General features: G+C 71.1%; 53 protein-coding genes and 2 pseudogenes (1 of these 55 running past the window's edge). 30 read left to right on the forward strand and 25 right to left on the reverse strand.

Features of this window, described 5'->3' with window-relative positions; translation table 11 throughout:
* Positions 1 to 34 precede the first annotated feature (34 nt).
* The 11 genes and pseudogenes from IW245_RS31985 (at position 35) to IW245_RS32035 (ending at position 9893) form a co-directional block, all read left to right on the forward strand.
* A complete protein-coding gene (locus IW245_RS31985; RefSeq protein WP_197006844.1) occupies positions 35 to 274 on the forward strand; it encodes an SCO4848 family membrane protein in 240 nt (79 codons plus the stop codon).
* Positions 275 to 278: 4 nt separating this feature from the next.
* A complete protein-coding gene (locus tag IW245_RS31990) occupies positions 279 to 620 on the forward strand; it encodes a hypothetical protein (RefSeq protein ID WP_197006845.1) in 342 nt (113 codons plus the stop codon).
* Between the two features lie 236 nt (positions 621 to 856).
* The gene (locus tag IW245_RS31995) at positions 857 to 1915 is read left to right on the forward strand and encodes a BMP family lipoprotein (protein WP_197006846.1); all 1059 of its coding nucleotides are present in this window, start codon (positions 857 to 859) and stop codon (positions 1913 to 1915) included.
* A 65-nt stretch (positions 1916 to 1980) separates the two neighbouring features.
* Complete coding sequence (locus IW245_RS32000) at positions 1981 to 3483, forward strand: ABC transporter ATP-binding protein (RefSeq protein ID WP_197006847.1); 1503 nt, start codon at positions 1981 to 1983, stop codon at positions 3481 to 3483.
* Complete coding sequence (locus IW245_RS32005) at positions 3476 to 4798, forward strand: ABC transporter permease (protein ID WP_372445276.1); 1323 nt, start codon at positions 3476 to 3478, stop codon at positions 4796 to 4798. Before IW245_RS32000 ends, IW245_RS32005 begins: the two co-directional genes overlap by 8 nt.
* Before the next feature lie 2 nt (positions 4799 to 4800).
* The gene (locus IW245_RS32010; RefSeq protein WP_197006848.1) at positions 4801 to 6024 is read left to right on the forward strand and encodes an ABC transporter permease; all 1224 of its coding nucleotides are present in this window, start codon (positions 4801 to 4803) and stop codon (positions 6022 to 6024) included.
* A pseudogene (locus IW245_RS32015) lies at positions 6011 to 6391 on the forward strand (cytidine deaminase); the annotation flags it as partial. The gene IW245_RS32010 and the pseudogene IW245_RS32015, both read left to right, overlap by 14 nt.
* Positions 6392 to 6515: 124 nt before the next feature.
* The gene (locus tag IW245_RS32020) at positions 6516 to 7784 is read left to right on the forward strand and encodes a thymidine phosphorylase (protein ID WP_197008783.1); all 1269 of its coding nucleotides are present in this window, start codon (positions 6516 to 6518) and stop codon (positions 7782 to 7784) included.
* On the forward strand, positions 7777 to 8127 hold the full coding sequence (locus IW245_RS32025) for a cupin domain-containing protein (RefSeq protein WP_197006850.1): 351 nt from the start codon (positions 7777 to 7779) through the stop codon (positions 8125 to 8127). Before IW245_RS32020 ends, IW245_RS32025 begins: the two co-directional genes overlap by 8 nt.
* Positions 8128 to 8132: 5 nt before the next feature.
* A complete protein-coding gene (locus IW245_RS32030) occupies positions 8133 to 8720 on the forward strand; it encodes a DUF4272 domain-containing protein (protein WP_197006851.1) in 588 nt (195 codons plus the stop codon).
* A 39-nt stretch (positions 8721 to 8759) separates the two neighbouring features.
* Entirely contained in the window at positions 8760 to 9893 is a 1134-nt protein-coding gene (locus tag IW245_RS32035) for a low temperature requirement protein A (RefSeq protein WP_233472753.1), read from the forward strand.
* Here the strand turns inward: IW245_RS32035 and IW245_RS32040 are convergent.
* Entirely contained in the window at positions 9841 to 10659 is an 819-nt protein-coding gene (locus IW245_RS32040) for a putative RNA methyltransferase (RefSeq protein WP_197006852.1), read from the reverse strand. The genes IW245_RS32035 and IW245_RS32040 overlap by 53 nt on opposite strands.
* A gap of 232 nt (positions 10660 to 10891) precedes the next feature.
* Between IW245_RS32040 and glnII the strand changes: the two genes are divergently transcribed.
* The 8 genes and pseudogenes from glnII (at position 10892) to IW245_RS32075 (ending at position 15334) form a co-directional block, all read left to right on the forward strand.
* Positions 10892 to 11905: a glutamine synthetase gene (gene glnII / locus IW245_RS32045; RefSeq protein ID WP_197006853.1), complete on the forward strand. Its 1014-nt coding sequence runs from the start codon at positions 10892 to 10894 to the stop codon at positions 11903 to 11905.
* Between the two features lie 102 nt (positions 11906 to 12007).
* On the forward strand, positions 12008 to 12223 hold the full coding sequence (locus tag IW245_RS32050; protein ID WP_197006854.1) for a hypothetical protein: 216 nt from the start codon (positions 12008 to 12010) through the stop codon (positions 12221 to 12223).
* Entirely contained in the window at positions 12213 to 12725 is a 513-nt protein-coding gene (locus IW245_RS32055; RefSeq protein WP_233472751.1) for a DUF6879 family protein, read from the forward strand. Before IW245_RS32050 ends, IW245_RS32055 begins: the two co-directional genes overlap by 11 nt.
* Positions 12726 to 12738: 13 nt before the next feature.
* Positions 12739 to 12873: pseudogene (locus IW245_RS41135) on the forward strand (helix-turn-helix domain-containing protein); the annotation flags it as partial.
* A 244-nt stretch (positions 12874 to 13117) separates the two neighbouring features.
* A complete protein-coding gene (locus IW245_RS41140; RefSeq protein WP_231400519.1) occupies positions 13118 to 13594 on the forward strand; it encodes a DUF5753 domain-containing protein in 477 nt (158 codons plus the stop codon).
* Between the two features lie 191 nt (positions 13595 to 13785).
* Positions 13786 to 13968, forward strand: coding sequence for a hypothetical protein (locus tag IW245_RS32065; protein WP_197006855.1), 183 nt, complete (start codon positions 13786 to 13788; stop codon positions 13966 to 13968).
* Positions 13962 to 14162 carry a hypothetical protein gene (locus tag IW245_RS32070; RefSeq protein ID WP_197006856.1) on the forward strand — a complete coding sequence of 67 codons (201 nt, stop codon included), beginning with the start codon at positions 13962 to 13964 and terminating at the stop codon, positions 14160 to 14162. The genes IW245_RS32065 and IW245_RS32070 overlap by 7 nt, the downstream gene beginning before the upstream one ends.
* Before the next feature lie 104 nt (positions 14163 to 14266).
* On the forward strand, positions 14267 to 15334 hold the full coding sequence (locus IW245_RS32075) for an adenosine deaminase (RefSeq protein ID WP_197006857.1): 1068 nt from the start codon (positions 14267 to 14269) through the stop codon (positions 15332 to 15334).
* Positions 15335 to 15461: 127 nt separating this feature from the next.
* On the opposite strand, the gene pepN is transcribed toward IW245_RS32075, so the two are convergent.
* The gene (pepN, locus tag IW245_RS32080; protein WP_197006858.1) at positions 15462 to 18005 is read right to left on the reverse strand and encodes an aminopeptidase N; all 2544 of its coding nucleotides are present in this window, start codon (positions 18003 to 18005) and stop codon (positions 15462 to 15464) included.
* Positions 18006 to 18094: 89 nt separating this feature from the next.
* Here pepN and IW245_RS32085 point away from each other — a divergent pair, with 89 nt between their 5' ends.
* Both IW245_RS32085 and IW245_RS32090 read left to right on the forward strand, forming a co-directional pair.
* On the forward strand, positions 18095 to 19489 hold the full coding sequence (locus IW245_RS32085) for an aldehyde dehydrogenase (NADP(+)) (RefSeq protein WP_197006859.1): 1395 nt from the start codon (positions 18095 to 18097) through the stop codon (positions 19487 to 19489).
* Positions 19490 to 19560: 71 nt separating this feature from the next.
* Positions 19561 to 20064, forward strand: coding sequence for a flavoprotein (locus tag IW245_RS32090; RefSeq protein WP_197006860.1), 504 nt, complete (start codon positions 19561 to 19563; stop codon positions 20062 to 20064).
* 49 nt (positions 20065 to 20113) lie between these two features.
* Here IW245_RS32090 and IW245_RS32095 read toward each other — a convergent pair whose 3' ends face one another.
* From IW245_RS32095 to IW245_RS32120, 6 genes are all read right to left on the reverse strand, one after another.
* Positions 20114 to 21328, reverse strand: a complete 1215-nt coding sequence (locus tag IW245_RS32095) for a ricin-type beta-trefoil lectin domain protein (protein WP_197006861.1) — start codon at positions 21326 to 21328, stop codon at positions 20114 to 20116.
* Positions 21329 to 21482: 154 nt separating this feature from the next.
* Positions 21483 to 22646 (reverse strand): ABC transporter substrate-binding protein, encoded by a 1164-nt coding sequence (locus IW245_RS32100; RefSeq protein ID WP_233472748.1) that lies wholly within the window; start codon positions 22644 to 22646, stop codon positions 21483 to 21485.
* 91 nt (positions 22647 to 22737) lie between these two features.
* Positions 22738 to 23451 (reverse strand): ABC transporter ATP-binding protein, encoded by a 714-nt coding sequence (locus IW245_RS32105; protein ID WP_197006862.1) that lies wholly within the window; start codon positions 23449 to 23451, stop codon positions 22738 to 22740.
* The gene (locus IW245_RS32110) at positions 23448 to 24215 is read right to left on the reverse strand and encodes an ABC transporter ATP-binding protein (RefSeq protein ID WP_197006863.1); all 768 of its coding nucleotides are present in this window, start codon (positions 24213 to 24215) and stop codon (positions 23448 to 23450) included. Before IW245_RS32110 ends, IW245_RS32105 begins: the two co-directional genes overlap by 4 nt.
* Positions 24212 to 25186 (reverse strand): branched-chain amino acid ABC transporter permease, encoded by a 975-nt coding sequence (locus IW245_RS32115; protein WP_197006864.1) that lies wholly within the window; start codon positions 25184 to 25186, stop codon positions 24212 to 24214. Before IW245_RS32115 ends, IW245_RS32110 begins: the two co-directional genes overlap by 4 nt.
* Positions 25183 to 26052 carry a branched-chain amino acid ABC transporter permease gene (locus tag IW245_RS32120; protein ID WP_197006865.1) on the reverse strand — a complete coding sequence of 290 codons (870 nt, stop codon included), beginning with the start codon at positions 26050 to 26052 and terminating at the stop codon, positions 25183 to 25185. The genes IW245_RS32115 and IW245_RS32120 overlap by 4 nt, the downstream gene beginning before the upstream one ends.
* 305 nt (positions 26053 to 26357) lie before the next feature.
* On the opposite strand from IW245_RS32120, the gene IW245_RS32125 reads away from it, so the two are divergent.
* Genes IW245_RS32125 through IW245_RS32140 form a run of 4 tightly spaced genes read left to right on the forward strand, consistent with a single transcriptional unit; the run spans position 26358 to position 32039 of the window.
* Entirely contained in the window at positions 26358 to 30626 is a 4269-nt protein-coding gene (locus tag IW245_RS32125; protein ID WP_197006866.1) for a sensor histidine kinase, read from the forward strand.
* On the forward strand, positions 30623 to 31036 hold the full coding sequence (locus IW245_RS32130) for a roadblock/LC7 domain-containing protein (protein ID WP_197006867.1): 414 nt from the start codon (positions 30623 to 30625) through the stop codon (positions 31034 to 31036). The genes IW245_RS32125 and IW245_RS32130 overlap by 4 nt, the downstream gene beginning before the upstream one ends.
* Before the next feature lie 30 nt (positions 31037 to 31066).
* Entirely contained in the window at positions 31067 to 31432 is a 366-nt protein-coding gene (locus IW245_RS32135; protein WP_197006868.1) for a DUF742 domain-containing protein, read from the forward strand.
* Position 31433: 1 nt separating this feature from the next.
* Entirely contained in the window at positions 31434 to 32039 is a 606-nt protein-coding gene (locus IW245_RS32140) for a GTP-binding protein (protein ID WP_372445278.1), read from the forward strand.
* Between the two features lie 273 nt (positions 32040 to 32312).
* Here the strand turns inward: IW245_RS32140 and IW245_RS32145 are convergent, their stop codons facing one another.
* The 8 genes from IW245_RS32145 to IW245_RS32180 form a co-directional block, all read right to left on the reverse strand.
* Positions 32313 to 32696: a roadblock/LC7 domain-containing protein gene (locus IW245_RS32145; RefSeq protein WP_197006869.1), complete on the reverse strand. Its 384-nt coding sequence runs from the start codon at positions 32694 to 32696 to the stop codon at positions 32313 to 32315.
* Between the two features lie 6 nt (positions 32697 to 32702).
* Entirely contained in the window at positions 32703 to 34820 is a 2118-nt protein-coding gene (locus tag IW245_RS32150; RefSeq protein ID WP_197006870.1) for a transposase, read from the reverse strand.
* 34 nt (positions 34821 to 34854) lie between these two features.
* Entirely contained in the window at positions 34855 to 35772 is a 918-nt protein-coding gene (locus IW245_RS32155) for a SatS C-terminal domain-containing protein (RefSeq protein WP_372445279.1), read from the reverse strand.
* Positions 35773 to 35908: 136 nt separating this feature from the next.
* Positions 35909 to 37543, reverse strand: coding sequence for an enoyl-CoA hydratase-related protein (locus tag IW245_RS32160; protein ID WP_233472744.1), 1635 nt, complete (start codon positions 37541 to 37543; stop codon positions 35909 to 35911).
* 159 nt (positions 37544 to 37702) lie between these two features.
* Positions 37703 to 38518, reverse strand: coding sequence for an aldehyde dehydrogenase family protein (locus IW245_RS32165; protein ID WP_197006872.1), 816 nt, complete (start codon positions 38516 to 38518; stop codon positions 37703 to 37705).
* On the reverse strand, positions 38511 to 39929 hold the full coding sequence (locus IW245_RS32170) for an aldehyde dehydrogenase family protein (protein ID WP_197006873.1): 1419 nt from the start codon (positions 39927 to 39929) through the stop codon (positions 38511 to 38513). The genes IW245_RS32165 and IW245_RS32170 overlap by 8 nt, the downstream gene beginning before the upstream one ends.
* Entirely contained in the window at positions 39929 to 40861 is a 933-nt protein-coding gene (gene deoC, locus IW245_RS32175; protein WP_197006874.1) for a deoxyribose-phosphate aldolase, read from the reverse strand. Before deoC ends, IW245_RS32170 begins: the two co-directional genes overlap by 1 nt.
* A gap of 41 nt (positions 40862 to 40902) precedes the next feature.
* Positions 40903 to 41247, reverse strand: a complete 345-nt coding sequence (locus IW245_RS32180) for an MmpS family transport accessory protein (RefSeq protein ID WP_197006875.1) — start codon at positions 41245 to 41247, stop codon at positions 40903 to 40905.
* Positions 41248 to 41292: 45 nt separating this feature from the next.
* On the opposite strand from IW245_RS32180, the gene upp reads away from it, so the two are divergent.
* Positions 41293 to 41925 carry a uracil phosphoribosyltransferase gene (upp, locus tag IW245_RS32185; protein ID WP_197006876.1) on the forward strand — a complete coding sequence of 211 codons (633 nt, stop codon included), beginning with the start codon at positions 41293 to 41295 and terminating at the stop codon, positions 41923 to 41925.
* A gap of 61 nt (positions 41926 to 41986) precedes the next feature.
* Here upp and IW245_RS32190 read toward each other — a convergent pair whose 3' ends face one another.
* Positions 41987 to 43633, reverse strand: coding sequence for a phospho-sugar mutase (locus IW245_RS32190; RefSeq protein WP_197006877.1), 1647 nt, complete (start codon positions 43631 to 43633; stop codon positions 41987 to 41989).
* Between the two features lie 32 nt (positions 43634 to 43665).
* Positions 43666 to 45474, reverse strand: coding sequence for a serine/threonine-protein kinase (locus IW245_RS32195; RefSeq protein ID WP_197008789.1), 1809 nt, complete (start codon positions 45472 to 45474; stop codon positions 43666 to 43668).
* Positions 45475 to 45958: 484 nt separating this feature from the next.
* Between IW245_RS32195 and IW245_RS32200 the strand changes: the two genes are divergently transcribed.
* Positions 45959 to 47212: an amidohydrolase gene (locus IW245_RS32200; protein WP_197006878.1), complete on the forward strand. Its 1254-nt coding sequence runs from the start codon at positions 45959 to 45961 to the stop codon at positions 47210 to 47212.
* 7 nt (positions 47213 to 47219) lie between these two features.
* On the opposite strand, the gene IW245_RS32205 is transcribed toward IW245_RS32200, so the two are convergent.
* The 3 genes from IW245_RS32205 to IW245_RS32215 are packed head-to-tail and all read right to left on the reverse strand — an operon-like array spanning position 47220 to position 49738.
* Positions 47220 to 48014 (reverse strand): class I SAM-dependent methyltransferase, encoded by a 795-nt coding sequence (locus tag IW245_RS32205; protein WP_197006879.1) that lies wholly within the window; start codon positions 48012 to 48014, stop codon positions 47220 to 47222.
* Positions 47998 to 49125, reverse strand: a complete 1128-nt coding sequence (gene solA, locus IW245_RS32210) for an N-methyl-L-tryptophan oxidase (protein ID WP_197006880.1) — start codon at positions 49123 to 49125, stop codon at positions 47998 to 48000. The genes IW245_RS32205 and solA overlap by 17 nt, the downstream gene beginning before the upstream one ends.
* Positions 49112 to 49738 (reverse strand): hypothetical protein, encoded by a 627-nt coding sequence (locus tag IW245_RS32215; protein ID WP_197006881.1) that lies wholly within the window; start codon positions 49736 to 49738, stop codon positions 49112 to 49114. The genes solA and IW245_RS32215 overlap by 14 nt, the downstream gene beginning before the upstream one ends.
* Positions 49739 to 49821: 83 nt before the next feature.
* Here IW245_RS32215 and IW245_RS32220 point away from each other — a divergent pair, with 83 nt between their 5' ends.
* Positions 49822 to 51687, forward strand: coding sequence for a hypothetical protein (locus IW245_RS32220; protein ID WP_197006882.1), 1866 nt, complete (start codon positions 49822 to 49824; stop codon positions 51685 to 51687).
* 119 nt (positions 51688 to 51806) lie between these two features.
* On the opposite strand, the gene IW245_RS32225 is transcribed toward IW245_RS32220, so the two are convergent.
* Positions 51807 to 53195 (reverse strand): NAD(P)H-quinone dehydrogenase, encoded by a 1389-nt coding sequence (locus IW245_RS32225; protein ID WP_197006883.1) that lies wholly within the window; start codon positions 53193 to 53195, stop codon positions 51807 to 51809.
* Between the two features lie 75 nt (positions 53196 to 53270).
* Between IW245_RS32225 and IW245_RS32230 the strand changes: the two genes are divergently transcribed.
* Positions 53271 to 53714 (forward strand): gamma-glutamylcyclotransferase, encoded by a 444-nt coding sequence (locus tag IW245_RS32230; protein WP_197006884.1) that lies wholly within the window; start codon positions 53271 to 53273, stop codon positions 53712 to 53714.
* A 110-nt stretch (positions 53715 to 53824) separates the two neighbouring features.
* Here IW245_RS32230 and IW245_RS32235 read toward each other — a convergent pair whose 3' ends face one another.
* Genes IW245_RS32235 through IW245_RS32245 form a run of 3 tightly spaced genes read right to left on the reverse strand, consistent with a single transcriptional unit; the run spans position 53825 to position 56154 of the window.
* Entirely contained in the window at positions 53825 to 54763 is a 939-nt protein-coding gene (locus IW245_RS32235; protein WP_197006885.1) for a GNAT family N-acetyltransferase, read from the reverse strand.
* A gap of 49 nt (positions 54764 to 54812) precedes the next feature.
* The gene (locus IW245_RS32240) at positions 54813 to 55556 is read right to left on the reverse strand and encodes an SCO6745 family protein (RefSeq protein WP_197006886.1); all 744 of its coding nucleotides are present in this window, start codon (positions 55554 to 55556) and stop codon (positions 54813 to 54815) included.
* 1 nt (position 55557) lies between these two features.
* On the reverse strand, positions 55558 to 56154 hold the full coding sequence (locus IW245_RS32245; protein ID WP_197006887.1) for an MBL fold metallo-hydrolase: 597 nt from the start codon (positions 56152 to 56154) through the stop codon (positions 55558 to 55560).
* Positions 56155 to 56224: 70 nt separating this feature from the next.
* Here IW245_RS32245 and IW245_RS32250 point away from each other — a divergent pair, with 70 nt between their 5' ends.
* Positions 56225 to 56530, forward strand: partial view of a DUF4349 domain-containing protein gene (locus IW245_RS32250; RefSeq protein ID WP_197006888.1) — the start only. 624 nt of this gene lie beyond the right edge of the window; only the first 306 of its 930 coding nucleotides appear in the window; it begins with the start codon at positions 56225 to 56227; its stop codon lies off the right edge, out of view.

Here is a 56530-nt window from a genome sequence, read left to right on the forward strand (position 1 = left end):
GAACCCATCTTCGACCGTGCGTAGAATCTCGGCCGTGGTGTTGTCCCGGGCCTGGTCGGCCTTTCTCGTTCTCGTCGGCGTGTGGAGCGCGATCATCTGGCCGCGGTTCGCGGTCGCGATCTGGCGGGATCCGCGCGCCTGGTCAGGTGACACGCCCACGTCGTTCCTCTGGGTACACGCGCTGCTGATCGCCGCGTCGTTGGCCATCGGCACGACGGTCGGGGTACTCGGCATCCGGGGCTGGCGCGCGGCCAGCCGGACCAGAAAGGTTTGAGCCTGTGGAAGCTCTGCGGCTGACTCTGCGGTACGTGCACCTGATCGGCTTCGCGCTGCTGCTCGGCGGCGTGGTGGTGCAGTACCTCTCCGGGAAGATCCGGATCAACTCGGCGATGCTGGCCGGCTCGGCGGTGCAGGTGCTGACCGGGATCGCGCTCGCGGCCCCGCTCGGCCGCGCCGTGCAGCCGGACCCGGCAAAACTGGCCGTCAAGGGCGTGATCGCCCTGTTGATCTTCATCATGGTGTGGGTGGTGCGGAAGAAGGAGTCGGTGGCGACCGGTCATTTTCTCGCCATCGGCGGTATGACCCTGATAAACGCCGGTGTCGCGACCTTCTGGCACTAGATCCTGTCGGGCGCGGATTTTCTCACAGCGTAATGCTACCAAAGCGCCTAAACCCGTCATGATCGCACAGTAAAGTCACAGTCAAATAACGGATCGATAACAGCGGGAACGTCGTGCGGCCCTGTCCACGCGCTACTGGACGGTAGAACCCGCTAGTCTCCGTCCGTTGAGATCACCGCGGATCCCTGCGGTGGGAACCTGTGTGGAAGGAGACCGCCTTGCGCCGAGTGCGTGGGATGAGGGTCGTCGCCGTACTGGCGATCGGTGGCCTCGCTCTGTCCGCTGCTGCCTGCGGCAGCAAGCCGGCGAGCAACAACGGCTCATCGGGCGGCAAGAAGTACAAGGCCTGCATGGTCACCGACACCGGGGGCATCGACGACAAGTCGTTCAACACCTCCGCGTGGGCCGGCCTGCAGGCGGCCAAGAAGGACAACGCGGACATCGACATCAAGTACGTGACGTCGGCCGCCGAGACCAACTACGAGCCGAACCTGAACGCCCTGGTCGCCGAGAAGTGCGACCTCGTCGTCGCCGTCGGCGGTCTGATGAGCGACGCGACCAAGGCCGCGGCGACGAAGAACACCAGCCAGAAGTTCGCGATCATCGACTCGAAGATCGACCTGGCGAACGTCTACTCGATGCAGTTCAACACCGCGCAGGCCGGCTTCCTCGCCGGGTACCTGGCCGCGGGCACCAGCAAGTCGGGCACCGTCGCCACCTGGGGCGGCCTGAAGATCCCGCCGGTGACCATCTTCATGGACGGCTTCGCCGAGGGCGTCGCCGAGTACAACAAGGTCAAGAGCAAGACCGTCAAGGTTCTGGGCTGGGACAACAAGACCCAGGAAGGCACCTTCGCCGGCAGCTTCAACGACCAGAACAAGGGCAAGCAGATCACGGACGGTTTCGTCGCCCAGGGCGCCGACGTCGTGATGCCGGTCGCCGGTGGCGCCGGTCAGGGCTCCGCCGCCGCCGCGCAGGCGTCCGGTGGCAAGCTCGCCGTGATCTGGGTCGACCAGGACGGCTGCAACTCGGTCGCGCAGTACTGCCCGGTGTTCCTGTCCACCGTCGTGAAGAACATCTCCGACGCTGTCAAGGACGCGGCGCTCAAGGGTGCCAAGGGCGAGAGCCTGACCGGCAGCTACACCGGCACGCTGGCCAACAACGGCGTGTCGCTGGCCCCGTTCCACGAGTTCGACAGCAAGGTTCCGGCCGACCTGAAGAAGGAGCTGGACCAGCTGAAGGCCGACATCGGCTCGGGCAAGATCAAGATTGAGTCCCCGGCGCAGCCGAAGTAGTACCAGAATGAGTCGCAGGGGGTGCCGGGTTCTCCCGGCGCCCCCTGCACCCGGTGAGGAGGACGATGAAACTCGAACTGCGCGGCATCACCAAGACGTTCGGTGATCTGGTCGCCAACGATCACATCGACCTCACCGTCGAGTCCGGCGAGATCCACGCCCTGTTGGGCGAGAACGGCGCCGGCAAGTCCACGCTGATGAACGTCCTCTACGGACTCCTCAAGCCCGACTCGGGCGAGATCCTGGTGGACGACAAGCCGCTGACCCTCAAGTCGCCCGGCGACGCGATCGCGGCCGGCATCGGCATGGTGCACCAGCACTTCATGCTCATCCCGGTCTTCACCGTCGCCGAGAACATCATGCTCGGCGCGGAGGACACCAGGCTCGGGCTGCTCGACCGCGCGAAGGCCAGCCGGCACGTCACCGAGGTGTCGACGAGGTACGGCCTGCCGGTGGACCCCGACGCGATCGTCGAGGAGCTGCCGGTCGGCATCCAGCAGCGGGTCGAGATCGTCAAGGCGCTCACCCGTGACGTGGACCTGCTGATCCTGGACGAGCCGACGGCCGTGCTCACCCCGCAGGAGACCGACGAGCTGCTCGAGGTCATGCGCGGGCTGAAGGCCGCCGGCAAGTCGATCGTGCTGATCACCCACAAGCTGCGCGAGGTCAAGGCCATCGCGGACAAGATCACGGTGATCCGGCGGGGCAAGGTCGTCGGCACCGCCTCCCCGGACGACAGCCAGGACGAGCTCGCGGCCATGATGGTCGGCCGGCACGTCAAGCTGACCGTCGAGAAGGGCCCGGCCAGCCCCGGCGAGCCGGTCCTGGAGATCGCGAACCTGACCGTCGTGGACGAGCGCGGCCACCGCGCCGTGGACGGCGTGGACCTGACCGTGCGGGCCGGCGAGGTGCTCGGCATCGCCGGGGTGCAGGGCAACGGGCAGACCGAGCTGGTCGAGGCCGTGATGGGGCTGCGGCCGGTGTTGGGCGGGTCGATCACGCTCCAGGACCGCGACCTGCACGGGCGTACCCCCAAAGAGGTTCTGGAAGCCGGGGTCGGTTACGTCCCCGAGGACCGCAGCACCGACGGCATCGTCAAGGACTTCTCGGTCGCCGAGAACCTCGTGCTCGACCTGTACGACCGCGAGCCGTTCGCCAGGGGCCTGGTCTTCCGGCCGGCGGAGGTGGCGCGCAACGCCGCCGAGCGGATCGCGGAGTTCGACATCCGGACCCAGTCCGCCGACGAGTCCGTCGGCTCGCTGTCCGGCGGCAACCAGCAGAAGGTCATCGTGGCCCGGGAGATGTCCCGGCCGCTCAAGCTGCTGGTCGCCTCCCAGCCGGCCCGGGGCGTGGACGTCGGCTCGATCGAGTTCATCCACAACCGGATCGTCCGCGAACGCGACCAGGGCGGCGCGGTGCTGCTCGTGTCCACCGAACTGGACGAGATCCTGGCCCTCGCCGACCGGATCTCCGTGATGTACCGGGGCAAGGTCATCGCGACCCTGCCGGCCGCCGAGGCGACGGCGGAGAAGCTGGGACTGCTCATGGCTGGAGTGACTGGTGACTGAACCCACGAAGGACGAGCCGGTGTCGGACGGCCCGGCGGATCCGGGTGTTCCGGCGGCTGCCGCGCCGGCGAGCGGTTTCACGGTGCCGGCCGCGCAGGACGGGCCGGCGCCGAAGCGGTCCTTCGGCCAGTTGCTGATCGAGGAGCTGACCACGGCGAACTCGTTCATGGTCACCCTGCTGGCCGTGGTGCTCGCCATGGTCGTCGGCGGCCTGCTGATCATCGTCGTGGACGCCGACGCGCGCGCGGCCTGGGGCTACTTCTTCTCCGCACCGGGCGACGCGATCAGCTACAGCTGGTACGCGGTCCGAGACGCCTACGTCGCCCTCTTCCAGGGCGCGGTCTTCGACCCGTCGTCCCTGTCGGGCGGCGACGCCGCGCAGATCTTCTACCCGATCACCGAGACGCTGACGTACGCCGCGCCGCTGACCTTCACCGGTCTGGCCGTGGCGCTCGCGTTCCGGGCCGGGCTGTTCAACATCGGCGCCGAGGGCCAGGTGATCTTCGGCTGCATCGGTGGCGCGGTCGCAGGCTTCGCCGTGCCGCTGCCGTACGGGCTGCACCTGGTGTTCGCGCTGCTCGCCTCGGCGGTGTTCGGCGCGCTGTGGGGCCTGATCCCGGGCTTCCTGAAGGCGAAGACCGGCGCGCACGAGGTCATCACGACCATCATGCTGAACAACGTCGCCGCGATCTTCCTGGTCTGGCTGGTGACCCAGAAGGGCGTCCAGGACCCGGGCCGCACCGACGCGATCAGCAAGAAGGTCGACGAGACCGCCAAGCTGCCGCACATCTTCGGCGACGCCTACCGGGTGAACCTGGCGGTGCTGCTCGCGATCGCCGCGGCGTTCGGAGTGTCCTGGCTGCTGAACCGTTCGACGCTCGGGTTCGAGTTCCGGGCCGTCGGGGCCAACCCGGACGCGGCGCGCACGGCGGGGATGAGCATCTCCAAGGCGTACATCCTGGTGATGGTCGTCGCCGGGGCGCTGGCCGGGCTCGGCGGCGGCAGCGTTCTGCTCGGTACCGCGCACGCGCTGACCCCGTCGGTGAGCGCCGGGATCGGCATCGACGGCATCACCGTGGCCCTGCTGGGCCGGGCGAAGCCGTGGGGCGTGGTGGGCGCGGCACTGCTGATCGGCGGGCTGCAGGCCGGAGCGGTGAAGATGCAGGCCGCCGCCAACATCCCGATCGACATGGTCAACGTGCTCCAGGCGCTGATCGTGGTGTTCATCGCCGCACCGGCCCTGATCAAGGCCATTTTCCGACTTCGAGCGGTCACCACGAGTGGGACCACGACGACCCTCGCGAAGGGGTGGTGACCATGGGCTTCTGGAGCCGCTCCCGGAAGGCCGGGGCCGTCTACGTGGTGCTCGGGCTGTTCGCGTTCGCCTTCTTCGGCCTGGTGAAGCCGGCGACCAACGACGTCGTCCTGAAGTTCACCGAGGGCACGTCGCTGACCTTCGCCCCCCGGGCCGTCGTGATCGTGCTCGGCCTGCTCGCCGTCGCGGCCGGCGTCGCGCTGCTCGCCGGGAAGGAGTGGTTCCCGACCGCCACGGCTGTCGCACTGCTCGGCTTCGTCGGCGCGTTCATGCTGTGGGCCGTGTCGCTGGCCAAGGTCGGGCACACGATCTACGCCGTCGACCTGGTCAACGGCACCCTGATCGCCGCGCTGCCACTGATCTTCGGCTCGCTCGGCGGCGTGTTGTGCGAGCGGTCCGGCGTCGTGAACATCAACATCGAGGGCCAGCTGCTGGTCGGCGCGTTCGGTGGGGCGCTGATCGGGACCATGACGCACAACGTGTGGGCAGGGGTCATCGCCGCCGCCGGGTTCGGCGCGCTGATGGCGGCGCTGCTCGCGGTGTTCGCGATCAAGTACCTGGTGGACCAGGTCGTGCTCGGCGTCATCCTCAACGTGCTCGCGCTCGGCATCACCGGCGTGATCTACGAGCGGCTGATGCAGCCCGAGGCGGTCACCTACAACCAGCCGCCGAAGCTGGAGAGCTGGAACATCCCGCTGCTGGCGGACATCCCGTTCCTCGGGCCGGCGCTGTTCCGGAACAACATCTTCGTGTACCTGGCGCTGATCCTGGTCGCCGTGGTCACCTTCGGCCTGTTCCGCACCCGGTGGGGCCTGCGGACCCGGGCGGTCGGCGAGCACCCGACGGCCGCGGACACGGTCGGCATCAAGGTGCGGGCGGTCCGGTACCGCAACGTGATCCTCGGCGGCCTCGTTGCCGGTCTGGGCGGCGCGGCCCTGACCCTGGGCTCCGGCCTGGCCTTCAACAAGAACATGACCGCCGGCAAAGGCTTCATCGCCCTGGCGGCCCTGATCTTCGGCCGGTGGAGCCCGACGGGGGCGCTCGGCGCGGCCCTGCTGTTCGGGTTCGCCGACAAGCTGCAGATCGTGCTGAGTTCCACCCAGAGCCCCATTCCGGCGGACTTCCTGCGGATGGCGCCGTACATCGCGACCCTGCTCGCCGTCGCCGGCCTCGTCGGCAAGGTGCGGGCGCCGGCCGCGGACGGGAAGCCGTATGTCAAGGGCTGAGATCGACTGGGACGCGCTGCGCACAGCCGCCCGGGACGTGATGACCAGGGCCTACGCCCCCTACTCGAAGTTCCCGGTGGGGGCCGCCGCGCTGGTCGACGACGGCCGGATCGTGGCCGGCTGCAACGTGGAGAACGCGTCCTACGGCCTGACCCTGTGCGCCGAGTGCGGCCTGGTGGGCGCGTTGCACGCGACCGGCGGCGGCCGGCTGGTGGCGATGTCGTGCGTGGACGGGGCCGGGGAGGCGCTGATGCCGTGCGGCCGGTGCCGGCAGCTGCTGTTCGAGCACGGCGGCCCGGACTGCCTGATCGACCACCGGGACGGACCGATCGCGATGCGGGACCTGCTGCCGCACGCCTTCTCTTTGTGATTTTCCGCCCATCTAGGACGAAGCTGCGAGAAGTTTGTCGGAATTGCATAGCTAAGCGGGTGCCGATAACCCCGTGATCCCCACAGGGCCGCCCCCACGCGTGGATAGGCTACTCACCGTGATGAACGCTGTGGACGTGATCCGGACCAAGCGGGACCGGCAGCCCCTTTCCGACGAGCAGATCGACTGGGTGATCGACGCCTACACCCGGGGCGTGGTCGCCGACGAGCAGATGTCGGCCCTGGCGATGGCGATCCTGCTCAACGGCATGACGCCCCGCGAGATCGCCCGGTGGACGGCCGCGATGATCGCCTCGGGCGAGCGGCTGGACCTGTCGAGCGTGGCCCGTCCGACCGTGGACAAGCACTCCACCGGCGGGGTCGGCGACAAGATCACGCTGCCGTTGACGCCGCTGGTCGCCGCGTGTGGCGCGGCCGTGCCGCAGCTGTCCGGCCGTGGTCTCGGGCACACCGGCGGCACCTTGGACAAGCTGGAGACGATCCCGGGCTGGCGGGCGAGGATCTCCAACGCCGAGTTCCTCCGCCAGCTCGGCGACACCGGCGCCGTGATCTGCGCGGCCGGCGACGAGCTTGCCCCGGCCGACCGGAAGCTGTACGCGCTGCGCGACGTCACCGGCACCGTCGAGGCCATTCCGCTGATCGCCAGCTCGATCATGAGCAAGAAGATCGCGGAGGGCACGTCGGGCCTGGTGCTGGACGTGAAGGTCGGCTCGGGCGCGTTCATGAAGGACCTGGACCGGGCCCGGGAGCTGGCCCGCACGATGGTCGAGTTGGGCACGGCGCACGGCGTGGACACGGTGGCGCTGCTCACCGACATGTCCGTCCCGCTCGGCCTCAAGATCGGCAACGCGCTGGAGGTCGAGGAATCCCTCGAGGTTCTCGCCGGCGGCGGTCCGGCCGACGTGGTCGAGCTGACCCTGGCCCTGGCGCGGGAGATGCTCGCCCTGGCGAAGATCGACGTCGACCCCGAGAAGGCGCTCCGCGACGGCCGGGCCATGGACGCCTGGCGCGCCATGATCAGCGCCCAGGGCGGCGACCCGGACGCGCCGCTGGCCCAGGCCCCGGTCACCGAGACCGTGCTCGCGGGAGAGTCGGGGGTGCTGGCGACGCTGGACGCCTACCAGGTCGGGGTCGCCGCGTGGCGGCTCGGCGCCGGCCGGGCCCGCAAGGAGGACCCGGTCTCGGCTGGCGCGGGCATCGTCATCCACCGCAAGCCCGGCGACCGGGTCGAGGCCGGCGACGTGCTCCTGGAGCTGCGCGCCGACGACGAGAACAGGCTCGCCGGGGCGCACGAGGCACTGAAGAACGCGTGGACCATCGGCACGGCGGGCGCGGCCCCGTCCCTCATCCTGGAGAAGATCCATGCCTGAGCTGATCAAGAGCCCGACCCGCATTCCGGTACCGGGCGGCAAGGTCATCGACGAGTACGTCGGCCGGGTCAACACCGGTCACGAGGCCGTCTCCGTGGCGCACATGATCGCGCCGGCCGGCTGGGACGAGCCGGCCCAGACGCCGGAGTTCGACGAGATCACGGTCGTGCTCAAGGGCGCGGTGCACGTGGAGCACGCCGACGGGGTGCTCGCCGTGGCGGCCGGGCAGGCCGTGGTCACCAGGGGCGGCGAGAAGGTCCGGTACACGGCTCCCGAGGGCGCGGAGTACCTCGCGATCTGCCTGCCGGCGTTCAGCCCGGACACGGCACACCGGGACGAGTAGCCCCCGTGGACCCGGCCGCCCTTCGGTCCGCATCCATTGACGAACTGCGTCGGCTCGGGGCCCCGGCCCCGGGCCGCCGACTCCCGCTCAGCTACCGGCCGGGCGCGCTGATCAGGGTGCGCCCGGTGCCGGAGCTGGAGGCCAGGGTGGCCGTCCTGCACATCGCGCACGCCCGGACGCTGGGCATGCCCGCCGAACGGGCCATGGACTGGCTGCTCGACGCGCACATCCTCCGGTTCGTGCACCCGGCCGAGTGGCGGTTCATCGTGCACGGCGACGGGGACAGCCGGGAGCACGCCGCCGGGGCCGAGTCCGCCACGGCGTTGTGCTGGGTGCTCGGCCTGCGCGACGACCTGGACCCGCTGGCCCGCGCGGACGGCCGGGGGCTGCCGGACCTGCGCGGCGGGGAACGCTACGCCGACTGGCGGTCGCGGACCCTGACCGCCGTGCGCGAGCCGGAGGAGGCGGCGGCGCTGCTGGACCTGTACACCTGCCTGGACTGGTCGTGCCACGAGGCGACCACGCGCGGGCTGGATCCGGCGCTGGTGAGCAGCCGGCTCGCGGCGCTGGAATGGGCGGTCACGTTCGACTAGTACCCGGTGCCGTGGTGGGGTCGGCCGCATACTGATCACGTGACGTCCTCGCCGCACAGCCTGGCGCTGCCCGCCGACCGGGCCTCCACGCTCGAACTCTTCTTCGACCTGGTGTTCGTCTTCACGATCACCCAGCTGACGACGAAACTGGCCGGGGACCCGACCCCGCTGGGCTTCGGCCGGATCGTGATCATGCTGGGCATCATCTGGTGGATGTACAGCGGCTACGTGTGGCTCACGAACAGCGTCCGGATGGTCAACACCGTCCGCCGGGTCCTGCTCCTGACCGGCATGACCGGGTTCCTGGTCGTGGCGCTGGCCATCCCGGAGGCCTACGGGAGCACCGGGCTCGCGTTCGGGCTCGGCTACTTCGTCGTCAACGCCGTCCACTCCGGACTGTTCCTGACCAGCCAGCCCGGTGCATGGAAGTTCATGCGCTGGCTGGCTCCGGAGAACCTGTTCACCGCCGGCCTGGTCCTGGTCGGCGGCTGGCTGCACCTGCCGTGGTTGTGGGTCGCGGCGTTCGCGCTCCAGGCCATCACGCCGTACCTGCACTCGACCGGCCACTACAACGTCCAGGCCGGACACTTCGTGGAACGGCACGGCCTCGTCCTGATCATCGCGCTGGGCGAGTCGGTCGTCGCGATCGGCGTCGGGGCGTTCGGGCTGCCGGTGACCTGGCAACTCGTCGCCGCCGCCGCGCTCGGCCTGACCCTGGCGTACCACCTGTGGTGGTGCTACTTCGCCCGCGACGACGAACACGCGGCCGAGGCGCTGGCCGCGATCGCGGACCCGGGCCGGCGCTCGCGATCGGCGCTGCACGCGTTCGGCTACGCCTACGTGCCCATGCTGCTGGGCGTCATCGCGATGGCCGCCGGAGTGAAGAAGGCGATGGGCCACGCCACCGCGCACTCGGGATTCCGGGCGGCCGTCGTCCTCGCCGGGGGCGTCGCCCTGTTCCTGATCGGCGAGGCCTACTTCCGGCACGTGCTCAAGATCGGCGCGGTCGGGTGGCGGGCGCTCGGCGGCGTGGTCGCCATGGCCACGGTCCCGCTCGGCGTCCAGCTCAACCCGCTGGTCCAACTCGTGGCGCTGATCGCGGTGTTCGTGGCCGTCTTCGTCACCGAGGAAGTGCTGCGTACAGGGCGCACCGCACGGCAATGGAGACACTGACCCGCTCGGGCAGCGCCGCCACGCCCGCCGCGTCCGTGTGATGCGCGCTCGGCCCCATGCCGACCAGGTGCGCGATCGCCGGGTGGTCCAGGTCCATCGTCCGGCGCAGCTCCGTCTCCCCCACAAGCTCAAAATCCTTGTCGGTTACGGAGGAGACGCGCTCGGCCTTCGACGGATCGACGGCCAGCATGCCCAACGGCTCCCGGATCTCGCCCAGGTGCTCCGGCAGCGGCGTCACCACCGCCAGCCGACCCCCCGGCCGCAACACCCGGCGGAACTCGGCGACATTGCGGGGCGCGAACACGTCCAGCACCAGATCCACGCTGTCGTCCGCGAGCGGCAGCCGCGCCCAGCAGTCCGCCACCGCGGCCATGGCCCGCTCGTGTGCCCGGGCGGCTCTGCGGGCCGCGTACCTCGACAGGTCCAGGGCCAGGCCCTCCGCGCGGGGTGACCGGTCGAGGACCCGGCCCAGGTAGTAGCCCGTGCCGGCGCCCACCTCGACGATCACGCCACCCGGGTCGGCCGGCAGCAGATCGGCGACCGGCTCGTAGTGCCCCGCCCCGAGGAACGCCACCCGGTGCGCGATCATCTCGGCGGAGTCCCCGGTACCGGGGTCCTTCCCCGCCAGCAGGTTCACGTACCCCTGCCGCGCCCGGTCGAACGAATGCCCGTTCTCGCACGTCACCCCCCCGGCCCGCTCCGCGACCCGGGTCTCCCGCAGAAAAGCTTCCCCGCACACGGGACAACACAACGCACTGAGCAGCATGGGCTCATCATCCCCGGCGGGGTGCACGTTCGCGCACGTAGGTGGCGATCCGCGCCTCCCCGGCGGGCGGACCTCCCGCCGTGCGGCGTGACGGACGACACCGGCGGGTTGTCCGGATCGTGCCCTGATCGGCGCGCCGACGCACGGATTTAACAATGGAGAAACTGTCGAGAAACTGTTCCTCGGGAGCCTCTGTGGGGTAACAGCCCCGCAGAGGATGAGGACGCCGCAGATGAGTTTCAAGGCCGAGTACATCTGGATCGACGGCACCGCGCCGACCGCCAAGCTCCGCTCGAAGACCCGGGTGCTGGCCGACGGCGCGGAGCTGCCGCTGTGGGGCTTCGACGGTTCCAGCACCAACCAGGCGCTGGGCAACGCGTCGGACTGCGTGCTCAAGCCGGTGTTCACCTGCCAGGACCCGATCCGGGGCGGCGACAACGTGCTGGTGCTGTGCGAGGTGCTCGACACCGCCATGGCCCCGCACCCGACGAACACCCGGGCGCTGCTCACGCCGGTCGCCGACCAGTTCGCCGACCAGGAGCCGATCTTCGGCATCGAGCAGGAGTACACGTTCTTCGCGGACAACCGGCCGCTCGGCTTCCCGGTCGGCGGCTTCCCCGCCCCGCAGGGCGGCTACTACTGCGGCGTCGGCTCCGATGAGATCTTCGGCCGGGCCATCGTCGAGAAGCACCTCGACCACTGTCTCGCGGCGGGACTGGCGATCTGCGGCATCAACGCCGAGGTCATGCCCGGCCAGTGGGAGTTCCAGATCGGCCCCGTCGACGCGGTCACGGCATCCGACCACCTGTGGATCGCCCGCTGGCTGCTGTACCGCACCGCGGAAGACTTCGGCGTCGCCGCGACCCTGGACCCGAAGCCGGTCCGGGGCGACTGGAACGGCGCGGGCGCGCACACGAACTTCTCGACCAGGGCCATGCGCGAGGGGTACGAGCCGATCATCACCGCCTGCGAGGCGCTGGGCGAGAACGTCCTCGAGCACGTCCACAACTACGGCGCGGGCATCGAGGGCCGGCTCACCGGGCAGCACGAGACCGCGCCGTGGAACGTGTTCAGCTACGGGGCGTCCGACCGGGGCGCCTCGGTGCGGATCCCGTGGCAGGTCGAGGTGGAGCAGAAGGGCTACATCGAGGACCGGCGGCCGAACGCCAACTGTGACCCGTACGTCGTCACGCGGCTGGTCGTGAACACGTGCTGCTCGGCGCTGGAGAAGGCCGGCCAGGCCTGACCCCTCCGGGGTGCGTGCAAGTTCGCGCACGTAGGTGGCGATCTTCGGTGGGCCTGATGCAAGCTCGGTCAGGTCCACCGTCTTCCCACCGAGGAGGCAACCATGGCACTCAGATTGCTCGGCAAGGACCCGGAAAGCCAGGACGGCGACTCACCGACCCTCTACTACGACGAGGAACGCGACACCTACCTGTTCCAATCCTGGAAGGTGACGGATCCGGGCCGGCTGGCGCAGCTTAGCCTCCCCGACCACGAGACCGTGATCGAGTTTCCGAAGCGCATGATGCGGTTCTTTCCAGAGGTGACGGGTGGCGAGTAACAAGACGCTCTTCGAGGATCTGTTCCGCGCGGCACGACGGTCGGCGGTGCACCTGGAGATGCGGGACGGTTACATGCTCGACGACGAATACGCCGCCTGGCTGCGGGGTGACCACACCTTTGAGTCCGACGAGGGCAACTGGTGGTTCTCCCTCGTCAAGGAATCGGTCGCGCGTGGCGTCGAGATCCGTCGTGCCCGGGTCGTGTCGGAGCCGATCAGTTCCTACGTCCGATTCGAATACGAGCTGACCGGCGGGCACAACGCCAAGGCGGGGGAGCGGGTTCGATGGTTGCCGCGCCGCCAGGCGACAGGCCTCGCGTTGCCCGGCAATGACTTCTGGCTGTTCGACGGGGAGACCTTGTTGATCAACCACTTCGCGGGGAACGGTGACGCGACGGAAAAGGAGATCGTGACCGATCCTGCGGTGATCGTGCTGTGCCGCTCCGCGTTCGAGGCGGTCTGGGAGTTGGCGGTCCCGCACGAGGACTACCAGCCAAGCTAGTGGCGTCGTCAGAATGGGCTACGTGACGTCGTCCTCCAGCGTTCGTGAAGCCCGGCGCGCTCTGGGCCTGCGCCTGCGCAAGATCCGGCAGGATTCGGGCCTCACAGCGCGAGCGTTGGCCGAGCGCGCCGGCTGGCACGAGTCCAAGTGCTCCAGACTGGAGCACGGTCGGACCCCGCCTTCCGACGAGGACATCCGCGTGTGGACGCTGCATTGCGCGGCGGAGGGCCAGACTGCGGACCTGATCGCGACAGCACACAGCGTCGAGGGTATGTATGTCGAGTGGCGAAGGCTGGAGCGCACCGGGCTGAAGCAGCTCAACGCGGCGCTCCAGCCGCTCATGGAAGCGCACGCGGCGCTTCCGGTCCTATTCTTCGTGGCTCGTTCCCGGGCTGTTCCAGACCCGCGCCTACACGACAGCTCTGTTGTCCTCGGTCCGAGACTGGCGATCCCTCCCGGACGACGTGGCAGCTGCTGTTCAGGTCCGGATGGACCGGCAGCGGATCGTGCGCGAAGGTGTGCGCACATTCGCGCTGGTGGTCGAGGAGAGCGTATTGCGCTATCGCATCGGTGGGTCCGAGACGATGGGCGACCAGCTTCGGCACCTCCGATCCCTGGCGACGCTGCCGGGCGTGAGCCTCGGAGTCATCCCGCATGCTGTCGATCGCACAGCATTGCGGCCGGTTGAGAGCTTCTGGATCTACGACGAGGCGCAGGTCGGCGTGGAGCTGGTTTCGGCCTTCCTGACAATCACACAGCCGCGCGAGATTTCGCTTTATGCCCAGACCTTCGGAATGCTGTCCGACCAGGCTGTATACGGGGCCGATGCGCGGGCGCTGATCGCCTCCGCGCTCGACAGCCTCGGTTAGTCGCGTGCACATCCGTGCACGCGCATAGCGTGTGCGGACCGTTCTTCTCTACCGTTTTCTGTGCGGGCCACCCCATCCGGTTGGGTAGGCCGGTACTTCCCGCCGACAGCCCCTGCGCCGAACTGGTCGACAAACGCACAGGCACCGGCTGAGGTGGCCCGCATCCCACGGTCACCACGAAAGGCGGAGCCATGCCCACGACCCCACAGATCACTGACGCTGACGAGGCGCACGCGGTCCTGCGGATCCACCAGGAGGACGACGACGGACACTGCGCGGCGTGCCTGCTCGACGGGGTGGCGGTCCGCTGTCCGTGTTACGCCAGGATCGAGGCGGTCCGCTACCTGGACCGGGCGGGACTCCTGCCGTGCTGAGGTGTACCGACCCGCGCTGCCTGACCGGTGAGCTGTCGCTGGGCAGGTTCACCGCGCGGGAGGTGGAGAACTTCACCCCGCTGGCCAAGGCGCGGGTCCGGCCGGTGCCGTGCGCGAGCTTCCCCGGGCTGTTCCACACGAAGCGCCGGGTGGGTGTGACCGGCACGCATCACGATGGTGACGGGTCCCGCTGACGCTGTCGGGTCGGGCCCCACCGTAACCGTCCGATGATCTTGATCTTGGGTGAGTTGTCTCGCTATCGCCGGTGCCGGGCGGGTCGGGCCACTAAAGTCTGACCATGGCACCGACGTATGAGGACATTCGCTCCGCTCCCAAGGCACTGCTCCACGACCACCTCGATGGCGGCCTGCGTCCCGCGACGATCATCGAGCTGGCCGGAGCCATCGGGCACCAGCTTCCGGCGGCCGAGCCCGCCGAGCTCGGTCGTTGGTTCGTCGACGCGGCGAACTCCGGGTCCCTGGTCCGCTACCTGGAGACCTTCGACCACACTGTGGCCGTCATGCAGACCGCCGACTCGCTGCGCCGGGTCGCGCGCGAGTGCGCGGAGGACCTGGCCGACGACGGCGTCGTGTACGCGGAGGTCCGCTACGCCCCCGAACAGCACGTTTCCCAGGGCCTGTCCCTGAACGAGGTCGTCGAGGCCGTGTTGGAGGGCTTCCGGGAGGGCACCGCCAACGCGGCTGCCGCAGGGAAACAGATCCGGGTCGGCACCCTGCTGACGGCGATGCGGCACGCCGCGCGGTCGATGGAGATCGCCGAGCTGGCCGTGCAGTACCGCGACTCGGGGGTCGTCGGGTTCGACATCGCCGGGGCCGAGGCCGGCTTCCCGCCCACCCGGCACCTGGACGCGTTCGAGTACCTCCAGCGGGAGAACGCGCACTTCACCATCCACGCCGGCGAGGCGTTCGGGCTGCCGAGCATCTGGGAGGCGATCCAGTGGTGCGGGGCCGACCGGCTCGGGCACGGGGTGCGGATCGTCGACGACATCGCCGAGGGGCGGCTCGGCCGGCTCGCGTCCTACGTCCGGGACAAGCGCATCCCGTTGGAGCTGTGCCCGTCGTCGAACCTGCAGACGGGCATCGCCGACACGATCAAGGACCACCCGATCGGGATGCTGCACGACCTGCGCTTCCGGGTCACGGTCAACACCGACAACCGGTTGATGAGTGGTACGAGCATGTCCCGCGAGATGAGCCTGCTGGTCGACGCGTTCGGCTACGGCTGGGCCGACCTGCAGTGGTTCACGGTCAACGCGATGAAGAGTTCGTTCATCCCGTTCGACGAGCGGCTGGTCCTGATCAACGAGGTCATCAAGCCGGCGTACGCCAAGCTGATCTCCGGCTGACCCTGGCGCACGGGGATCTCCGGCTGGCCGGGGCGGTTGGGCTCGGCTGGCCGGTGGTCGCTTTCGGGGCGGCGCCTGGCGGCGCCACCCCGAAAGCCCCGCATCAGGCCGCGTCGAAAGCCACGCCTCAGGCCGCGTCCCGGGCCCGAGCCCGCAGCGCCCGCACCACGTCGTCGCGCCCCTCGATCAGGATCCGGCGCAGAGCCGGCGCCGGGTCGTGCTCGGTGAGGAACGCGTCCGTCTTGTCGATGGTCGACTGTTCGATCCACAGCCGCGGGTACAGCCCGTTGACGAGCGTCCGGGAGATCTCCGCGGCCCGGTCGGCCCACACGGCCGGCAGCGCCTCGAAGTACCGGTCGACGTAGCCGCTGAGCAGGTCGCGCTGCCCGGCCTGCATGAACCCGCCGCCGCTGGAGCCCCGGGTGCCGACGACGGCCTCCTGGGTCCCGTTCGGCAGGTCCGACCGGTCGATCACGGAGGCCCACGCCTCGGCCTTGGTCTCGGGGTCGGGCAGGGCCGCGAGCGCGCCGGCCGCGTACTGCAGGCCCGCCGTCGTGCCGTCCGACACCAGCTCGGCCTCGATCTCGGCCCGGCCGACCCGCCCGGCGCGGGCGAGCGTGGACAGCAGTGCCCAGCGCAGGTCGGTGTCGATCGCCAGTCCGGGGACGACCGCCGAGCCGTCGAGCACAGCGGCCACGTGGTCGAGGTCCGTGTCGCGCTCGGCGACCCGGGCGTAGAGCCGGGCCCAGGCGAGCTGGTGGTCGCTGCCGGGCTGGGCGGCCGTCATGTGCTCGTAGGCCGCGTCGGCGACGATGCCGGCCGGGGCGTCGGTGGTCACGTACCGCTCCAGGGAGGTGACCAGGGACCGGAGCAGCTGCTCGACCACGCCGATGTCGGTCTCCCGGCCGATCCCGTTGAGGACGAGCCGGATGTAGTCGCGGGCGGCCAGCTCGCCGCTGCGGACCATGTCCCAGGTCGCCGTCCAGCACAGGGCGCGCGGCAGGGACTCGGCGAACTCGCCGATCCCCGTGATCAGGGTGTCCAGGGAGCGCTCGTCGAACCGGATCTTCGCGTAGGTCAGGTCGTCGTCGTTGAGCAGCACCAGGTCGGGCTGGGGCTGGCCGACCAGGTCCGGCACCTCGGTGACCGGGCCGGTGACGTCCAGCTCGATCCGGTGGGTGCGGCTGAGGCCGAGCGGGCCGCGCTCGTACAGGCCGATGGCGATCCGGTGCGACCGCAGCGTCGGGTACTCCTCGGCCGCCTCCTGCTCGATGACGAAGGTGTCGAAGAGCCCGTCCGGGGACACCGTGAACCGGGGCCGCAGCGTGTTCGGGCCGGAGGTCTGCAGCCACTCGGCCGACCAGGTGGACAGATCCCGGCCGGACGTCTTCTCCAGCGCCTCCAGCAGGTCCGTCAGGGTGGTGTTGCCCCAGGCGTGCCGGGCGAAGTAGTGCCGGATGCCGGCGAAGAACTGGTCGCTGCCCACCCAGGCGGCGAGCTGCTTGAGGACGGCGGCGCCCTTCGCGTACGTGATGCCGTCGAAGTTGGTCAGCAGGTCCATCAGGTCGCGGATGTCGGCGACGATCGGGTGCGTCGACGGGAGCTGGTCCTGGATCAGGGCCCAGGACTTGTCGTCGTTGGCGAAGGTCGTCCACGCGCCCGGCCAGCGGGTGACCTCGGTGAGGGCCCGCACGGAGACGTAGGTGGCGAAGGACTCCTTGAGCCACAGGTCGTCCCACCAGCGCATCGTCACCAGGTCGCCGAACCACATGTGCGCGAGCTCGTGCAGGACGGTCTCGGCGCGCTGCTGGCGGCGGGTGTCGGTGACCTTGGAACGGAACACGTAGTTCTCGTTCAGGGTCACGCAGCCGACGTTCTCCATCGCCCCGATGTTGTACTCGGGCACGAAGATCTGGTCGTACTTCTCGAACGGGTACGGCTGGTCGAACATCCGGGTGAAGTAGTCGAAGCCCTGCTTGGTGACCTCGATGACCTCGTCGGCGTCGAGGTACTGGCCCATCGAGGCCCGGCACGCGACCGCGAGAGGGACGACCTGGCCGGAGGCGAGGGTGTGGCTGTCGCGCACCACGTGGTACTTCCCGGCCACCACGGCCGTGATGTACGTGGAGATCCGCGGCGTCGGCGCGAACGACCACACGCCGTCGACTGGCTCCGGGGTGGGGGAGTTCGAGAACACCTCCCAGTCGGCGGGCGCGGTGACCGTGAACGTGAACGTGCCCTTGAGGTCCGGCTGCTCGAAGGTGGTGAACACCCGGCGCGCGTCGGGGACCTCGAAGTGTGTGTAGACGTAGGCGTTGCCGTCGACCGGGTCGACCGTGCGGTGCAGGCCCTGGCCCGTGTTCGAGTACGCGCAGTCGGCGACGACCCGCAGCTCGTTGCTGGCCGCCAGGTCGGGGAGCAGGACACGGCTGTCGACGAAGTGGGTGGCCACGTCCAGGGACCGGCCATTGAGGATGATCTCGTGCACCCGGGGCGCCTCGAGGTCCGCGAAGGTCGACGCGCCGGGCTCGCGGGCGGAGAAGGTGATCACCGTGGTGGAGGTGAAGATCTCCGGGCCCTGGGTCAGGTCGAGCTGCACGTCGTAGGCGTCGACGCGGAGCAGGTCGCCCCGAACGCCCGCCTCGTCGCGGGAGAGGTTGAGTCCTGGCATGAACAAGACGGTAGCCGCTGCTTCATATCAGCGGGATACCGGTTATCGTTCGGTCTAATAGAAAGATTGTTCGGTTTAGAGGAGTGATTGTGGCGCACGACACTACACCGGCCGAGCTCGACCGGGTCTGCACGGCGGCGGCTGGCGCGGCAGCCGGGTTCGCGGCGCTCCCGCTCGCCGAGCGGGCGGAGCTGTTGCGGACAATCGCGGCGAAACTCCGCGAAAACGGGGTGGCGATCATCGCGGCCGCCGACGCGGAGAGCCACCTGGGCCTGCCCCGGCTGACCGGCGAGCTGGAGCGCACCTGCGTGCAGCTCGAACTGTTCGCCGCCGCCGTCGAGGCCGGCACCTTCCTCGAAGTGATCATCGACCACGCCGACCCGGCAGCCAAGCCCGCGCCGCGCCCCGACCTGCGCCGGATGCTCGTCCCGCTCGGCCCGGTCGCCGTGTTCGCGGCCAGCAACTTCCCGCTCGCGTTCTCCGTCGCCGGCGGCGACACCGCCTCGGCGCTCGCCGCCGGCTGCCCGGTCGTCGTCAAGGCCCACCCGGGACACCCGGAGACGTCACAGCTGGTCGCGGCGATCCTCGCCGAGGTGCTTCCCGACGGGGTGTTCGCGCTGGTCGAGGGCTTCACGGCCGGCCAGGCCCTCGTCGGTCACCCGGCGATCACCGCCGTCGGCTTCACCGGCTCCCTCGCCGGCGGCCAGGCCCTCCTCGACCTGGTCAACGCCCGGGAGACCCCGATCCCGTTCTACGGCGAACTCGGCGCGCTCAACCCGGCGATCGTCACCCCGGCCGCGCTCGCCGACCGGCGCGACGAGATCGTCACCGGCTTCGTCGGCTCCTTCACGATGGGATCCGGCCAGTTCTGCACCAAGCCCGGCCTGCTGTTCCTCCCCGCGGGCCACGGACTGGACGAGGCACTGGGGGCCGCGGCCGCCGCCGCCACCACCGGGCAGCTCCTCACCGAGAACATTCAGAAGGGGTACGAGCAGGGCCTCACCCGGTTCGCGTCGGCCCCCGGCGTGCGGAGCCTCGCCGGTCCCGCCCCGGCCCTGTTCGCCGTCGCGGCCGGGGACCTGCGGGGGGAGCTGCTCGACGAGTGCTTCGGCCCGGCGGCGCTGGTCGTGGAGTACCAGTCTCCGGAGGAGCTCTTCGCCACGGTCCGCGACCTGCCCGGCAGCCTGACGGCCACCGCGCACCTGGGCGGGTCCGACGAGCTGGCCCCGGCGCTGCTGCCGCTGCTGGCCGGCATCGCCGGCCGGGTGATCGTCAACGGCTGGCCGACCGGGGTCGCGGTGACCGCGGCGATGCAGCACGGGGGCCCGTGGCCGGCGGCGACGACGTCCCTGTACACGTCGGTGGGCGAGACGGCCGTGCGCCGGTTCCTCCGCCCGGTGGCCTTCCAGAACGTCCCCGACGCTCTCCTCCCGCCGGCGCTCCAGGAGTCCAACCCGCTGGACATCCCCCGCCGGGTCTCCTGACCCTTCCACCTTCCGGCCCCGGCCCTCCGGGGTTTCGGGGCCGGTGGGGTCGGGCGGGTTACAGTCCGGCGGTGGAGCTTTTGGTTGTCGTGTGCGCCGCCTCGCCCGCCGGGGGTGTCGGCGAGCTGGTCAGGGCCGCCCAGAACGACGGGTGGACCTGTCGGGTGCTGGCCACGCCCAGCGCGCTGCGCTTCCTCGACGTGCCGGCGATCGAGGAGCTGACGAAGGAACCGGTCCGGCACGCCTACCGGGACCCGGGTGAGCCGAAGACGACAGTGATCCCCGATGTCGCGATCGTCGCCCCGGCCACCTTCAACACGGTCAACAAGCTGGCCGCGGGGATCACCGACAACTACGCGCTCGGGGTGCTCGCCGAATGCGTCGGGCTCGGGGTGCCCACGGTGGTGGTGCCGTTCCTGAGCACGGTGCTCGCCGGCCGGCTGCCGTTCCGCGACGCCGTCGCCGGTCTGCGCGCCGAGGGGGTGACGGTCATCGTGGCCGAGCATCCGCACGGCGAGGGCGTCGGCGCGCCGTTCCCGTGGCGCGAGGCCCTGGCCGCGGCACCCCGCCCGTAGCGCCCTCGGCCAGGTCCGGGGCTGGAGCCTCGCATACAAGCCCCTCGCGTCAGCCCCGTCGCCAGCGCTGGTTGTCCTGCCCGTTCGGGTTGCAGTCCCACAGCTGCAACAGCGCCCCCGCCGCGGAGTTCCAGTCCTTCACGTCCACGCACCGCCCCGACACCGGATTCACCAACTGCCCGGCCCCGTTCAACGTGAAACCCTGCGCGGCGTTCCCGTTGCACCCCGTGATCTGGATCGGCGTGCCGTTGGCCGTCCCCGCCCCGGCGGCGTCCATGCACACCCCCATCGACCGCACGGTCCCGTCGGCCTCGAACGACCACTTCTGGTTCGCGCCGTCGTGGCAGCCCCACAACTGCAGCAGCTCGCCGTCGGACGGGGACCCTCCCGGGATGTCCAGGCACTTGCCGCCGTAGCCGATCAGGCGGGAACCCGTGCTGCCGGACGTCTGGACCCGGACGTAGTCGATCACCATCTGTTGGGGGTACGTCGAGCTGCCGTCCGGGTAGCCCGGCCAGTCCCCGCCGACCGCGACGTTGAGCAGTAGGTAGAAGGGGTGGTCGAACACCCACGTCTTCCCGGGGATCGCCGCCGGGGTGGTGCGGAAGTACTCCTGGCCGTCGAGCTTCCACACGATCAGGTTCGGGCTCCAGTCCACGCCGTAGCGGTGGAAGGTGTCGGCTAGCTTCTCGCCGTTCGGCAGGGTCCTCGAGCCGCCCTTGCCGCCGGCGCCGGAGTAGCCGGGGCCGTGCATGGTGCCGTACACGGTGGAGGGCTCCCGGCCGATGTTCTCCATGATGTCGATCTCGCCGTTGTCGGGCCACTGCGCGCCCTGGCCGAGCATCCAGAACGCCGGCCAGATCCCCTGCCCGCGCGGGATCCTGATGCTGGCCTCGAAGCTGCCGTAGGTCTGGCTGAACGTGCCGGCCGTGAGCAGCCGCGCGGACGTGTACCCGCCGTTGGCCTCCTTCCGGGCCGTGATCACCAGGTGGCCCTGGCCGTCGTGCGCGGCGTTGGCGGTGCTGTTCGTGTAGGTCTGCAGCTCGTGGTTGCCCCAGCCGCCGCCGCCGAGGTCGTACCGCCACTTCGAGGTGTCCGGCGCGGTGCCGGCCGGCCGGTCGAACTCGTCGCCCCAGGAGGCTGCGAGGGGAGCGCCGGTGACGGGCGCGGCCGGTCGCGTGGGGGAAGCCGAGGCCAGGGTGCCGGCGTTGCCGGTGGCCGGCGCGGCCAACACGGCGGCGAGCAGCACGCCGGCGGTACACATCAGACGCATTTTTCTGAACACGCTTCCTCCTGAGGGGATGGAGAAGATCGGTGTCGGTATGTCTATCCCGAGAGCGCTCTCTCGGCAAGGGGTGTGATCGATGACGGCACGAAAAAGGCCCCCTCCGCAGAGGGGGCCTTCCGTGGAGCCGCGCCTAGGAGGCCAGGCGCCACTCGCCGTTCTTCACGACCACGATCTTCAGGGCGTCGGCCTGGAGACCCGAGTGGTTCTCCGCCGTCATCTTGATCGGGCCGGTCATGCCGTCGAGCTGGATCGTCTCGAACGCGTCGCGCAGCTTCTCCGGGTCCGTGCTGCCCGTCTTCGTGACGGCGGCGGCGATCATCGAGACGGCGTCCGCGCCGAACGAGGCGAAGCCGGAGTAGTTGCCGTACGCCGTCGAGTAGTCCTTGAACCACGCCTTCTGGGCGGTGACCTGCGGGGTCGTCGCGACGGCGTCGTTGATCGCGAGGATGCCCGGGAACACCATGAAGGTGTTCTCCGCCGCGTCCTGCGCGCCCTTCACGAACAGCTCGGCACCGGCACCGGCGTCGAGGTACACGCCGCCGGAGAACTTGGCGGTGCTCAGCGCCTGGGCGATCAGGCCGGCGGCGGGCATGACGGCCCACGTGACGATCGCGTCCGGCTTCTTCTCGACGATCTTGCTGACCTGGACGGTCATGTCCTTGTCGTCCTGGTTGAACTCCTCAGCCGCGACGACCTGGATGCCCTTGGCCTGGGCCAGCTCGGTGACGTTCTTCTTGCCGTCCTGGCCGTAGACGTTCTTGACGCTGATCAGGCCGATCTTCGTGACGCCCTTGCGCTGCAACTCGTTGACGATCACGGTCGCGTCCTCGACCGGGTTCGGCGAGATCTTGAAGACGAACTTGCTCTCAGCGATGGGGTTGGTGATACCGCTGGCGGCGCCCAACGCGATGATGGGCACCTTCTTCGCCGCGGCCACGGGCTTCGCGGGGATGATGCAGTTGCTGCACCCACCGCCGATGATCGCCGCGACCTTCTCGTTGTCGATGAAGTAGTTGACGTTCTTCAGGCCCTCGGCCGGGTCCGTGCGGTTGTCGCGGATGACCAGGTTGATCTTCCTGCCGTTCACCCCGCCGGCCTTGTTGATCTGGTCAACCTTGAGCTTCAGTGCCTTCTCGTACGTGGTGCCGATCGAGGCGGTCGCGCCCGACAACTCCAGGCTCGCGCCGATCTTGATCTCGCCCGCCGGCGCCTTCTTGTCCTCCGCGGCGCAACCGGCCATGCCGGCAACGACCGCCAAGGACAGCAGTGCGACGAGAATGCGGGGTTTCCTCACGGGTGGTCCTCTCCGTTATCTCCCCAAGTCAGGTTCGCTCGGGATGCTATGGGCGTTATTCGAGTGGGGTCAAGACCACGTCACTCAGAGTTCACACCGTTTCGCCCAGGTACGCCGCGCGGACCCGGGCGTCCGTCCGCAGTTCATCCACCGGTCCTGACAGGACGACCCTGCCGCGATCCAGCAGGTAGCCCCGCTGAGCGACCTTGAACGCCGCGTGGGCGTTCTGTTCGACCAGGACAAGCGTGGAACCACGGCGGACCAGTTCACACAGGACTTCCGTGACCTCGGCGACAGCCTTGGGAGCCAGACCCAGGGACGGCTCGTCGAGGAGCACGACGCTGGGCCGGGCCATCAGCGCCCGCCCGATCGCCAGCAGCTGCTGCTCGCCGCCGGACAGGGTGCCGGCCTGCTGGTGGCGGCGCTCGGACAGCTTCGGGAACAGGTCGTACACCTCGGCGCTGGTCTCGGCGCGCTCGGCCCGGCTGCGGTGGTACCCGCCGAGTCTGAGGTTGTCGGCGACACTCAGCCCGGCGAACACCCGGCGGCCCTCGGGGACCAGCACGAGCCCGTCGCGGGACCGCCGCTCGGCGGCTCGGGACGTGACGTCCCTGCCCTCCCAGGTCACGGTGCCCCGCCACGGCCGGATCAGGCCGGCGACACTCTTGAGCAGCGTCGTCTTGCCCGCGCCGTTGGAGCCGATCAGCGTGACCGCCTCGCCCCTGGCCACGGTCAGGTCGACCCCGTGCAGCGCCTCGATCCGGTCGTAGCCGGCGACCAGGCCCTGTACCTCGAGGACCGTCACTCTTCTTCTCCCAGGTAGGCGGCCCGGACCAGCGGGTCGGCCGCGACAGCCGTCGGCGTGCCGTCGGCGAGCAGCGCGCCCCGGTCGAGCACCAGCACCCGGTGGCTGACGCTCATCACGCTCGCCACGTCGTGCTCGACCAGGATCACGGTCACCCCGTCGGCGGCCAGCTTGGCGCACAGCTCGGTCAGGTCGGAACTCTCGGAGCGCGACAGGCCGGCGAGCGGCTCGTCGAGCAGCAGGAGCTGGGGCCGGGCGGCCAGGGCCCTGGCGATCTCCACCCGGCGCTGCAGGCCGTAGGGGAGGCTCGCGGCGTTGGTGTCGGCGTACCCGGACAGGCCCACCCGCTCCAGCAGCTCGGCGGCGAAGTCCGCCTGGGCGCGCCGGGCCCGCCGGCCGGCCGGCAACCCGACCAGCCCGGCGACGGCCACACCCCAGTGCCCGACGAGCTGGGGGACCAGCACGTTCTCGGCCACGGTCAGCGAGCCGAAGAGCTGCAGGTTCTGGAAGGTGCGGGACACGCCGAGCCGGGCCACCTTGTCCGCCGGGTACCTGCCAATGCTTTGTCCGTTGAGGCGAAGGGTTCCAGACGTTGGTCGACCAACGCCGGAAAGTACGTTGAGGAGCGTCGTCTTGCCGGCGCCGTTCGGGCCGATCAGCCCGACCACCCCGCCGGAGTCGTGCCGCAGAGTCACCCCGTCGACGGCCGTGACCCCGCCGAACCGCACGGTCAGGGCGTCGAGTTCCAGTGTCGCCGTCGTCATGTCCGCGCCGTCCTCAGCCGTCGCCACAGGGAGGTCAACCCGCCGGCGATGCCGTTGGGCAGGAACACGAGCACCACGATCAGGGCGAGGCCGTAGACCACGATCTCGTAGCTGCCGCGCGCGTTGGGCAGCACCAGGGGGATGTACAGCTTCGACATCTCCGAGAGGGTGGTGACCGCGAACGCGCCCAGCAGCGGGCCCCACACCGTGCGCAGTCCGCCGACCGTCGCGAAGATCAGCAGGTACACGGAGTTGAGGATGTGCAGCATGCCCGGGTCGACGGCGAGCTGCCAGTGCGCGTGCAGCGCCCCCGCCAGCCCGGCCAGGCCCCCGGCCAGGGTGAACGCCCACCGGCGCAGCGCGGAGATCGAGATCCCGCTCGCGGCCGTGGCGATCGGGCTGTCGCCCAGCGCCGTCAGGGCCCGGCCGATGTCGGAGCGCAGCAGCGCGTCGACGGCCAGGACCGCGAGGAAGAGGATGCCGGCGATGAAGTACCACATGGTGACGTTGTCGGAGAGGTCCAGCCCGAACGGGCGCATCGGCGGCAGACTGTTGATCCCGCCGTTCCCCCCGGTGACCTCCAGCTGGTTGAGCAGGAAGCCGAGCGCGAGGCCGAACGCCAGGGTGGCCAGCGCCAGGTAGTGGCCCTGGGTGCGGAAGATGAACAGGCCGACGAGCCACGCGACCAGCGCGCCGAGGGCGACGCCGGCCAGGACCGAGAACAACACGCCCATGTGGTACTTCGTGGTCAGCAGCGCCGAGGTGTACGCCCCGATCCCGTAGAACGCCGCCTGGCCCATCGACACCTGCCCGGCCCGGCCGGTGAGCGGCACGAGCCCGAGCGCGGCCAGCCCGAACAGCGCGATGAAGATCGCGGCGCTCATCGTGTAGAACGGCACCCGGGTGAACACGGCGGGCACGGCCAGCAGAATCCCGGCGAAAGCCGCGAATCCCAGAATCCGGTTCCTCATACCTTCACCACCGTCGCGCGGCGCAGCAGGCCGGTCGGCCGGAACAGGAGGACGGCCAGCAGCAACCCGAACCCGATCGTGTCCTTGTACGTGCTCCCGATGTACCCGGCGATCATCGCCTCGGCCAGCCCGAACAGCAGCCCGCCGGCCACGGCGCCGGACGGCGAGCTCAGCCCGCCGAGCACCGCCGCGGCGAAGCCCTTGAGCCCGAGCGGCACCCCGACCATCGCGTCGAACTGCTGCAACGGGGTCAGCACGATCCCGCCCAGCGCGCCGAGCGCCGCGGCCAGCACGAACGCGAGCAGCGCCATCCGCCTGGGCGAGACGCCCATCAGCTGGACGGTCTCCCGGTCCATCGATGTGGCCCGCATCGCGGTGCCCATCGTCGTGCGGGTCAGGAACAGCCACATCGACAGGACGGCGACGGCGGTGGTCCCGGCACACCAGAGGTACTGCGAGTCGAGCAGCGCCCCGAACACCGACACCGTCCGGTTCGAGCTGAACCGGGCCGTCACGTGCGGGTCGGGCCCGAACGCCAGCAGCGCCGCGCCCTGCACCGTGATCGACGCGCCGATGGTGAGGATGATCAGCCGGTCGTGGGTCGCCTTGCGCGCCGGGGCGATGACCAGCAGGTTGATCAGCGCGCCGACGGCGGTGGTGACCCCGAGGGCGATCAACGCGGCCTCGACGGTGCCCATGTGTTCGGTGAGAACCGCGAACAGCACCCCGCCGAGCATCACGAAATCGCCCTGCGCGAAATTGATGACCCCGGTGACCTGGTAGACGAGCGCGATACCGAGTCCTACCATCGCGTAGGTGGTTCCGGTCGCGAGTCCAATAAGGGCGTAATTAAGAAATTGTGCCATTTGTCCCACCGGGAGAAAGATCACCAAACCTCGGCCATCCTGTCGGCACACCTCCCCGCCAGTCAAGGGAACGCCCAAATAGCGCCATCCTCGCCTGTTCTCCACTCACTGACTGTCGGCAAACGGACACGTTGTGCGATCGATCGGGCCAATGATGATGGGGAATAGACGCACAGGCCGGCAAAGTGGACCGAGGGCCCCTTTCTCTTTGCCACAGACCGTGATGGAATCTCGGGGGCTCGACAATCGTGAAGACGTGAAGAAGAGTCGAGTACGTCGAGCACCGCGTCGGGAGGACGTCTGTTGTGAGCACGCCGACCACCAAGGCGACGGTCTCCGCGCCCCGTCGTGGCCGTTTTCCCCGGCTTCGCGACTTTCGGGTGCGTTCCAAGCTCGGGTTGATCCTCGCCGTCCCGATCACGGCGATCATCACCCTTTCGGCGATCAGCCTCGTCGACGCGAGTCAGCGCGAGGGTGTCGCTGACAACGTCAACTCGCTCGCCCGGCTGAGCGGCAACGCGTCCGATCTCGTCCACCACCTGCAGAGCGAGCGCACCGCCGCCGTGAACCTGCTCGCGGGTCTCAGCGACGTGCCCTCCTACGTCGCCCAGCACAACGGCACCGACGTCGCCGTGAACGACTACAAGAACGTGCGCAACTCCCTCACCGGCGTCGGCGCGGCCGTCGACGGCAAGCTCAAGCCGATCGACGACAGCCTCGGCCGCCTCAAGGACCTGCGGCAGGAGGTGGCCCCGCCTCCGAAGGAGACCGCCGGCAAGAGCATCGACCGGATCTCCCTCGGCGCGGCCGTCTTCCGGTACGACGTGCTGATCGACAACCTCCTCGGCTTCCGCGACACGGTGTGGCAGACGAGCGACGACCCGGGCGTGACCGACGAGGTCCGCGCTTCGGCGGCGTTCTCCCGCGCGAAGGAGTACGCGGCCCAGGAGCAGACGGTCGTCCTCGGTTTCGGGACGAAGGCCTCGCCGGCCCAGTTCCGGGCGTACCAGATCGCGACCGCCGGCCAGCAGGAGGCGCTCCGCGAGTTCTACAACGCCGCGACCCCCAGCCAACGCATGGTCGTCGAGACCCTGGTCCGGGGCCCCGCTGTGCAGGACGTCGAGCGGATGGAATCGCAGATCAACGAGGCGATGTCCGTCAGTGACCGCCCCGTCGCCCCTGGTGACTGGGTCCGCGCCACGGTCGGCAAGCTCGAACAGATGCGCGCCGCCGAGTCCCAACTCGACGACCTCGCCGCCGCCAGCGCCACCGACGCCCTCAACACCGTGCGCCGCCAGGTGATCACCGAGTCGGCCCTGGTCCTCGCGACCCTGCTGCTCGCCGTCGTGCTCACCCTCGTCGTCGCCCGGTCCATGGTCCGCTCGCTGCGCCAACTCCGTGAGGCCGCGATCGGCGTGGCGTACGAGGGCCTGCCCAAGGCCGTCGCCCGACTCCGGGACCCCGAGGTCGCCGGCGAGGCCAACCCGGAGACGATCGCCGCCCAGCTCGACGACCCGCTGCCTGTGCGCGGCCGCGACGAGTTCGGCCAGGTCGCCCAGGCCTTCAACGTGGTCCACCGCGAGGCCGTCCGCATCGCCGCCGAGCAGGCCGTGCTCCGCGCGAACGTCTCCACGATGTTCGTCAACCTGGCCCGCCGGTCCCAGATCCTGGTCGACCGGCTGATCGGCCACCTCGACCGCCTGGAGAAGGGCGAGGAGGACCCGGACCGGCTGGCAGCGCTCTTCCAGCTCGACCACCTGGCCACCCGAATGCGCCGGAACGACGAGAACCTGCTCGTCCTCGCCGGCGCCGACTCCACGCGTATCCAGCGCGACCCGGCCCCGCTGGGCGACGTGCTCCGCGCCGCCCAGTCCGAGGTCGAGCACTACACCCGGATCGAGTTCGGCGTCATCGAGCGCGACATCGAGATCGCGCCGCACGCCGTCAACGACCTCGTGCACCTCGTCGCCGAGCTGTTCGACAACGCCACGGCGTTCTCGCCGCCGGACACCGCCGTCGTCGTGGACGCCCGGCGGGTCGGGGAGCGGGCCATCCTCCAGGTCGAGGACCGGGGCATCGGCATCTCCGCCGAGCAGCTCGCGTCCCTCAACGACCGGCTGGCCAACCCGCCCATGGTCGACGTCGCCGTGTCCCGGATGATGGGCCTCGTCGTGGTCGCCCGGCTGGGCAACCGGCACGCCGTCCGGGTCGAGCTCCAGCCGGCCAGGGAGCGGGGCATCATCGCCCAGGTCCTGCTGCCCGCGGAGGTGCTCGCCGGCGGGCGCGGGAACACCCGCAACACCCAGTCGGCGCTGCCCCCGACCGCCGCGCCGCTCGCCCTGGACAGCGCGCCGGCCCGGGCCAACACCGGGTCCATGTTCGCCACCAACGCGGCCCCCGCGCCCACGCCCGGAGCCAACGGCACCCCGGTCAACGGCGCGACCATCGCCGCGGCCCTCGCCGGCGGGCGCACCGAGCTGCCCGGGCGCGACACCGGCGGCTTCGCGACCACCCCGCCGCCGTCGGGTCCGCCGCAGGGCGGGGCCGCGCGTCCCGTCCCGGCCTGGCACGACCTGACCGGCGCCGGCCCGGCCATCGAGGACCGCCCGGCGGCCGCCCCGGTACCGGCACCGGCCGGTGAGATCGACCAGACCACCGGCCGGCTCCCGGTCCGCCGACCCGGCGCGACCGTGGACGCGTCGGGGGAGTTCCCCGCCGTGCAGTCCCCGACCACCGCGCTGCCCACCGTGAGCCCGGCCGTCGGCGCGCTCGTGCCGGCCTCCCGGCCCGGCGTGCCGTCCGACGACATCGTCGAGGCGGAGATCGTCGAGGACGAGCCGGTCGCCAAGGGGATCCCGCGCCAGCTGCCGTCCTCGCCGGAGGTGCCGCCGCCCGCCGACCAGCCGACCGGGCTGCTCGGGCTCGTCGCGCCGCCGGTGCCCCCGACCGTCTCGCCGTACGCGCCGTCCGCCCCGCCCGGGCAGAACCGGCCCGACGTCACCTTCGAGATGCCGACCGTGGACCCGGCGGAGGCCCCGCCGACGTTCTCCGGCTTCGAGCCCAAGCCCGCCCAGGGCGACGTCCCGGCCGATCCGCCGCGGCAGGTCTCCGGGAGCACCGATTCCGCGGTGACCGGGATGCTGCCGACCGTGGCCGCGCCCGGCCCGCGCACCGGCGGCCACCCGGTAGTGCCGGCTCCCGACCAGGCGACCGGTGCGATGCCGGTCGTGCGGCCGGGACGGCACTCGGGGGCGTTCCCGACCGTGCCGGCTCCGACGGACGTTCCGGGAGCTTCGACGGGTACGGCCGCCAGGGCCGCCGAGCAGGCTCAGCCCGGCCAGGTTTCGTCCGGCTCGGCCCAGTCGGGTGCGGCTCAGGCCGGCCAGGCTCAGTCGGGGGCCGCCCAGAATGGGGCCGCTCAGACCGGCTCGGGTCCGGCCGCTTCGGGCCAGCCCGGATCGACTGATTCTCCGGGTGGGCCGGTTGTCGCCGGATTCTCCCCGGGTCAGAGCCAGTCCGGTTCCTTCCCGACCCAGGCCCAGCCCGGTACGGCCCCGGGTCAGGCCCAGTCCGGTTCGGCCCCGGGTCAGAGCCAGTCCGGATCGTTCCCGGCCCAGGGGCAGACTGGTTCCTTCCCGGCCCAGACTCCGGCCGGCGCTTCCGCGCAGCAGGGATCGACGCCGGCCGCCGAGACGTCGACCCAGGCCGCCGCGAGTTCCGCCCCGGCCGACACCGAGCCGCTGAAGGCCTCCGAGCCCACGACCGCCGGAGCCCAGGGCGTCACGGACACCGGTGCGCCGGCTGCCGCCACGCCGACTGCGGGATCCGACCCGGCCGCTCAGCCCCAGGCCGCCCCGGCCACTCCGGCCACCCCGGCTGACGCGCTCAGCGCCGCCCTGCCGGTCGAGGACGACGCCGAGGAACTCCTGATCTTCCGGGAGATGGAGTCGGCCTGGTTCACCACCGGCCATGACGTGCCTGAGCTGCACAGCGAGCCCGAACCGTGGTCGTTCGGGGCTGACACTCCGGGGGCCGAATCGACTCCGTCCGATGCTGAGGCGGTGACCTCGGGGCCGGATCCGGCTACGGTGGTCGCACCGCTATCAGTACAGGAGGCGCCCGTGGTTGCGGAGCACACCCCACCGCCGACCCGGATCAGCACGCCTGTGGAGACCTCGGCCCCGGTCCCGACCCCGGCTCCGCGCCGGGTCAGCCCCGCCCCGCCGCCGTCCGCCGACGAGCGGTGGCAGACCGCCGCCGACCGTGGCTGGCAGGCAGCGTCGGCAGCGTCCGCGCCGGCGACGGGCGGCACGACGGGTACAGGGCTCCCGCGCCGGGTCCCGATGGCGCAGCTCGTGCCCGGTGGCGTGGCCGCCGGGAGCAACGTCACGGACAAGCGGAACCCCGAGGCGGTCCGGGGCCTGCTCTCCGCGTACCACCGCGGCGTGCAGCGCGGGCGGCAGCGTCCCGGCGGCGAGGGCGACGCGCCCGCGCCCGGCGACGAGCCCGGCCAGCAGAAGACGACTACCCCTCAGCACACCCAGAACGGCCCAAGCAAGGAGCAGAAGGCATGACATCCCAGATGGGAATCCAGGATCTCAGTTGGCTCCTCGCGAGCTTCGCCGACCGGGTGCCCGGCGTGGCACACGCTGTGGCGGTGTCCGCGGACGGGCTGCTCCTCGCGGCCTCGCGGGACCTGCCCCGGGACCGCGCCGACCAGCTCGCGGCGATCGCCTCGGGTCTGGTCAGTCTGACCCAGGGAGCGGCCCGCTGCTTCGAGGGCGGAGCCGTTCTGCAGACGGTGGTAGAGATGGATAACGGGTTCCTGTTCCTGATGTCGATCTCGGACGGTTCGTCGTTCGCGGTCCTCGCGGCGCGTTCCTGCGACGTCGGTCAGGTCGGGTACGAGATGGCGCTGCTCGTGGACCGGGTCGGCGAGGCTCTCACGCCTCCGCCGCGCCCGACCGCGTCAGCACTGAACTGATGTCCGACGGAGTCGGGGGAGTGAGGCAACATGGCTGAGCGTGATGAGCCGACCGGAGCACTGGTCAGGCCGTACGCTGTCACCCGTGGCCGCACCAGGCCCCGGCTGGATATCGCGCTGGAGGCACTCGTCGAGACCACGGACCGTGGTCGACGCGAGGGCCTCGTCTTCGGCAGCGAGAAGCAGCACATCGCCGGGCTCTGCACCGGACGACTGCAGTCCCTGGCGGAGATCTCCGCCAGAATGGCGCTGCCCCTGGGCGTCACACGCGTTCTGGTCGCGGACATGGCGACCGATGGATTGGTTGCGGTGCACGCGCCCTCCGGAATAGATGCCAACGGCGGAGTGGGCACAGATTTGCTGGAGCGAGTTTTGAGTGGACTTCGGAGGCTGTGACGTGACGTACGAGAATGCGGCGTACGACGCTTCGGCCGCCCAGAGAGTGACCTCCGCGAAGATCGTGATCGCGGGCGGTTTCGGCGTCGGCAAGACCACGCTGGTGGGCTCGGTTTCGGAGATCACCCCGCTGACCACCGAGGCGATCATGACCTCGGCCAGCGTGGGCGTCGACGACAACAAGGACGTGCCCGGCAAGACGACCACGACCGTGGCCATGGACTTCGGCCGGATCACCATCGACAGGGATCTCATCCTGTACCTGTTCGGCACCCCCGGCCAGACCCGGTTCTGGTTCATGTGGGACGAGCTGGTGCGCGGTGCGATCGGTGCCGTGGTGCTCGTGGACACCCGACGGCTCGCAGACTGCTTCGCGGCCATCGACTTCTTCGAGCACCGCCGGCTGCCGTACCTGATCGCGGTGAACTGTTTCGACGGCCAGAACTTCCACGAGCTCCAGGACGTCCGCGAGGCCCTGGCGATCCCGGACGACATTCCGGTGATCTCCACGGACGCGCGGAGCCGGGAGTCCACGAAGCAGACCCTGATCACCCTGGTCGAGTACGTGCTGTCGATGCGCAAGCCGCGCGCCGGCGCACCGGTCTGACCCGAACACCGCGAACGCCCCGGACTCGCTGAGTCCGGGGCGTTCGTCGTCCACGGTGGTCGGCCACCGGGTGCGCACCAGGCCGCAGATTCCTGCACGGCGACGGCCGCGGGCGCACCTGGCGCATGACACCTGCCGGGCAGCGGCGGAGATGCCAGGAGGCCGCCGGGCAGAGGCGGAAAGGCTGCCGGCAGAGGCGGAGAGATGCCCGGGAGGCCGCCGGGCACGGCGGACGTGCCGCAGCCGAGAACGCCGGGCGCGGGACCGTCCGGCCTAGAGCAGCGTCACCAGCAACGGCCGGACCCGGTCCACGAACAACCCGACCTCATATCCGAGCCGTTCCCGGTCGGCATCGCTGTTCGCCAGCATGGTCAGCCCGACCCGGGCCGCGACCGGAGCCGCCAGCACGAGCCCCATCTGCATCTCGACGATCACCTGGTGCGGCGCGCCGAAACCCATCACCTGACCGGCGCCGCTGGCGATGCTCAGCAGCCCGGCCCCGATGCCGGCGAGCTGCTCGGCGCGGTCGGTCGGCAGCCCGGGCGACACGGCCACGGGAATGCCCTCAACGGAGGCCAGGACGGCATGGGTCAGCCCTGGGGTGTCGGTGACGAGCGTGCCCAGCAGTGAGCCCATGCTGCTCGCGTAGAAATCCACTTCCGCCTATGCTTCGACGCCGCGTCCGCGCTGCCAGCCGCGGAAGTATCCACTGGTGTGTGCCGCGATCTCGGCAGCGTCCCGACGGGCGGGGGCTGGCCGTTCCACGGTGAGCGGTGCCGCGCTGCCGGGCACCAGGTTGGCCTGGGGCACCCGGCGGGGCAGGCCGCCGCCGGTGGTGCCGCCGACGGCGGGTCGGCTGGCCTTGTCCGCCGCGCGCCATCCGGCGTCGGCTGTGCCGCCCCACTCGAACTCGGACTCCGGGTTCGGGTCGGTGAACCACGCTGAGCGGGCCGCCGAGAAGATCAGCAACTCGCCGTCGCCGCCCTCCTCGGGGATCGGGGCGGTCCTGGGCTCGATGGTGGCCCGGGCGGCGGGACGACGCCGAGAGCCGGCACGGCCGGCGTCCCGCTCGCCGACGAGCCGCAGGGGCCGCTCCTCGGGGGCCGGCGGGGCCGGGGCGAGCGAGTCGGGGCCGTCGAGGTTCAGGGTGGGCTCGGGGCCCGGCATCAGCGAACCCTCGGCGAAGCTGGGCTTGCGCGGGGGCGCCGGCTGCGGCGGGGGCGGTGCCTGGCGCAGGGCCGGGTCGGCCAGGGGGGCCGGCTCGACCAGGCGGAGCGCCGGGGGCTCCTCCGGCAGGTCGTCGGACTGCCACGGCGGGGCGATCCGAGTCTGCTGGGGGGGCGACGGCGGGGCCGGCAGCAGGGTCGGCTGGGTGTTCACGATCGTCGGCGCGACGGGCGGCGGCACCGGCATCACGCGGGGCGTGAACGGCGCGGGCTCGGCCGGGGCCGGCGGCGTGGGCTCCGGGCCCCGGCGGCGGCCGGAGACCTGACCGGTGCCCGTGGTCGAGAACGCGCCCGACAGGTTGCGCCGGCCACGGGCGGGCAGGTCCTGGGAGGCCGCCGGCACGACGGGCATGGCCGCGGTGGTCGACGGGGTGGGGACGCTCGTCAGGGTCGGCTTGGGCTGCGGCCAGTCCTGGGAGGTCGGCGGGGTGGCCGATGCCGCGGGGGCCAGCGGGGCCGGCGTACCGGGGAAGACCGGCACGATGCCCGGCGGCGGCGGTGGCAGTGCCCCCCCGGCCCGGCTCGGGAGCTTCTCGACCGGAGCCTGGGCGGCCGGTGGGAAGGCCTCGACCGGCGGGAACGACTCGGTCGGGGGGAAGGACGTGGGCTCGGCCGGCGGGAACGACGCGGGTGCGGCGGCCGGCTCCGGCTCGGGGCGGGCCCGGCGACGGGTCGGCGGCGCCGTGGCGGCCGGGGCGGCGGTCCGGTTGGCGGACGCTATCGCCGCGGCCGGGCGGCCGGGCAGCCCTGGGGGCTCCAGCCGGTCGTTGAGCGCCTCGACCAGGGCGGCGGCCCCGGACTCCCCGGCGCGGACGGCTGCGACGGCCTGGCGCACGGCGGCGGCCACGGCTGCCGTGGTGGAGCGGCCCAGGCCGGCCTTGCGCGGCGAGCCGGTCACGGCGGTGCGCAGCGCCTCGATCGACGCGGTGACCTCGTCGACGTTGGCGGCGAGGCCGTCGTTGACCAGGTTCTCGGCGAGCTGGGCTGGCTTGACCCGGACGGGCAGGCCCGGCTCCGGCAGCGAGTCGAGGACGGCGAGTGGGATGAGTTCCGCCGGGTCCCGGTACGCCCGGAGCGCGGCCGGGTAGAGCTCCCTGAGCACCTCGCGCAGGGCGACGGCGCTGGCCTGCCGGCCGGTGATCAGGGCGGAGTGCGCCGCGAGCACCGGGCGGAGTGCCGCCAGGTCGCGGGGGGCTGGGTGTGGCGTGGGCAGCAACGCGCCGCGCTGCAGGGCCCTGGCCAGCATGCCGGCGTGCCCCGCCTCGTCGCGCGCGTCGGTGTCGGGGTCGCCGACACTGGCCGGGTCGGCGAACGCGACCAGTCGACCGGCCGCCGCGAAGAGCCGGGCGATGACCCGGGTCTCGGCGTCGGCGGCGATCGGCACGGCCGCTGGCGTCGACGTCTGCTCAGCGAGCAGCCCGACGACGGTGCCGTACCCTACCGGGTCGTCCGTCACCTCGACAACGGCGAGAACGCGCCCGGCGTCGTCGACAACCGCGACGCCGAGTCGTTCACCGGCTTGTGCCAGTCCGCAGTACACGCCCAACGATGCCACCTCCAAGGACTACACCGATGCTCCCTGGTCAGGGTCAGTCGCGCCAGTCCGTAGCGGCAGAGATCTTCCCAATGATCGTGCGCCAGGCGAGAGCTGCCTGTTCTGCCCCGATTTTCTTGGTACGCCGCTTGGCGAGGAACCCGCCGATTCCACCTTCGACACTCTTGCGGAGGGATTCGTCAAGATCGTCGAGCGGGGAACCCGCCGAGATCGAGGTCCGCACCGACTCGAGCCGCAGGGCGTATGCCAGGTCCCGGGTGAGCTCGCCGGCCGAGATCAGCAGGTCGGCGTCCCAGGCGTCGTGGCCGCCCCGGAGGTTCTCCACGACCAGGTCCAGCTCGTAGCTGTCGTCCTCGGTCGGGACCAGCTGCTCGACGGTCAGCTTGGCCGCGACCGTGTCCCATTCCTCCAGGCCGGCGAGGTCGTGCGGCGCGTCGGAGCCGACAAAGGCCGCGAGCCCCTCCACCGTACGGAAGAGCAGCAGTTTGCCCTTGCGAGACAGGAAGAGCGGAACCTCCTCGACCACGGGCTCGGCCGGCTCGGCGTCCTCGTCGTCCTCGGGCCCGTCCTCGAAGTCCTTCGGGTCCGGCTCGTCGTAGTCGGCCTCTTCGGCGTCGACGTCGTCGTCCCCGTCGTGGTCGACCTCGGCCTTCTCCTCGCCCCGGACGACCCGGCGGCGCGCCACGGGCTCGTCGCCGTCGTCGACCCTGGTGACCAGCTCGTCGGTCTCGGCGGCCTCGTCGTCCGAGGTCTCCTCTTCCGTCGCCTCGGGGAGTTCGTCGGACATCCGATACGCCCGGAGGGTGTAACCCACTCCGGCGGGCAGCGCCACGCACACCGGCTGAATCCGGACATCCGCCCAGAACTCGTCTACCTGCTCGGTGCGCTCAAACTCGTTATCCACAGCGTTGTCCACAACTCCGCTACCGATGCCACCAGTGGTCCCCGCCACCCTACCGTCTGGGCGCTCAGGCGCTCGCCAACTGAGGCTCGCGACTTCGCACCTTAGTCCTTGCCGGCCACAAACACACGGACGAGGGGCCCGCCAAACCCGGAACATCGGGTAAGGCGGGCCCCCGACACCGTTGTCAGGGCCGGCAGGCGAGCTTCGCCGGGGTCTCCGCCGGACGCCGTTTGTGGACGAACGAGTCGCGTGCGGCGGCGAACCCGCTGCGGTCGTCGTACATGTCCACGGCCATCTCGGCCAGCTCCCTGGCCTCGTAGTAGTCGAGTGGCCGGTCGCCGGTGTGCCGGGCGTCGACGATGTTGCGCCAGGCCCCCGGTTCCGCGTACCGGTCGGCGAGGGACGCCAGCCAGCCGTCGAACTCGGCGGGCACGCCCGGCCCGACCAGGTCCACGAGGCCGAGTTTCATCGCGCGCTCGGTCCCGACGGGCAGCTTGGCCCCCAGCAGCTCCAGCGCCGCCTCCTGGCCCACCCGGCGGGGGAGGGTGAGGGAGTGCAGCTCCGAGCCGTACAACCCGATGTCGTAGTAGGGGTTGAGCACGACGCCCGACCGGGCCGTGACCACGTCGGCCCCGAGGGCCATCATCACGCCGCCCGCGCCGGCGTTGCCGGTGAAGGCCGAGATGGTCAGCTGGCCGGTGGACTCCAGCAGCGCCCGGCACACGTTGTTGATCGCCCGGATGTTCGCCCAGGCCGCAGCGGCCGGGTCGGCGGCTGCCTCGATCTCGCCGAGGTGGATGCCGTTGCAGAACACGTCGTGCCCGGACCGCAGGACGAGCACCCGGGTGTCCTGGCCCGCGGCGTGCCGCAGGGCGGCCTCCAGCCGCATGCACTGCTCCACGCCGGCCGCGCCGTTGTAGAAGGTGAAGGTCAGCTCGCCGACGGGGCCGCGCCGGCGGTAGCGGATCTCGCGCGGGCCGTCGGACACCCGGGGCGCGTGCACCGGCAGCACCGTGGTCGCCGGCAGCTTGATCCCGCGCGGCAGCCGGAGCTGGCCGATCCAGACCGCGCCCTTGCCTGCGGCGACGAGCAGGTGCCCGTTGCGGCGGCCGACGATCTGGCCGGGCTCGCCTGGTGCCGTGCCGGGCGGGGCGAGCCGGGCGTCGAAGGCGCTGACCTCGGTGCCGTTGAGGACCGTGCGCACGCCGGGGAAGCCGTCGGCGGCGCGGATCTTCCGGACGATGTCGGCGGCGTCGTCGGCCCAGTCGAAGCTGCGAGCGGCCTGCTGGACGACGGGGCGGGAGCTGGTGCCGGGCACCGGGCGGGGGGCCTCGGCGAGCGGGACCGGGTGGAATCCGGGGTCGGCGGCCTTCTCTGCGACCTCCAGGGCGCACTCGACGGCCGCCTCGGTGACCAAGCCGCCGTAGAGCGCGGACTTGCGGACCGGCTCGGTCGGCATCGGGAAGGTGCGGTGCGCCCAGATCGGGCCGGCGTCGAACTCCTCGACAGCCTGGAGCGCGGTGACCCCCCAGACGGGCACGGCCTCCATGATCGCCCGGTCCAGAGAGGACGGACCCTGATCGCCGACCGGGCCGGGGTGGATGATGACCGTCGGCCACTTCCGCCAGACCTCGGCGGGAACCCTCTCCTTCAGAAATGGGCAGAGGACCAGGTCCGGTTGCGCTGCGTGCACGGCGTCGGTGACCTGCTCGGAGTCGAGGCAGAGCTCGACGGTGACGTGATGGCCTTTTGTTCTGAGTTCGTCCCAGACCCGCTGGGTCAGGCCGTTGAACGCGGAAACCAGGAGGAGTATGCGCACGAATACAGAGCGTACGGATGACTACGCGAAAGGGACAAGAGAACAACTCCACTTTGGCACAGTCTGCATCATGCACTGTATCGAACTGGCGCAGATCAGGCGCGGACGCGCCACCGGGCACACAGTACTAACGCTGTGTGCCCGGTGTTCGTTACGCGACTATGAACCCTTGGGGTGCCAGACGGTCTTCGTCTCGAGGAACGTGGTCATCCGCGCGGTGCCCGGCTCGGCCGTCCAGTCCGGGGTCGACGGTCGCAGGACCCGCTTGAGGTTCTGCGCGGCGGCGATCTCCAGCTCCACGGCGAGCGCCGGGTCGGCCACCCCGGTCAGGTCCAGGGCGTTGACGTCGAGGTGCGACGCGAGCCACGGGGCGACCTCGGCGACGGACCCGGTGAGGATGTTGACCACCCCGCCGGGAACGTCGGAGGTCGCCATCACCTCGCCGAGGGTGACCGCCGCTAGCGGCGACTCCTCGGCAGCCAGCACGATCACGGTGTTGCCGGTGGCGATCGCCGGGGCGATCACACTGACCAGGCCGAGGAGCGGCGAGGACGGCGCGACGACCGCCACTGTCCCGGTCGGCTCCGGTGCCGACAGGTTGAAGTACGGCCCGGCGACCGGGTTCGCGCCGCCGACGACCTGGGCGATCTTGTCGGTCCAGCCGGCGTACCAGACCCAGCGGTCCACCGCCGCGTCCACCTCGGCCGGCGTGGAACCCAGCGCGATGAACTCGTCGCGGCGGCCCTCCAGCATCTCGGCGATCCGGTAGAGCACCTGGCCCCGGTTGTAGGCCGTGGTGCCGGCCCAGCCCTTGACCGCGGCCCGGGCGGCGAGCACCGCGTCCCGGGCGTCCTTGCGCGACGCCTTGGCGACGTTGGAGTCCTGCACCCGGTACGTCCGTCCTGACTCGCTGCGGGGGAACTTGCCCCCCACGTACAACTTGTAGGTCTTGAGAACCGCCAGCCGGTCAGACATCGAGGTACCCCTCCAGGCCGTGCCGGCCGCCCTCCCGGCCGTAGCCGGACTCCTTGTAGCCGCCGAACGGCGACGTGGGGTCGAACTTGTTGAACGTGTTGGCCCAGACAACACCGGCGCGCAGCTTGTCCGCCATCGACAGGATCCGGGAGCCCTTCTCGGTCCAGATCCCGGCCGACAGCCCGTACGGGGTGTTGTTGGCCTTCTCGACCGCCTCGGCCGGGGTGCGGAACGTCAGCACGGACAGCACGGGGCCGAACACCTCCTCCTGGGCGATCCGGTGTGCCTGGGTGACGCCGGTGAAGATGGTCGGCGCGAACCAGAAGCCCTTCGACGGCAGCTCGCACGGCGGCGACCAGCGCTCCGCCTCGGCCGAGCCGATCTCGGCGAGCGCCGTGATCCTGGCCAGCTGCTCGGCGGAGTTGATCGCGCCGATGTCGGTGTTCTTGTCCAGCGGGTCGCCCACCCGCAGGGTGGCCATCCGGCGCTTGAGCGCGTCGAGCACCTGGTCGGCCACCGACTCCTGCACGAGCAGCCGGGAACCGGCGCAGCACACGTGCCCCTGGTTGAAGAAGATCCCGTTGACGATGCCCTCGACGGCCTGGTCGAGCGCCGCGTCCTCGAAGACGATGTTGGCGGCCTTGCCGCCCAGTTCCAAGGTCACTTTCTTCTTGGTACCGGCGACGCTGCGCGCGATCAGCCGCCCCACCTCGGTCGACCCGGTGAACGCCACCTTGTTCACGTCCGGGTGGTTCACCACGGCAGCGCCGGTCGCGCCGGCCCCGGTCACGATGTTCACCACGCCCGGCGGCAGGTCGGCCTGCTGGCAGATCTCCGCGAACAGCAGCGCGGTCAGCGGGGTGGTCTCCGCCGGCTTGAGCACCACGGTGTTGCCGGTGGCCAGCGCCGGGGCGATCTTCCACGCGAGCATCAGCAGCGGGAAGTTCCACGGGATGACCTGGCCGGCGACCCCGAGCGACTTGGGGTCCGGGCCGAAGCCGGCGTAGGACAGCTTGTCGGCCCAGCCGGCGTAGTAGAAGAAGTGCGCGGCGACCAGCGGCACGTCGACGTCGCGGGACTCCTTGATCGGCTTGCCGTTGTCCAGGGACTCCAGTACCGCCAGCTCGCGGGAGCGCTCCTGGATGATCCGGGCGATCCGGAACAGATACTTGCCCCGCTCCTTGCCCGGCATCTTCGACCACTTCTTGTGCGCCTTGCGCGCGGCGGCCACGGCCCGGTCCACATCCGCCTCGTCGGCGAGCGCGACCTCGGCGAGGACCTCCTCGGTGGCCGGGTTGATCGTCTTGAACGCGCCGGAGCCGTCGGTGAACTTCCCGTCGACGAACAGCCCGTAGCTGGGCTTCAGGTCGACGATCGCCGTGGACTCGGGGGCGGGAGCGTAGGTAAACATCAGTCCACCGTCATGTAGTCGGGGCCGGAGTAGTGGCCGGTCCGGAGCTTGTGGCGCTGCATGAGCAGGTCGTTGAGCAGGGTGGACGCGCCGAACCGGAACCAGTCCGGGTCCAGCCAGTCGGGGCCGGCGATCTCGTTGACGGTCACCAGGTACTTGATCGCGTCCTTGCTCGTCCGGATCCCGCCGGCCGGCTTCACGCCGATCTTCGTACCCGTCGCGTCCCGGTAGTCGCGGACCGCCTCCAGCATCAGCAGCGTCGTCGGCAGGGTGGCCGCCGGGGACACCTTGCCGGTGGAGGTCTTGATGAAGTGCGCGCCGGCCATCATGGCGAGCCAGGAGGCCCGGCGGATGTTGTCGTACGTGGCGAGCTCACCCGTTTCGAGGATCACCTTCAAGTGTGCGTCGCCGCATGCCTCGCGCACGGCCATGATCTCGTCGTACACGTGCAGGTAGTCGCCGGCCAGGAACGCGCCCCGGCTGATCACCATGTCGATCTCGTCGGCGCCGGCCGCCACGGCCGCCCGGGTGTCGTCGAGTTTCACGTTCAACGGGGCCTGCCCGGACGGGAACGCCGTCGCGACGCTGGCCAGGTGCACCCCGGAGCCCTTCAGCTCCTCGTGGGCCACTGCGACCATGCTCGGGTACACGCACACCGCCGCCGTCGAGGGGCAGTCCGGGTCGCTCGGGTCCGGCCGCATCGCCTTGGCGCACAGCGCGCGCACCTTGCCCGGGGTGTCCGCGCCCTCCAGGGTCGTCAGGTCGACCATCCGCAGCGCGAGGTCCAGCGCGTACGCCTTCGCCGTCGTCTTGATCGAGCGGGTACCGAGGCCAGCGGCCCTCTGTTCCAGCCCGACGGCGTCAACTCCCGGGAGACCGTGGAGAAACGCGCGTAAAGTCGCATTCGAGGGACTGGTTAACAACGCCGTCATGTCCCGGAGTCTAGTGCGGGGACATTACGGGCACACCCGGCTCAGCCAAGTGTGGTGTCACACCTCACCACGGGTACGTCCGTGCTGCTCTTCGTGCTGACCACCGCCCCGTCGACCTTGAGGACGCAGACCAGCGCGCCGTCGCCGGCCCCGTTCGTGAGCACCGAGACGTAGGCGCCGGTCCGGGCCTTGATGGTCAGCGTCCACGGCAGGGCCACCACCTGGCCCTTGATCAGTTCCGCCTTGTCATTGACGTAGGCGACCTCGGCCGTGTCCTGCCCCGACACCTCGTAGACGACCGTGTGTTCGCGCATCGGTTCCCGGCCGCCACAGGCACCGGTCACGGCCACGGCGGCGCACAGCACGCCGATTCGCAGGAAGGACATGGCGGACAAGATACCGTGAGGCCGATCACCCGCTAGCCTGAGTCCGTGGATGTCCTCGTAGTCGAACACCCCCTTGCCCAGGCCCGCCTCACCGTCATGCGCGACGAGCGCAGCGACTCGGCGACCTTCCGGGCCGCCCTGCACGAGCTGACGACGATGCTCGCGTACGAGGCGACCCGCGACGCCGCCGTCGACCGGCCCGCGATCCGTACCCCGGTCACCGACACGTACGGCATCGCGCTGGCGAACCCGCCGCTGCTCGTACCCGTCCTGCGGGCCGGTCTCGGGATGGCCGACGCCGCGCTGAGCCTGCTGCCGGAGTCCTCGATGGGCTTCGTCGGGCTCGCCCGCGACGAGGTCACCTTCGAGCCCCGCGCGTACCTGGAGTCGCTGCCCGCCGACCTGACCGGCAAGCCGGTGATCGTGCTCGACCCGATGGTCGCGACCGGCGGCTCGCTGGAGCACTGCGTCCGGCTGCTGTGCGACCGGGGCGCCACCGACATCACGGTGCTGTGCGCGCTGGCCGCCCCGGAGGCGCTGCGGCGGCTCGACGAGAGCGGGCTGCCGATGCGGATCGTGACGGCGAGCATCGACGAGGGGCTCAACGAGCACCGGTTCATCGTCCCGGGCCTCGGCGACGCGGGGGACCGCCAGTTCGGCGGCATGCCCCGCTTCTAGGCCGTCCTAACCCGCATTCTGGGGCTCTTCGCTTCCGGCGGGCATCCGCCCGCCGGAAGCGTCACCAGATACCGAGTGCCGCCGCCATCTCCGTGCGCAACGCCGAGATGGCGGCGGACCCGAGCTGCCGCGCCGCCGCCACGTCGCCGTCGTGCACCGGTTCCACCACCTCCAGGTACGCCTTCAGCTTCGGCTCCGTCCCCGACGGCCGCACCACGACCCGCAACCCGTCGCCGCGCAGGATCACCACGTCGTTGTCCGGCATCAGGTCCTCGACCCGGACCGGCTCGTCGATCAGCGTCGTCGGCGGCTTGGCCCGCAGCCGCGCCATCGCGTCGGCGATCTCGGACACGTCGTCGACCCGCACCGACAGCTGGTCGGTCACGTAGCAGCCGAACTCGCTCGCCAGCTCGTCCAGCCGGTCGCCCAGCCCGCGCAGTTCGGAGCGCAGCCCGGCGGCGAGTTCCGCGACGGTCAGCGCGGCCGTGATGCCGTCCTTGTCGCGGGCGATGTGCGGGGCCACGCAGTAGCCGAGGGCCTCCTCGTAGCCGAAGACCAGGTCCTCGCCGGCCCGGACGATCCACTTGAAGCCGGTCAGCGTCTCGCCGTACGGCACGCCGCGCTTCTCGCACAGTGCGCGCAGCATCGAGGACGACACGATCGTCGTCGCGTACCGGCCGCGCACGCCCCGGCGGATCAGGTGGTCGGCCAGCAGGATGCCCACCTCGTCGCCGCGCAGGGTCCGCCACCCGGTCGGGGTGGGGATCGCGACGGCGCACCGGTCGGCGTCGGGGTCGGTGGCGATGGCGATGTCCGCGCCGACCTCCCGGGCCAGGTTCGTGACCAGGTCCATCGCCCCGGGCTCCTCCGGATTCGGGAAGGCCACGGTCGGGAAGTCCGGGTCGGGGGCGGCCTGCAGCGCGACGACGGCCGGGGCGGCGAAGCCGGCCCGGGTGAACGCCGCACCGAGCACCGCCCCGCCCACGCCGTGCATCGGCGTGTACGCCACGGCCAGCTCCCGGGGCGACTCCGCCTCCACGACCCCGGCCGCCGCCGCCAGGTACCCGTCGAGCAGGTCCGGGCCCAGCACCTCGCCGGGCTGGCCCAACGGCACGTCGGCCAACGGACCCACGGCGCGGATCGCGTGCTCGATCTCGGCGTCGGCGGGGGCCACGAGCTGCGCGCCGGCGCCGACGATGCCGCCGAGCTGCGCGCCCAGGTACACCTTGTAGCCGTTGTCCTGTGGCGGGTTGTGGCTCGCGGTGACCATCACCCCGGCGGCGGCGTCGAGCGCGCGGACCGCGTAGGCGAGCACCGGGGTGGGCAGGTGGTCGGGCAGCAGCAGCGCGCGGCGGCCGGCCCCGGTGCACACCCGGGCGGTCTCCTCGGCGAACATCTTCGAGCCGTGCCGGGCGTCGTAGCCGATCACCAGCGGGCCGGTGGCGCCGTGTTCGGCGAGCCAGCCGACGAGCCCGGCGGCGGCGGCGCGCACGACGGCGAGGTTCATGCCGTTCGGGCCGGCGCGCAGCGGGCCGCGCAGGCCGGCGGTGCCGAAGGTCAGCGGCCCGGAGAACCGGTCGGCGAGTTCAGCGGCTGTCCCGGGCAGCCCGGCGAGCAGCCGGGACAGCTCGGAACTCGTGATCAGGTCTGGGTCGTCGGCCAGCCACTCTTCAGCCTGGGCACGCAGCCGCTCCACGTCGAGGTTCATGGAGCAATGCTGGCATATTTGCGAAGATCGGTTCAGGTTCCCAGCTTGAAGGATCTGACCATTTCCTCATGGATCGGCAGGCTCTCGGTGAACCGGGCGGCCGGCACGGTCAGGTAGAAGTGGTAGACCTTGCCGTCCTTGACGACGCCCCGCCACAGCCCGCGCCGCAGGGTGTCGCCCTGGCCGCAGGTGTAGTCGAGCTCGGCTGCCGGCAGTCCGGACAGGGTGGTGTCCTTCAGACCGAGCTGGATGAAGTTCGGGCAGACCTCGGTGCGGGTGTGCAGCCCGTTCGCGGCGACCTCCGCCCAGCGGTGCGCGTTGGTCGCGGTCTCCACGTTGACCCGGATCCGCCGGCCGGTCTTGTTCGGCTCGGTGAAGTCGAAGTACGAGTTGCCCGGGCCGGACTTCTCCCAGTTGGTCGGCACGTTGAGCGAGAATCCGCGCGGGTCCTGGTACGCGACCGTTGCGAACCCCGGACCGCTCGGAGTGGCCGACGGCTTGGCGTCGGGCTTGTCCGAGGAGCCGGAGAACAGCACGACCGCGCCGACGACGAGCAGCAGCACCACAGCTGCGGCGGCCCCGGCGGGCACCAGCCACTTCGGGTACTTCCGCGTCACCGGCCGCAGCGCGAACCTGGGCGGAAGCCCGGCGGCCCCGCTGTGCGGGTAGCCACCCTGATCCGGAGCACCGGGGTAGCCGCCCTGATCCGGGGCGCCGGCGTAGCCGCCCTGGTCCGAGGCGCCCGGATAGCCGCCCTGGGTCTGCGCCGGCACGCCGTGCTGCTGCCAGGCCGGCCGGTCGGCCAGGTTGATCGTCTGCTGGTCCCCGGTCGGCGCGACGGTCGGCGCGGCGCCGGTGGCCACGTCGGGCACCTCGGCCGCCGGCCGGGACTGCGCGGCCATCCGGGCGTGCCGTTGCGCCGGGGTCTCGCCGGGGGCGAGCATGGCCCGGCCACCGATGACGCCGTCGGGCTGCTGGTAGACCGGCTTCGGCGGCGGGGCCATCCGGAGCACGGCGTGCGGGTCGGTCTCCTCGGGCGGAGGCTGCCGGTGTGACAGGGGGCCGTCGAGGAGTTCGCGGAGCGCGGCCCGGGTGCGGGCGACATCCCAGCGACGGCGGGGGTCCTTCTCCATCAGGCCGTACAGGATCGCGGCCAGCGGGCCGGCGTTGCGCGGCGGCTCGGGCTGGGCCTGCACGACGGCGTGCATGGTCTCGATCGGGTCGCCCCGGTCGAACGGCGGCCCGCCCTCCACGGACGTGTACAGCGTCACCCCGAGCGAGAACAGGTCGCTGGGCGGCCCGAACGCCTGGCCCATGGCCCGCTCCGGCGCGATGTAGTGCGGGGAGCCAAGGACCATGCCGGGCGTGGTGAGGTCGCTTTCCATGGTGAGCCGGGCGACCCCGAAGTCGGTGAGCACGCACCGGCCGTCGCCGCTGATCAGCACGTTGGCCGGCTTCACGTCGCGGTGCAGGATGCCGGCGGCGTGCGCGGCCTCCAGGGCGCCGAGCATCGCCAGGCCGATCTTCGCCGTGGCCCGGGCGGTGAGTGGCCCGTCCTCGGTGACGATCTCGGCGACGCTGCGGGCGGCCAGCAGCTCCATGACGAGCCAGGGGCGGCCGCCGTCGGTCACGACGTCGTACATCCGGACGACGGCGGGATGGTTGAGCCCCGCGGCGGCCCGGGCCTCGCGCAGGGTGCGTTCGATGAGGACATCGCGGTCCGTCTTGGCCATGTTGACCGGGATCAGAACCTCTTTGATGGCCACATCGCGGCGAAGTAGCTGGTCGTAGGCACGCCAGACGGTGCCCATGCCTCCACTGCCGACGGCGGCACGGAGCATGTACCGTCCGCCGACCGTGGTGCCAGCCACGCCGGGGGTGCTAGGTGCCTCAGTCGTCACGTGGTCGTTCCTCCCGAACCCAACGCGCCTAGTGTCCTAGAAGACCGCCCGGATGCGAAATCGGGAGCCGAAATCGTCGCACTACTTGACGATGCGTCGATCTGGTTGACACGCAGGGTGGTATCGCGCCGCTTGGTCCCGACCGCGTGACCGCGTGATGCGGCTCGATGTCGGGCAGGCGACGATCGTAGCTGGAATTATCGGCCATCCGACAAGCAAAGGGGCGCACATAGTGTCCGCTTGTCGCCCCATGAGTAACGGTTAGTGTTGAGCGATCCCCCGGCCAAAACTACTCACCGTAGTTAGATCATGACCTTTTTCTTCCCATGTTATGGATACTTCACCTGCGGAGCGTGACCGGGACGGGGATCGGACGTTATAAAGAACATATTCCTTGGTCCCGACCGGAAATCGAGAAACGACAGTGACGAGCGCACTGAGCACGCTGACGTCATCCTGGCCCTCCGACCACTCCGACAGCCTCGTCGGCTCCGATCCGCTGCCCGGCCAACTCGACCGTTGGCTCGCGGCGCACGGTGCCGAACTCGTGGCGACCCGTCGGCACATCCACGCCCACCCCGAGTTGTCCGGTCAGGAGTTCGGCACGGCCGAGCTCGTCGCCGAGAAGCTGCGCGCGGCCGGCCTCTCGCCGAGACTGCTCCCCCGGGGCAACGGGCTGCTGTGTGACATCGGCGAGGGTGACCGGGTCGTGGCACTCAGAGCGGATCTCGACGCCCTTCCCCTCCCCGACATCAAGGACGTGCCGTACCGGTCGACCCGCGACGGCGTCACGCACGCCTGCGGACACGACGTGCACACCACCGTCGTGCTCGGCACGGGCCTGGCGCTGGCCCAGCTCGCCCGGGACGGCCAGCTCGACGGCCGGGTCCGGCTGATCTTCCAGCCGTCGGAGGAGAAGACCCCGCAGGGCGCCCCCGAGATGATCGGCTTCGGCGCGCTCCAGGACGTCAGCGCCATCTACGCGCTGCACTGCGACCCGCGGCTGCCCGTCGGCCTGCTCGGGGTGCGGCCCGGCCCGATCACGGCCGCCGCCGACATCCTCGAGGTCGAGCTGACCGGCCCCGGCGGGCACACCTCCCGGCCGCACCTCACGGTCGACCTGGTCAACGCCCTGTCGAAGATGGTCACCGACGTGCCGGCGCTGCTCAACCGGCGGGTCGACCCGCGGGCCGGGCTCGTGATGGTGTTCGGCGCGATCGGGGCCGGCGAGGCCGCCAACGCGATCCCGAACACCGGGTTCGCCCGGGCCACGGTGCGGGTGCTCAACCGCGACGTGTGGCGCACCCTGCCCGACCTGGTCACGGAGCTGGTGCACGACGCGCTGGCGGGCACCGGGGCGAAGGCGAATGTGAAGTACACCCGGGGCGTGCCGCCGGCGATCAACGACCGGATGGCCAACGCCGTCCTGGCCGGGGCCGCCAGCGCCGCGCTCGGCGCCGACCAGGTCGTCGAGACCGAGATCAGCCTGGGCGGGGAGGACTTCGCGTTCTACCTCGACCAGGTGCCCGGCGCGCTGGCCCGGCTAGGGGTGGGCGTGCCCGGCTCCGGCAAGGTCGTCGACCTGCACCAGAGCGGCTTCGACGTCGACGAGCGCGCGATCGGCTACGGCATCAGAGTCCTGACGCACACGGCTCTCGCAGCAGCGGCAACAGCCTGAAAACCTTTCATATTTTACGGGTGGGGAGCGGCCGGCCAGCGTCGGCCGCTCCCAGCACCAACAGATCCACGGCACTGGTCACCGGCGCGGCCGGGAGTGCCGCGGCGTCCGCGGCGAGCTGGTTCATCCCGTGGGTCAGCTCCACCTCGGTGAGGTGCCGGAACGCCGACACCGCCCGGTGCCGGATCCGGTCGAGGTAGGCCGACAGGTCCGGCGCGATCTCCAGGGTGAGCGTGCACAGCCCCACCAGGCACAACCCGGCCCGGAGCGCCGCCTTCTCGGTCTCCTCCAGGGTGGGCAGCCCGCCCTCCTCGACCTCGTGCGCCCGCGGGAAGTACGGCGACCAGGCCCTCGGGGACGGCCGGCCGGCGAAGTTCCCGCAGAGCAGCACCCGGCCGCCCGGGCGCAGTACGCGGGCGATCTCGGCGAGCGCGCCGGGCCGGTCGGCCACGTGGTGGTAGACGAGGAACAGCAGCGCGACGTCGCAGGAGGCCGCCGGCAGCGGGATGCGCTCGGCGCTGCCGGCGAGGTGGTGCACCCGGGGGTGCGGCCGCCGGGCGGCGGCCAGGAGCCGCATCTGCACGGAGGGCTCGACCGCGTAGACGATGCCGCCGAACCGGTCGGCGAGCCCGGCGCTGAACCGGCCGGTGCCGGAGCCCAGGTCCAGGGCTGTCAGGGGACGGTGTGCCGGGGCGTGGGACGTGAACTCGGCGAGGAGCTGCTCTGTGGTGGCCGGCGGGAGCGACTGGCCGTCATCGTACCCGACGTAGAGCCCGTCGTCGTAGTTAACGTCCTGGGTCATCGAACCGCCGGGGGTCGAAGAGGTCGATCGCGAGGTCGGAGCCCCCGTCGACGGCCAGCCCGGCGGCGGCCTCCCCGATGGCGGGGGCCAGTTTGAACCCGTGCCCGGAGAAGCCGCCCAGGACGGTGAGGCCGTCGCGGGCGCCGACGAGGAAGTGCCGGTCGGGCGTGAGCGAGTACATGCAGGTGGCCATGCGCAGCGGCCGCGGGTCGACCCCGGGCAGGGTGTCGGCGACGATGTCGCCCAGCCGGGCGGCGTCCAGCGCGTCCGGGGGGCGGACCCCGCCGGACGGGTCGACCGGCTCGTCGATGCCGGGCCAACTGTGCAGCCCGACCTTGACGGCGCCGTCGATGGCCGGGAAGCCGTACCAGTTGTGCTCCCAGCTCTCGTCCATCCGGATGAACACCGGGAACCGGTCGGGCGAGTAGGCAGCCGTCGCCGCGAACCAGCCGACCACCCGGCGGACCACCCGCAGGTGCGGGGCGAGGCCGGGCACCAGCCGGGGGGTCCAGCCGCCGCCGGCGACGACCACGTGCCCGGCGGTGATCGTGGTGCCGTCGGCCAGCTCCACGCGGCCGGGTTCAACCGAGGCGGCCGTGCCCCGGACCACCCGTGCGCCGAGGGCCACGGCGGCGTCCACGGCCGCGTGGACGGCCTTCTCGGGGTAGACGATGCCCGCGTCGTACTCGAAGACGGCCATCATGTCCTCGGACACCCGGTGCTGGGGATAGAGCCGGTGCAACTCGCGCGCGTTCAGCACGCTGTATTTGAGGCCGTGCTCCTCCGCGGAGGCGATCGAGCCGGTGATCGCCGGCGAGTCCTCCCGGCCGAGCATCAGGCCACCGGTGCGGTCGAGCAGAGTCGTGGCGGAATCCTTTTCGAGCTCCGCCCACAGCCGCCAGGAGTCGAGAAGGAGCGGCACATACGCGGCCCCCTCGGCGTACGCCGTGCGGATGATCCGTGATTCGCCGTGACTCGCGCCCCGGGAGTGTCCGATGTCGAACTGCTCGACGCCGACGGCTTTCACGCCGCGCTGCGCGAGGCGCCACAGGGTCTGGCTCCCCATCGCGCCGAGTCCGACGACGACGACGTCAGCGTTAATAGTCCTCATGATTCTCGGCTTCCCCCTGCGCGCTCTCCGCAGGCTGCTTGGGGGCGTGCCGGGCAGGGGTCTTACGAATGTGAAACGCGCCCTTCTCGAATACTACCCAGGAGCGCAAGAGGCTGGTCACGGTCTCGGCGGCCAGCGGTTCGCGGCTGATGATCGCGGTGCCGGCCGCCGGATTGAGATCGTGGTCGTACGCCAGCCAGATGCCGGGGATGATGCCAGCGTTGGAGGGGATCCGATTCACGAAACGGTAGACGAGAGTTTCGGTGTGCGTACGCCCCTGGAAGACCATCACGTAGTGGTCGTGTTCCTCGTAGACCGTGCCCCGATAGCGCAACGGCGGCGGGGCCGGACCGAAAGTCGGCGGCGGGTACCGGCCGAAATTCTCGCGACTGACCACATAGCGCTGGAGCACCCCGGAACGCACGTGGAACGTGCCGTGCCGCAGATGCAGCCGGCCGTCGATGAAGCTGTAACTGTAGGAATACCACAGCCCGCCGAGCGGATGTCTGCGCAGTCTCCGAAAGGGATAGAGGAGTACGCGGTAGAAGGGGACGACGAGCACACCGATCACGGCACCCACGACGGACGTGATGACCCAGTTCGGTTCCGTCACCCGGTAGCCCCCTGCCGACAGGGATTGGTTCGGCAAGCATAGGTGATCTATCTCTTTGCGTCGATATCCTGGACACTCTGAGTATGTCTGTCACCGAACTCCGCGTGCACGGGGTCGCCGGGCACCCCGCCGAGCAGATCCTCGGCCGCCGACACGCCACCCGGGTCGCCGGTGACGCCGACGCCGGCTTCTACCGGCCCACCCCGCCGGAGGACCCGCGCGGCGCCGCAGGGTTCGACCTGGAGGCCTACCGCTGGGGCAGCCTGAACTCCGGCGCGGCCGCGCGTACGCTGTGGCTGCTGCTCCTGCCGTTCACGCTGGCCAACCTGACGATCTGGCTCCGGCCGGCCGGGAAGCGCGGCGCGGGGCTGTGCCGGTTGTTCGCGCTGTCGCTGACCGGCACGTTCGTGCTCGGGATCAGCGGGGTCACGATCGACCTGCTCGGTTGGCAGCGCGGCGGCGGCCGGTGGGTGCCGGGCGGCGCGCTCGGCACGGCGGCCACGATCGGCCTGCTCTGGTATCTCGGCCGGCGGACCTGGATCCACTACGAGTCCTACCCGCCCAACGGCGACGGCTTCGGCGAGCCCTCCTTCTGGGACGGTCGGGCCCTGGTCGGCGTGGGCCGCGCGCTGCACGTCGGCGCGGCGTTCGCGACCCTGGGGGCCGTCGTGCCCGGTCCGGGTTGGGGCAGGTGGGCGGCGGTGGCGGTGCTCGCCGGCACCGGGGTGGCCGTGCTGCTGCCCGGGATGCAGGACACCAACGCGCCGGCCCGGTGGGCGGCACCGCTCGCCGGCGTCCTGCGGACCGCCGGACTCCTCGTCGCGACCATCGTCATCGGGTACGCCGCGTTCGCGCCCCCCGAGCCCCGGCACCCCGGCGCCCTGCCCGGGTACGCCGCCACGGTCACCTGGCTGTTCGCCGCCCAGTCGGCGCTCCTGCTGCTCCTCGCCCTGCGCGCCGGGCGCACCCCGGCCCTCGTCGGCTCGTACGCGCTGTGGGTCACCGCGCTGTTCAACTCCGGGCTCGGGCACAGGGTGGCCGGGGTGCTGCCGGGGGATCCGGTGCTGCCGGCGGCGTACAAGTGGACGGCTCTGGGGTTCGATCTCGCCCTGCTCGTCGGCGTCGCCGTGGTGCTGATCGCGCTGCGGGTACTGCGCCGGGAGCGGGCCGCCGCGCGCGCCGTCACCGACCGGGACTTCCCCGGCGGACGGGTGGGCGACCCGGCCCGGGCCGGCAGGATCGACGCGGCGATCGGCGGGGCCCGGCTCACCGAGTCGGCCCGGCCGCTCCTGCTCGGCGCCTACGTGCCCCTGCTCCTCGGCGCGCTGGCCGCCACCGGCCTGGCCCTCGCCGACGCCCGGGTGCCCACGGCTCTCGTCTGGGCCGTCAACGCCGGCACCTGGCTGATCGGGGCCGCCGTGCTGGCCCTGATGGCACTGGGCCTGTGGGCGTACAGCTCGCAGACCGTGCGCCGGACCGTGGGCGCGCTGTGGGACATCGGCACGTTCTGGCCGCGTGCCGCCCATCCGCTGGCCCCGCCGTGCTACGCCGAACGGGCCGTCCCGGAGCTGGCCGGCCGGATCCGGGACCTCGGGGACGTCGTCGTGGTGGGCGACAGCCAGGGCTCGGTGCTGTCCTTCGCCGCGCTGCTGCACCTCGGCGCGTCCCGGCCGGACGGGGCAGGGCTCGTCACGCACGGCTCGCCGCTGACCAGGGTGTATGCGAGGTATTTTCCGGCCTGGTTCAACCCGGGGGTGCTCGCCCGGGTGACCGCGCCGTGGGTGAACCTGTGGCGGGACACCGACCCGCTGGCCGGGCCGGTGTCCGCCGCCGACAACCGGCGGCTCGTCGACCCGATGGAGTTCACCGGCCCGATCCACGGCCACGGCGGCTACCGGACCGACCCGGCGTACGCGGAAACCGTCCGGGCGGCCGCCGCGCGCCGCTGACCACGTGGCGACCCCGGTGCCGTGCGCCGCGAACCGCCGTTCGATGCCGGGGGAGGTGTCGCCGTAACCGTCGAAGGTTGCGGCCGGGACGTGCCCGCCCCGGCCGCGGCAGCGTCGGCCTAGACGAACTCGTGCTGCATGAGCTGGCGGGCGGCCTCGGCCAGCGAGCCGGCCAGCGACGGGTAGATCGTGATCGTCTGGGCCAGCTGGGACACCGTCAGGTGGTGCTCGATGGCCAGCGAGATCGGCAGGATCAGCTCGCTGGCCTTCGGGGCCACCACGACACCGCCGATGACCAGGCCCGACGCCGGCCGGCAGAAGATCTTCACGAAGCCGTCGGTGATGTTCGTCATCTTGGCCCGGGCGTTGCCGTCCAGCGGCAGCATCACGGCGCGGGCCGGGACCTTGCCGGTGTCCACGTCGTTCTGGGAGACGCCGACGGTGGCCAGCTCCGGGTCGGTGAACACGTTCGCGGCGACGGTCTGCAGCCGCAGCGGGGAGACGGCCTCGCCGAGGGCGTGCCACATCGCGATCCGGCCCTGCATGGCCGCGACGCTGGCCAGGGGCAGGACGCCGGTGACGTCGCCGGCGGCGTAGATGCCCGGGACGTTGGTGCGCGACACCCGGTCGGTGGTGATGTAGCCCCGGTCGGTCTTCACGCCGTACTCGGCGAGGCCCAGGCCCTCCGTGTTCGGCACCGAGCCGACGGCCATCAGCGCGTGGCTGCCCTCGACCTTGCGGCCGTCGGCGAGCTCGACCAGCACCCCGTTCGCCGTGCGGGTGACCTTGTCGGCGCGGGACCGGCCCAGGATCGTCATGCCCCGGGCGCGGAACACCCGCTCGATCGCGGCGGCCGCGTCGGCGTCCTCGTGCGGCATGACCCGTTCGCGGCTGGAGACCAGGGTGGTGTCCACCCCGATCGCGTTGTACGCGCTGGCGAACTCCGCGCCGGTCACGCCCGAGCCGATCACGATCAGCTTCTCGGGCAGGTCGGGCAGGTCGTACACCTGGCGCCAGGTGAGGATGCGCTCCCCGTCCGGCACGGCGTCCGGCAGCACCCGGGGGGTGGCCCCGGTGGCGAGCAGCACGATGTCGGCCTCGACCGTGTACTCCGTGCCGTTCGTTGGCTGGATCACCACCCGGTGGGTGTGGCCGAGCGCGTCGCTGCCGAGCCGGGCCCGGCCGTGCACGAAGTCGACGCCCACCTTGCAGAGCTTTGCCCGGATATCTTCCGACTGGGCGATGGCGAGGTGCTTCACCCGGCTGTACACGGCCTGGGCGTCCACCACCGCCGGGCCAGCGGTCACGCCGAGCGCGGGCGCCGCGGACATGGACGTCACGACGTCCGAGGACGCGATGAAGGTCTTCGAGGGCACGCAGTCGGACAGCACACAGGCCCCACCGGCCCCGTCAGCCTCCACCACCGTCACGTCGGCGTCGAGTTGGGCGGCGACGAGCGCGGCCTCGTACCCTGCCGGGCCGCCACCAATGATCACGATGCGAGACACAAGCCAACTCTCCAAACAACTCGACTGCCGGCCAGGCTTATTCTCCACCACGGCAATTCAAGCTATCGTCGGCTGGTGCCGATGTACGCAGCGTATGGCTCAAATCTCGATCCCGGCCGCATGCGGGCCTATTGCCCGCACTCCCCGATGGTGGGGACCGGCTGGCTGGAAGGCTGGCGTCTGACCTTCGCCGGGGAGAAGGAGATCGGGCCAGAGGGCTCGGTGGCGACCCTGGTGGAGTCCCCGGGCGACCAGGTGTTCGTCGCGCTCTACGACATCCACTCCTTCGACGCCCAGGCGCTCGACGACCTGGAGGGTGTGGCGTCGGACACGTACCGCAAGCTGCACGTCCGGGTCGCGACCCTGGAGGGCGAGTACACGGCGTGGCTGTACGTCTTCACCGGCTACGAGGGTGGGCTGCCCTCGGCGTGGTACCTGTCGGAGATCGCCACCGCGGCCGAGAAGGCCGGGGCGCCCGACGACTACGTGGCGGCGTTGCGGGCCCGGCCGGCGCACTAGGCGGTCGACACGCCCGGGCGCGGGGCGCATGCGGGTACCGGGGCGAGGCCCCGGTGCCGGGTGCGGCCGGCGGCCTGGGGGACAAGGGCCGCCGGCGAGGACAGATGGCCCTAGACGGTCACCGTCTGCTTGTAGATGTTCGCCACGTAGGACGGCTTCATGCCCAGGGACTCATACAGCCGGTACGCCCCGGTCGGGTTGGTCGTGTCCACGCCCAGCCCCACGGCCACCCGGCCCTTCTCCGCGTAGATCGAGAACGCGGTCTCCAGCAGCATCCTGGCCAGCCCGCGCCCCCGGTGCGCCGGCAGCACGCCCAGGGTGCGCACCCAGCCCTCGTTGCGGTCCAGTGCCTGGTTGGACGACCGCAGCACGCCGGCCATCTCCCCGTCGACCTCGCAGACCAGCCACTCGTCCCACGGCACCTCGCCGGTCAGGGTGGCCTGGAACTCCTCGAACGACCGGTGCAGCGGGTGCGCCGTGTCCTTGAACGTCGTCACGGCGATGTCGTCGAACTGGCGCAGCTCCTCGGGGCGCATGACCCGGATCACCACGTCCTCCGGCGGCACCGGGGCCTTCTCGTCGCCGTCCAGCGGCCGGGACATCCGGGCGTGCTGGGTGGTGAAGAGGAAACCGCGCTCGGCGAGGACGCCGATGTAGCGCTCCTCGGTGCCCGGCACCGCGCCGGCCGCGAGCCGCAGCTCGGTCATCCCCTTCTCCCGGGCCCGCCGCACCGCCCGCGCCGTCAACAGGTCGATCATGGTGCTCTGCAGGTCGGCCTCGTCCGGATGCTGGTAGGCCTCGCAGAAGATCTCCTCGTCGCCGTCCTCCAGGTAGCCCCAGCACACCAGGCGGCCGTCCGGATCCCGGACCAGCCACGAGTCGGCCTCCGGGTCGAACCCGCTGGCGGTGAGCACCTCCGTCACCTGGGATTCGTCGAAGTCGGGGAAACCGATCGTCGCGATGTCGCTGGCGTGCAGCATCGTGAGGATCTCCGGGACGTCGTCCAGGTGCGGGCGGGCGGTCGTGAACCCCGTGGGAAAAACGCTCATGTTCCCAGTGAAGTCCCGTAACACCGTGTCGTCCACCAGATTTCACAATTCAGGGCTTGCGGGCCACCTCGTCGCGTGCGGCGGAGACGAGTCTCACCAGCTCGGCACGCTCCGTGGCGGTCAACGCCAGCAACGCGTCCCCGGCGAGCCGGTCGGTGAGCACCTCGGCGTTCGCCCGCCGCCGGAAGAGCGGAACAATCTCCGGGTACGGCGGCTGCCAGCCGAACGCCATCGCCCCCGCCGCGCCCTCCGGCCCCGCCACGATCGCCTCGATCGGGGTCAGCCCCACCGCCCGGACCGCGAGCAGGTGCACCCCGCCCCGGAACTCCCGCAGCAGGTGGAGGGCCACCGCCGCCCGCGCCCCGGGAGCGTCTTCCGGAGCCGGCGTCGACCGCCACGCCTCGAACAGTGTCAGCCCCGAGGCGTCCGCCGCCGCCACGACCCGCTCCGCCAGCTCCGCCAGCCGCAGCACCCCGCCGAACGACCCCAGCCGCTCCGTGCCCCACCGGCAGCATTCGGCCAGGCTCGCGTCCGCGATGTCCGTGGGCCGGGCCGTCCGCCGCGCGGCGTGCCAGCCGTCGCGCACCGCGTCCAGCGCGATGAAGCCCAGCGCGCTCGCCACCACCTCCGGGCGGACGTCGCCGAGCACCCCGCCGCGGCCGGCCACGTAGAAGCCCCAGCCGGTCAGGCCCATGGCGCGGGCCCGGCGCAACGTCTGCGGGCACTCGCCGAAGGCCGCGCCCACCGTGTACACCGGGGCCTTCAGGGCGGCCGCCGCCTCAGCCGGGGTCATGTCAGACCGTGTCGCCGGGTCGGACCCGGACGTAGCCCACGTCGGTGAACTCGTGCAGCCAGCCGTCGAAGGTCGGCAGGGCCCGCTCCGCGTACATCCCGTCGTGGATCGGGATGGTCCGCTCGGCCTTGACGGTCCTCGCGAAGTCGATCGCCGCGTCCAGGTGCCACCACGGGCCACCGAGCGGCAGCAGCAGGGTCTCCACGGACTGCTCGGGCAGCGCGAACGAGTCACCCGGGTGGTAGACCCGGTCGTCCACCACATAGCCCAGGTTCGCGCACGCCGGCAGCCCGCCGTACGTCTTCGCGTGCTCGCCGCCCACCGCCCGGACCCGGAACCCTGCAGCCGTGAACTCCTCGCCGAGCCGCACGGACGTCACGGGCAGACCGTCGAGGTCCGCGCCCTCCGGGGCGAAGATCGGCACGTCGAGCGCGCGGAGCCGGTCGAGGTCGGCGTGGTCGCCGTGCTCGTGGGTGAGGAGAACGGCGTGCGCGCCGACCAGTGCCTCGGGCTCCGCCCAGACCCCCGGATCGACCACCAGCACGCCGCCGTCCTCTTCCAGGCGGACGCAGGCATGGGTGTACTTCGTGAGCTCCATGTGACCTAGCCTATGCCGACTCGCAACCGCCCGGGCGGAACCGGGTGCCTGTGCGGCACATCCCATCGACATGCGTACCAAGTGGATAGTCATCCCCCTGTTGGCGGTGGCCCTGACCGGCTGCTCCTCCGCCTCCTCCACCTCCGACCACGGCGTCGAGGCGCCAGCGGCCGGACCGCACGCCGCCGCCCCGCCCGCCAAGGACGCCGCCCCGCCCGTCAACGGAGCACCGGCCCCGGCCGACGTCACGACCCGCTCGATCATCTACACCGGAACGATGACGCTGACCGTACCGTCGATGGAGACCGCCGCCGGTGACGCCGCGGCCATCGCCGAACGGGCCAGGGGTTTCGTCGGTGGCGAGCAGCGCGGCACC

It is taken from the genome of Longispora fulva (assembly GCF_015751905.1).
Lineage (GTDB): Bacteria > Actinomycetota > Actinomycetes > Mycobacteriales > Micromonosporaceae > Longispora > Longispora fulva.

What these genes read in the sequence shown, in the direction of transcription:
- IW245_RS31995 (WP_197006846.1), top strand. Translation starts at nt 857, where the DNA reads ATGAGGGTCGTCGCCGTACTGGCGATCGGTGGCCTCGCTCTGTCCGCT.
- IW245_RS32000 (WP_197006847.1), top strand. Translation starts at nt 1,981, where the DNA reads ATGAAACTCGAACTGCGCGGCATCACCAAGACGTTCGGTGATCTGGTC.
- IW245_RS32010 (WP_197006848.1), top strand. Translation starts at nt 4,801, where the DNA reads ATGGGCTTCTGGAGCCGCTCCCGGAAGGCCGGGGCCGTCTACGTGGTG.
- IW245_RS32020 (WP_197008783.1), top strand. Translation starts at nt 6,516, where the DNA reads ATGAACGCTGTGGACGTGATCCGGACCAAGCGGGACCGGCAGCCCCTT.
- IW245_RS32025 (WP_197006850.1), top strand. Translation starts at nt 7,777, where the DNA reads ATGCCTGAGCTGATCAAGAGCCCGACCCGCATTCCGGTACCGGGCGGC.
- IW245_RS32040 (WP_197006852.1), bottom strand. Translation starts at nt 10,659, where the DNA reads ATGCTGCTCAGTGCGTTGTGTTGTCCCGTGTGCGGGGAAGCTTTTCTG.
- glnII (WP_197006853.1), top strand. Translation starts at nt 10,892, where the DNA reads ATGAGTTTCAAGGCCGAGTACATCTGGATCGACGGCACCGCGCCGACC.
- IW245_RS32050 (WP_197006854.1), top strand. Translation starts at nt 12,008, where the DNA reads ATGGCACTCAGATTGCTCGGCAAGGACCCGGAAAGCCAGGACGGCGAC.
- IW245_RS32065 (WP_197006855.1), top strand. Translation starts at nt 13,786, where the DNA reads ATGCCCACGACCCCACAGATCACTGACGCTGACGAGGCGCACGCGGTC.
- IW245_RS32075 (WP_197006857.1), top strand. Translation starts at nt 14,267, where the DNA reads ATGGCACCGACGTATGAGGACATTCGCTCCGCTCCCAAGGCACTGCTC.
- pepN (WP_197006858.1), bottom strand. Translation starts at nt 18,005, where the DNA reads ATGCCAGGACTCAACCTCTCCCGCGACGAGGCGGGCGTTCGGGGCGAC.
- IW245_RS32095 (WP_197006861.1), bottom strand. Translation starts at nt 21,328, where the DNA reads ATGTGTACCGCCGGCGTGCTGCTCGCCGCCGTGTTGGCCGCGCCGGCC.
- IW245_RS32110 (WP_197006863.1), bottom strand. Translation starts at nt 24,215, where the DNA reads ATGACGACGGCGACACTGGAACTCGACGCCCTGACCGTGCGGTTCGGC.
- IW245_RS32115 (WP_197006864.1), bottom strand. Translation starts at nt 25,186, where the DNA reads ATGAGGAACCGGATTCTGGGATTCGCGGCTTTCGCCGGGATTCTGCTG.
- IW245_RS32120 (WP_197006865.1), bottom strand. Translation starts at nt 26,052, where the DNA reads ATGGCACAATTTCTTAATTACGCCCTTATTGGACTCGCGACCGGAACC.
- IW245_RS32130 (WP_197006867.1), top strand. Translation starts at nt 30,623, where the DNA reads ATGACATCCCAGATGGGAATCCAGGATCTCAGTTGGCTCCTCGCGAGC.
- IW245_RS32135 (WP_197006868.1), top strand. Translation starts at nt 31,067, where the DNA reads ATGGCTGAGCGTGATGAGCCGACCGGAGCACTGGTCAGGCCGTACGCT.
- IW245_RS32165 (WP_197006872.1), bottom strand. Translation starts at nt 38,518, where the DNA reads ATGTCTGACCGGCTGGCGGTTCTCAAGACCTACAAGTTGTACGTGGGG.
- IW245_RS32170 (WP_197006873.1), bottom strand. Translation starts at nt 39,929, where the DNA reads ATGTTTACCTACGCTCCCGCCCCCGAGTCCACGGCGATCGTCGACCTG.
- deoC (WP_197006874.1), bottom strand. Translation starts at nt 40,861, where the DNA reads ATGACGGCGTTGTTAACCAGTCCCTCGAATGCGACTTTACGCGCGTTT.
- IW245_RS32180 (WP_197006875.1), bottom strand. Translation starts at nt 41,247, where the DNA reads ATGTCCTTCCTGCGAATCGGCGTGCTGTGCGCCGCCGTGGCCGTGACC.
- IW245_RS32190 (WP_197006877.1), bottom strand. Translation starts at nt 43,633, where the DNA reads ATGAACCTCGACGTGGAGCGGCTGCGTGCCCAGGCTGAAGAGTGGCTG.
- IW245_RS32195 (WP_197008789.1), bottom strand. Translation starts at nt 45,474, where the DNA reads ATGCTCCGTGCCGCCGTCGGCAGTGGAGGCATGGGCACCGTCTGGCGT.
- IW245_RS32205 (WP_197006879.1), bottom strand. Translation starts at nt 48,014, where the DNA reads ATGACCCAGGACGTTAACTACGACGACGGGCTCTACGTCGGGTACGAT.
- solA (WP_197006880.1), bottom strand. Translation starts at nt 49,125, where the DNA reads ATGAGGACTATTAACGCTGACGTCGTCGTCGTCGGACTCGGCGCGATG.
- IW245_RS32220 (WP_197006882.1), top strand. Translation starts at nt 49,822, where the DNA reads ATGTCTGTCACCGAACTCCGCGTGCACGGGGTCGCCGGGCACCCCGCC.
- IW245_RS32235 (WP_197006885.1), bottom strand. Translation starts at nt 54,763, where the DNA reads ATGAGCGTTTTTCCCACGGGGTTCACGACCGCCCGCCCGCACCTGGAC.
- IW245_RS32240 (WP_197006886.1), bottom strand. Translation starts at nt 55,556, where the DNA reads ATGACCCCGGCTGAGGCGGCGGCCGCCCTGAAGGCCCCGGTGTACACG.
- IW245_RS32245 (WP_197006887.1), bottom strand. Translation starts at nt 56,154, where the DNA reads ATGGAGCTCACGAAGTACACCCATGCCTGCGTCCGCCTGGAAGAGGAC.